The sequence below is a fragment of the Streptomyces sp. NPDC058678 genome (assembly GCF_042714835.1).
In the GTDB taxonomy this organism is placed as follows: Bacteria; Actinomycetota; Actinomycetes; order Streptomycetales; family Streptomycetaceae; genus Streptomyces.
Genome location: NZ_JBHXSG010000069.1, coordinates 1 through 45863 on the forward strand (window position 1 = coordinate 1; position 45863 = coordinate 45863).

Sequence of the window (45863 nt, forward strand, 5' to 3'; positions counted from 1 at the left end):
AAGTACGGGTTCTCGGTGGTCGCCGCGATCAGGGTGACCCAGCGGTTCTCGACGGCCGGGAGCAGGGAGTCCTGCTGGGCCTTGCTGAAGCGGTGGATCTCGTCGAGGAAGAGGACGGTCTCCTTGCCGTAGCCACCGATGGCGCGGCGGGCTCCGTCGATGACCGAGCGGACTTCCTTGACGCCGGCGGTGATCGCCGACAGCTCCACGAAGCGCTTGTTGGTGGCTTTGGAGACGACGTACGCCAGGGTGGTCTTGCCGGTGCCGGGCGGGCCCCAGAGGATCACCGAGGAGGGCCCGGCGGGGCCGCCCGCGCCCTCGCCGACCAGTCTGCGCAGGGGCGAGCCCGGCTTCAGCAGGTGCTGCTGGCCCACCACCTCGTCGAGGGTGCGCGGGCGCATGCGGACCGCCAGGGGACTGCTGGACGGGTCCTTCTCCTGGCGTTCTTCGGCTGCGGCGGTGAACAGGTCGGGCTCCACGCTGAAAACCCTATGTCACCGCACTGACAATCCGGTCGGGGCCGTCGGACGGCCCCGGTCCCCGGCCGGTCAGCTGGTCCAGAAGTCCCACCAGCGGGTCAGGATCAGCATGCCGATGATGCCGATGTGCAGGACCGGCATGACCCAGGTGAACTCGCCGAAGAAACTCTTCAGCCAGCGCGGGGCGGGCAGGAAGTCGTTCCGGATGTTGAACGAGGTCACGTACCAGAACATGATGATCGTCGCGACCCAGGCCAGGCAGCACCACAGGCACAGCGCGTTGATGCGGTACAGGGACTGGAACATCAGCCAGGCGCAGAAGCCGACACCGAAGAGGGTGCCGGCGTTGAAGGTGAGCCAGTACCAGCGCGGGAAGCGGGCCCGGGCGAGCAGGCTCATGCCGACGCCGATGACGATGCCGTAGCAGACGAGGCCGAGCATCGGGTTCGGGAACCCGAAGGCCGAGGCCTGGTCGCTCTCCATGACGCTGCCGCAGGAGACGACGGGGTTCAGGCTGCAGCCCGGCGTGAAGGACTTGCCCTCGACCTTGGCCTCGAGCAGCTTGAACTTGTCGATCGTGATGACCCACGCCGCGAGCAGGCCCGCCGCACCGGTGATCACGAGCAGCAGCGCGAACGCACGGCTGCCGCCCACCGACCGCGGTGCGGCCTCGGCGCGCTCCGGTTCGGGTTCGGTGGAGACGTCCTTGACTGTCGTCTTGCTCATCACGCCGATTCCATCACTTGAGAGGTTTGGACCTTCCGCGGACAGCGCTCATTGTGCCGTACGGAGGCGCGTGTCCACTGTTCGGTGGACATAAGGAAGTACCTACGGTCGTCCCGGAGCGTTCGGTTCCGGACGAGGCTCGTGGGCATGACAGCACACGCGAACGAACTCGCGGTGGACGTGCGAGGGCTGCGCAAGCGGTACGGCGGCGTGGCCGCGGTCGACGGCATCGATCTCGGTATCCGCCGGGGAGAGGTCTTCGGCCTGCTGGGACCCAACGGCGCGGGCAAGAGCACGACGGTGGAGATCCTCCAGGGCAACCGCGCCAGGGACGCGGGCGAGGTGTCCGTACTGGGGGCGGATCCGGCGCACGGCACGCGTGCGTGGCGCTCACGTGTCGGAATCGTCTGGCAGGACGAATCGGCGCCCGCGGAGTTGACGGTCCGCGAGACGGTGCGGCATTTCGCCCGCTACTACCCGAGGCCCCGGGACCCGGAGGAGGTCATCGGCCTGGTCGGTCTGCAGGCCAAGGCGGGCAGCCGGATCAAGGCCCTATCCGGCGGGCAGCGCCGGAGGCTCGACGTCGCGCTCGGGGTGATCGGCGGCCCCGAACTGCTGCTTCTGGACGAGCCGACGACGGGATTCGACCCCGCGGCGCGGCGCCAGTTCTGGGACCTGATCCGCAAGCTGTCCGCCGAGGGCACGACCATCGTGCTGACCACGCACTACCTGGAGGAGGCGGAGGCCCTCGCGGACCGGCTGGCGGTCGTCGCCCGGGGGCGGGTCGTCGCCGAGGGCGATCCGGCGGGCCTGCGCGAGCGGTACGGCACGGGCGCCACCGTCGTGTGGACCGACCCGGACGGCACCCCGCGAGCGGAACGCACGGACACGCCGACCAGGACGGTCGGCGCGCTCATGAGCCGCTTCGACGGCGAGATCCCCGGGCTGCGGGTGAGCCGCCCCACGCTGGAGGACGTCTATCTCCGGCTGACCGGACAGGAGGACGCGCGATGACCACGACCGCCGTACGACCACGGTCACAGGCGCTCGCCGAACGGCTGCCCGGCGTCTGGGGCATCGGCCTCGGGCGCGGCGCCCTGGAACTCCGGCAGTTCTTCCGGCAGCGCGACCACGTGGTGTTCACCTTCGCCTTCCCGGTGGTGTTCCTGTTCCTGTTCGCGTCGATCTTCCGCGACGACGTGCGGGGCGCGGGTATCAACGCCTCGCAGCTGTACGTCCCGGCGATGATGGCCGCCGGCATCATGTCGACGAGTTTCCAGTCCCTCGGCATCTCTATCGCCATCGAGCGGGACGAGAAGGTGCTGCGGCGACTGCGTGGCACGCCGATGCCTCCGGCGGCGTACTTCCTCGGCAAGATCTGGCTGGTTCTGGTCACCGGTCTGCTGGAGACCGCGATCCTGCTGCTCGTCGGCACGGCCTTCTACGACATCGACCTGCCCTCGGACGCGGGCCGGTGGCTCGACTTCGCCTGGATCTTCGTGCTGGGCCTGACGGCGTGCGCGCTGCTCGGCATCGCGGTCAGCTCGGTCCCGAAGACCGGCAAGAGCGCCACCTCCGTGGTCGTACTCCCCTTCCTGGTCCTGCAGTTCATCTCCGGGGTGTACATCGCGATCGACACCATCCCGGACTGGATGCTGAACATCGGCGCGCTGTTCCCGCTGAAGTGGATGTGCCAGGGCCTGCGCGGCGTGTTCCTGCCGGCGTCGGCGCAGGTTCTGGAGCAGGCCGGAAGCTGGGAGTTCGGGCGGATCGCCCTGGTGCTGGGGGCGTGGTGCGTCGGAGGATTGCTGCTGTGTCTGCTGACCTTCCGGTGGAAGAACCGGCGCGACGGGTGACCGACCCGGACGATGTCGTCGGCGCCTACACCTGGGCGCGGTCGTTCCGGATCTGGGACACCTACTTCGCGCTCATCTGGCTGGCCACCCTGGTGTTCGTGCTCGGCACGGCGAACCCGGGGTGGCCGGTCCGCCTCACCGCGGCGGCGCTGCTCGTCCCCCTGATCCCCCTGTTCGTGTGGGTGGGCCGGCCCCTCCTGCGGGGCGATCCGCCCGGGGAACGACAGGCCCTCGGCTACCTGGTGGCGGCGATGGCGCTGTTCCTGCCGTCGGCGATCCTCGTGGGCGAGACACGGCTGATGACCTTCGCGCTGGTCCCCCAGTGCTTCATGTCGTTGCGGATCCGGCGGGCGCTGATGGCGGTGGCCGTCATCAATCTCGCGCCCGTCGCCGGCTGGGCCCTGCTGTGGTGGCCGAGCGACCAGGACGTCTTCTTCAACGGGCTGTTCGCGGTGGTCACTCTCGTCTTCTCGGTGGCCGTCGGCACCTGGGTCATCCGGATCATCGAGCAGAGCCAGGAGCGGGCCGAACTGATCGCCGAACTCGACGCGAGCCGCCACGAGGTCTCCCGGCTGTCGGCCGCGCACGGCGCCCTGGCAGAGCGGGAGCGGATGGCCCGGGAGATCCACGACACGCTCGCGCAGGGCTTCACCAGCCTGCTGATGCTGGTGCAGGCCGTCGAGGCGGAGCTCGACCACGACGTGTCCCAGGCCCGCCGTCATCTGGCGCTGATGGACGAGACGGCCCGGCTGAACCTCGCCGAGGCCCGCGCCCTGGTCGCCGGGGGCGCACCCGCGGACCTGGCCGACGCCTCCCTGCCGGACGCGCTGCGGAGACTGGCCGCCCGCCACGAGGCGACGCTGGAGGTGACCGGCCCCGTCCGCCCCCTCCCCGCCGGTCCCGAGGTGGTCGCCCTGCGCGCCTGCCAGGAGGCCCTGGCCAACACCCGTAAACACGCGGGGAGTTCGCCGTCGGTCGGCATCACCGTCGGGTACACCCACGACACGCTCACCGTGTCCGTACGCGACGACGGCTGCGGCTTCGACCCGTCCGCCGTCTGCACCGGTGCCGGCGGCTACGGTCTGGCGGGGTTGCGCGCCCGGGTCGTCGAGGCGGGCGGGACGGCCCAGGTGCGCAGTGCCCCCGGCGCCGGCACGACGGTGACCGTCCGCCTGCCCGTACCGCCCTCGAGGAGCCCATCGTGATCCGGATCATCCTGGCCGACGACCATCCCGTCGTACGGGAGGGACTGCGGGCGATGCTGAGCGCGGAACCGGACCTGGAGGTGGTCGCCGACGCGTCCAGCGGGCCGCAGGCGGAGGCGCTGGCCGCCGAGTTGCGGCCCGACATCGTGCTGATGGACCTGCGGATGCCGGGCGGCGGAGGCGTGGACTCCATCGTGCGGATGAGCGAGGCGGCGCTGCCGTGCCGGGTGATCGTCCTGACGACGTACGAGACGGACCGGGACATCCTGCGGGCGGTGGAGGCGGGAGCGGCGGGCTACCTGCTGAAGGATCTGCCGCGCGCGGAGCTGGCGGAGGCGGTGCGGGCGGCGGCCCGGGGCGAGACGGTGCTGGCGCCGTCGGTGGCGGCCCGACTCGTGGACCAGCTCCGCGCGAGGCCGGAGCGGCCGCGGTTGTCGGAGCGCGAGACGGCGGTCCTGCGGCTGGTGGCGGAGGGCTGCACGAACGCGGAGATCGGGCGCCGGTTGTTCATCGGCGAGTCGACAGTGAAAACCCATCTGCTGCGGGCCTTCGGCAAGTTGGGAGTGGACGACCGGACGGCGGCGGTGACGAGCGCGATGCGGTACGGCCTGCTGGACTGAGACCCCCAGCCCGTCCGGCGTTTGCGGACGAGGCCCTTCGGGCCGAAGCGGGGGTCTGGGGGCGCAGCCCCCAGGGACGGGACGGGAAGGGGCGGCGGGGGCGAAGAAACACCCCCCGCACACCCCGCCCCACCCCAACCCTCAGCCCAGCCTCGACTCCAGTTCCGCCACGATCTCGTTGACCCCCACCGCCGTCTGCTCCCCGGACTCCATGTCCTTGAGCTGGACGACGCCTTCGGCGAGGTCGCGTTCACCGGCGACGACGGTGTAGCGGGCGCCGCTGCGGTTGGCGTTCTTCATCGCGCCCTTCAGCCCCTTGGCGCCGTAGGAGAAGTCCGCGGCGATACCCACCTTGCGCAGCTCGGTGACCTTGGCGAACAGCACCCGGCGGGCCTCCTCGCCGAGCGGCACCGCGAACACGCTGGTGAGGGAGGGGAGTTCGAGCTCGACGCCCTCCGCCTCCAGGGCCAGGACCGTGCGGTCGACACCCAGTGCCCAGCCGACGGAGGGCAGCGCGGGACCGCCGATCATCTCGGACAGGCCGTCGTAGCGGCCGCCGCCGCCCACCGCGGACTGGGAACCGAGACCGTCGTGGACGAACTCGAAGGTGGTACGCGTGTAGTAGTCCAGGCCGCGCACCAGCCTCGGGTCGTCCTCGAAGGAGACGCCCGCGGCCGTGATCAGCTCGCGCACCTCCTCGTGGTACGCCTTGCAGGCGTCGCAGAGGTAGTCGCGCAGGAGCGGGGCGTCGGTGAGCTGCTTCTGGACGTCCTGGCGCTTGTCGTCGAGCACCCGCAGGGGGTTGATCTCGGCGCGGCGCAGGGTGTCCTCGTCCAGGTCGAGGCCGCGCAGGAAGTCCTGCAGGGCGGCCCGGTACACCGGACGGCACTCCTTGTCGCCCAGGCTGTTCAGGAGAATGCGGAAATCGCGCAGGCCCAGCGAGCGGTACGCCTGGTCGGCCAGGATGATCAGCTCGGCGTCCAGCGCCGGGTCCTCGGCGCCGATCGCCTCGGCGCCGACCTGGGAGAAGTGGCGGTAACGGCCCTTCTGCGGACGCTCGTAGCGGTAGTACGAGCCGGAGTACCAGAGCTTGACCGGGAGGTTGCCCGCCTTGTGCAGGTTGGCCTCCAGGGCGGCGCGCAGCACGGAGGCCGTGCCCTCGGGACGCAGGGCCAGCTGGTCGCCGCCCTTGGTCTCGAAGGCGTACATCTCCTTCGTCACGATGTCGGTCGACTCTCCGACACCGCGCGCGAACAGTTCGACGTTCTCGAAGCCGGGCGTCTCGATGTAGCCGTAGGCGGAGTTGCGCAACGGCGCGGCGATCGCCTCACGGACGGCCAGGAACTTGGCGCTGTCCGGGGGGATCAGGTCGTACGTGCCCTTGGGGGCCTTGAAGGTGCTCACGGAAGGTCTCGTCACATTCCTCGTCGGGGAGCGTCCACGCTGCCGCGGTCCTCGCGGCCCGCGGCCACCTGCCGCAGATACGGGTTGGTGGCGCGCTCCTGGCCGATGGTCGTCTGGGGGCCATGACCGGACAGCACCACGGTCGAGTCCTCGAGCGGCAGGCACACGCGGGCCAGCGAGTCGAGCATCTCGTCCATGTCACCGCCGGGCAGGTCGGTGCGTCCGATGGAGCCGGCGAACAGCAGGTCGCCCGAGAAGAAGACCGGCGGGATGTCCGCGGCCTCGGGCATCCCGAAGGTCACCGACCCCTTGGTATGGCCGGGCGCGTGCGCGACGGACAGCTCGATGCCCGCGAGCTCCAGCTTCGCGCCGTCGGTCAGCTCCTTGACGTCGTCCGGCTCCCCCACGGTCAGCTCACCCATCAGCTGCGTTCCGATGGAGCGACCGAGGCCCATCGACGGGTCGGTCATCATGTACCGGTCCTCGGGGTGGATCCACGCCGGTACGCCGTGCGCGCCGCACACCGGGACGACCGAGGCCACGTGGTCGATGTGGCCGTGCGTGAGGACGACGGCGACGGGCTTGAGCCGATGCTTCTTCAGCGTCTCCTCGACTCCCTGGGCGGCCTGGTGGCCGGGGTCGATGATCACGCACTCCTCACCGGCGGCGGGGGCGACGAGATAACAGTTCGTCCCCCAGGCCCCGGCGGGGAACCCGGCAATGAGCACGATCGTCCTTCGTTTGTGTCGATACGGGTGGGCTTCGGAATGGCTGCGCCTGTGGTCAGAGCCTACCGGCGCTGCCGATTCCTCAGCGAACCCATATACGGTACGGGGCACACGCAGGCGGTCGGCTCAGAGGACGCACGCGTCCCAGCAGGCGTACGAGACGCATGAGGAGAGAATCCGGTGGTCACCCAGGAACAGCGGAAGCGGCAGCTTGCCCGGGAGAAGTTCTTGCGGCAGCAGCAGCGGCGCACAGCCGCGCGGCGCAAGGCGCGCATGCGCAACTCGGTGATCGCGTCGGTGCTCGGCGTGGTCGTGATCGGCAGCGTCGCGCTGTACACGACCGGCGCCCTCAAGGACGACGACAAGACCAACGCGAGCTCCGAGACGACCCCGAGCGCGGAGGCGACCAGCAAGGCGCCGGACCCGTGCGAGAAGGCCGCCCCGGGCAAGGTCAAGACGGCGACCTGGAAGAAGGAGCCGGCGGTCACCATCGACAAGTCGGCGAAGTACACGATGACGTTGGCGACGACGTGCGGTGACATAGGCATCGCGATGAAGACGTCGGCCGCGCCGCACACCGTGAACTCGTTCAGCTTCCTCGCCGGCAAGGGCTACTTCGACCACACCAAGTGCCACCGGCTCACCACCAACGGCATCTACGTGCTGCAGTGCGGCGACCCGACCGGCTCCGGCAGCGGCGGCCCCGGCTACACCATTCCGGACGAGAACCTGAAGGACAAAAGCCTGAAGGGCAACATCTATCCGGCGGGCACGGTCGCGATGGCGAACACCAGCCAGCCGAACACCGGCGGCAGCCAGTTCTTCCTCGTCTACCAGGACAGCCAGTTGCCGCCCAGCTACACACCGTTCGGCACCATTTCGGAGGGCGGCATGAAGGTCCTGAAGAAGATCGCCGCCGCCGGCGAGAGCACCGGAGCGGGCGACGGAGCGCCCAACGCAACGGTCGTCATCAACAAGGCAACCGTCACCAAATCCTGACCGTCAACTGCGAAATTTCGGTCGCGCGGGATGCGGACAGGCAACCCGCCGGTCGCCTATGTTGGCCGTGACGAAACTGTGGACGATGCTCGGGGGCGCTGAGGCCCTCGCAGGCATCATGTGGAGGAGGCGCTGTGAGCAGCGACCCGTGGGGCCGCGTCGACGAGACGGGGACCGTGTACGTGCGTACGGCCGACGGCGAGCAGGTCGTCGGTTCCTGGCAGGCCGGCTCCCCCGACGAGGCACTGGCCTACTTCGAGCGCAAGTACGAGGGCCTGGTGGTCGAGATCGGCCTCCTCGAGAAGCGAGTCAAGACCACCGACCTTTCGGCGAAGGACGCGCAGGCGGCGATCGACCACATTCGCGAGCAGGTCGACGCGCATCACGCGGTCGGCGACCTGGACTCCCTGCGGGTCCGGCTGGACAAGCTCGTGGAGACCGTCGAGAAGCGTCGCGAGGAGCGCAAGCAGCAGCGCGCGAAGCAGTCCGACGAGGCGCGTCACGCCAAGGAGGCTCTGGTCACCGAGGCGGAGGAGCTGGCGCAGTCGGACCAGTGGCGGGCGGCCGGTGAGCGGCTGCGGGCCCTGGTGGACACCTGGAAGGGCCTGCCGCGCCTGGACCGCAAGTCGGACGACGAGCTGTGGCACCGCTTCTCCCACGCCCGCTCGGCGTTCTCCAAGCGGCGCAAGGCGCACTTCGCGTCGCTGGACGCGCAGCGCGAGGAGGCCCGGAAGACCAAGGAGCGTCTGGTCGCGGAAGCCGAGTCGATGTCCGGCTCGACGGACTGGGGGCCGACGGCCGCGCGCTACCGCGAGCTGATGTCCGAGTGGAAGGCCGCGGGCCGCGCCCAGCGCGAGCACGAGGACGACCTGTGGAACCGCTTCCGCGGCGCCCAGGACGTCTTCTTCGCCGCCCGCAGCTCGGTCTTCGCCGAGCGGGACGCCGAGCAGTCGGAGAACCTGAAGCTGAAGGAGGAGCTGGCCGAGGAGGCCGAGAAGCTCCTGCCGATCGGTGACCTCAAGAGCGCGCGTGCCGCGTTCCGCTCGCTCAACGAGCGCTGGGAGGCCATCGGCCACGTGCCGCGCGACGCGCGGCCGAAGGTCGAAGGCCGGATGCACGCGGTGGAGCGGGCCCTGCAGGAGGCCGAGGAGAGCGAGTGGCGCCGGTCGAACCCGGAGGCACGCGCGCGTGCCGAGGGCCTGACCGGCCAGCTCCAGGCGGCGGTCGACAAGCTGAAGGGCCAGATCGAGCAGGCGCGGACCCAGGGCAACAACGCCAGGGCCGACAAGCTCGCGAGGGAGCTGGAGGGTCGCCAGGCCCTGCTGGACCAGGCGCTGAAGGGTCTGCAGGAGTTCGGCGGCTGACGCTCGCCACGCACGTACAGAGGGGCTGCCCAACCCGCAAAGGTAGGGGGCCCCCCATGGGGTGCGGTGGCCGGGGTTTACAGCAGCGCGCCGACGGCAACCCCGACACAACGTTCGCGCCCCCCGCTTGTAGCGGGGGGCCCCACACGGGCATGGTTGGGGTCGCCCCTCTTCGTGTGCGGTGCCGGTGCTTACCTGCTGCGCGCCGACGTCACCCGGTACACGTCGTACACGCCCTCGACTCCCCTGACCGCCTTCAGGACGTGCCCGAGGTGCTTCGGGTCGCCCATCTCGAAGGTGAAGCGGGAGGTCGCGACGCGGTCGCGGGAGGTCTGGACGGCCGCGGAGAGGATGTTGACGTGCTGGTCGGACAGCACGCGGGTGACGTCCGACAGGAGCCGGGAGCGGTCCAGGGCCTCCACCTGGATGGCGACCAGGAAGACCGAGGACTGGGTGGGCGCCCACTCGACCTCGAGGATGCGCTCGGGCTCGCGGGACAGTGAGTCCACGTTCACGCAGTCGCTGCGGTGAACCGATACGCCACTACCGCGCGTGACGAAGCCGATGATCGGGTCGCCGGGGACCGGCGTACAACAGCGGGCGAGCTTGACCCACACGTCGTCGACGCCCTTCACCACGACACCCGGGTCGGTGCTCGTGCGGCGCTTGCGCCCGCGGCCGCGGGACGGCGGGACCGACTCGTCGATCTCCTCGGTGGCCGCCTCCTCGCCGCCGAGCGCCTGGACGAGCTTCTGCACGACGTTCTGTGCGGAGACGTGCCCCTCGCCGATCGCCGCGTACAGCGCGGAGATGTCCGGGTAGCGCATCTCATGGGCGAGCGTCACGAGCGAGTCGCCGGTCAGGATGCGCTGGATCGGCAGGTTCTGTTTGCGCATGGCGCGGACGATGGCGTCCTTGCCCTGCTCGATCGCCTCGTCGCGGCGCTCCTTGGAGAACCACGCCCGGATCTTGTTGCGGGCGCGGGGCGACTTCACGAAGTTGAGCCAGTCCCGGGACGGCCCGGCACCGGCCGCCTTGGACGTGAAGACCTCCACCAGGTCGCCGTTGTCCAGGGTGGATTCCAACGGTACGAGGCGGCCGTTGACGCGGGCTCCTATGGTGCGGTGGCCCACCTCGGTGTGCACCGCGTACGAGAAGTCCACGGGCGTGGCGCCGGCCGGCAGCGCTATCACGTCACCCTTCGGTGTGAAGACGAAGACCTCGTTGCGCGACAGGTCGAAGCGCAGGGACTCCAGGAACTCGCCGGGGTCCTCGGTCTCCTTCTGCCAGTCCAGGAGCTGGCGCAGCCACGCCATGTCGTTGAGGTGGTCGTCCTTGCCGGTGGTCCGAGGCTGGTCCGAACGCACCTTGGAGGTGCCGGCGACGGCCTCCTGCTTGTACTTCCAGTGCGCGGCGATGCCGTACTCGGCACGGCGGTGCATGTCGAAGGTGCGGATCTGGAGTTCGACCGGCTTGCCGTTGGGCCCGATGACCGTCGTGTGCAGCGACTGGTACATGTTGAACTTGGGCATCGCGATGTAGTCCTTGAACCGGCCGGGGACCGGGTTCCACCGCGCGTGCACCGTGCCGAGGGCCGCGTAGCAGTCGCGGACCGTGTCGACAAGCACACGAATTCCCACCAGGTCGTAGATCTCCGCGAAGTCACGGCCGCGGACGATCATCTTCTGGTAGACGCTGTAGTAGTGCTTCGGGCGGCCGGTGACGGTCGCCTTTATCCGGGCGGCGCGCAGGTCGGACTGGACCTCGTCGGTCACTATGGCGAGGTACTCGTCGCGCTTGGGGGCGCGCTCGGCGACCAGGCGGACGATCTCGTCGTACATCTTGGGGTAGAGGATCGCGAAGGCGAGGTCTTCCAGCTCCCACTTGATGGTGTTCATGCCCAGCCGGTGGGCGAGCGGCGCGTAGATCTCCAGCGTCTCGCGCGCCTTCTTCTCCTGCTTCTCGCGCTTGAGGTAACGCATGGTGCGCATGTTGTGCAGGCGGTCGGCGAGCTTGATGACCAGGACACGCGGGTCCTTGGCCATCGCCACGACCATCTTGCGTACGGTCTCGGCCTGCGCGGCCTCGCCGAACTTGACCTTGTCCAGCTTGGTGACGCCGTCGACGAGCAGGGCGACGGAGTCGCCGAAGTCGCGGCGGAGCTGGTCGAGGCCGTACTCGGTGTCCTCGACGGTGTCGTGCAGGAGCCCGGCCATCAGGGTGGCGGGGTCCATGCCGAGTTCGGCGAGGATCGTGGTCACCGCGAGCGGGTGCGTGATGTACGGGTCGCCGCTCTTGCGCTTCTGGCCGCGGTGCCAGCGCTCGGCGACCTGGTAGGCCTTCTCGATCTGGCGCAGGGTCGCCGTCTCCGCCTTGGGGTCGTTGCTGCGGACGATGCGCAGCAACGGCTCGAGGACCGGGTTGTACGGGTTGGAACGCTGCACGCCGAGACGGGCGAGGCGGGCCCGTACGCGGTTGGAGGAGCCGGTGCGGGCGGGCTGGCCCGCGGCGGGGCGGACCGCGGGCGAGTTCGTGGCCGGCTGGGGCGCCGGGGCACCCCCCGCTCGCGCGGCGTCGGGGGTGGCGGGGAGGGGCTTGGGACGCGCCTGCTCGGCCGACTTGTCGACGGGTGCCGACTGGGCGTGCTCGACCGGCCCGCGGGGGTCGTTCTTCGCCTGGGCCGCGTCGGTCGGCGCGGGCTTGGCCGCGGGCCCCGAGGCGGACTCGGGCTTTGCGGCGGTCAGGTGTTGGGCCTCGTCTGGCAAGAGGACTCCTCGTGCGCGATCCGGCTCCCCCGGTCAGGCTCCGGAGACCCCATGGTAGCGAGCCTGCGCCCAAGGATCGCCTTCAGGCCGATGTGAGGGCCGTCTACCTGTGAAACGCGAGAGGCGGGCGCCGGATTCCTCCGGGCCCGCCACTGCGGTGTCCTGCGGGTGGCACACGCCCTGCGCAGGGGTTGTGCACGGATGCTCAGATCTTGAGCAGCGCCTCCAACGGGGCGCCGGCGAGGGCCGGCTCCAGGCGGGCGCGGCCGCCCAGGAAGCCCAGCTCCATCAGGACGGCGAGGCCCGCGACCTCGGCGCCCGCCCGGCGGATCAGCTGGATCGACGCCTCGGCCGTGCCGCCGGTGGCGAGGACGTCGTCGACGACCAGGACGCGGTCGGCCGCGCCCAGGTCCTCGGCGTGCACCTCGATCTCGGCGGAGCCGTACTCCAGGTCGTACGCCTGGCTGAGCGTCGCTCCGGGGAGCTTGCCCGCCTTGCGCACGGGGATGAAGCCGAGGCCGGCACGGACGGCGACCGGAGCTCCGAGAATGAAGCCGCGGGCCTCCAGGCCGACGATCTTCGTGGCGCCGGCGTCCGTGGCGATCGCGGCGAGGGCGTCGGTGAGCGCGGTGAACGCCGCCGGGTCCGCCAGCAGCGGGGTGATGTCCTTGAACATCACGCCCGGCTCCGGGTAGTCCGCCACGTCACGGATCCGGCTGAGCAGCAGTTCCTCGATGCCGGTCATCGGCGCTTCCCGGAGGGTCGGCCACGGCCCCGGTTGCGGGCCGCGGGCTGGGTGCGCGGGCCGACGACCGCGGGGGTGGCGTCCTCCGGCTCGTCGTCGTACGACTCGTCGACGACCTCGTTCTCCGGCGTCTCGCCCTTCGCGGCGGCCTGCGCACGCTTGGCGAGTACGCGCTTCTTGAGGGCCTTCATCTGCGGCTCGCGCTCCTTGAGGTCGGCGACGAGCGGCGTGGCGATGAAGATCGAGGAGTACGCACCGGCCGCGAGGCCGACGAACAGCGACAGCGAGATGTCGTTCAGCATGCCGGCGCCGAGAACACCGCCACCGATGAAGAGCAGGGCTCCCACCGGCAGCAGCGCGACCACGGTGGTGTTGACCGAGCGGACCAGCGTGCTGTTGATCGAGCGGTTGGCGACGTCGCTGTAGGTCCAGCGGGTCTGCTTGGCGATGTCCTTGGTCTGCTCCTTGAGGCTGTCGAAGACGACGACCGTGTCGTAGAGCGAGTAACCGAGAATGGTCAGCAGACCGATCACCGTGCCCGGCGTGACCTCGAAGCCGACGAGGGCGTAGATGCCGACGGTGATGGTGATGTCGTGGATCAGCGCGACGAACGCGGCGAGCGCCATGCGCCACTCGAAGGCGATCGCCAGATAGATCACCACCAGGACCAGGAAGATCCCGAGGCCCTGCCAGGCCTTGTTGGCGACCTGGTCACCCCAGCTGGGGCCGACAAGGTCGGCGTTGATCTGCTCGCTGTCGACCTTCAGGTCCTTGGCGAGCTCCTGCTTGATCTGGCCGGACTTGTCGGTGTCGATGCCCGCGATCTGGATGCGCAGGCTGCCGTCGCCGAGCTCCTGGACGATCGCGTCGTGGCCGGAGGCCTCCTCCGCGTACGTCTCCGCCTGTGACACCGAGACGCTTGTGTTCTTCGGCGTGGTGAAGACGGCGCCGCCCTCGAACTCGATGCCCATGTTCAGGCCGCGCACCGCCAGGCCGACGATGGCCGTGATGGTGATCAGGATCGAGAGGCCGTACCAGATCTTGCGGTTGCCGACGAAGTCGTAGCCGACCTCGCCACGGTGCAGTCGGGCGCCGAGGTTGCCGAGCTTCGACATCTCACGCCTCCTTCGGGTCGACAGGGCCGGCGGCAGGCTGGGCGGGACGGCGGGTGCGGCGCAGCGGGGGCTTGGCGCCCAGTCGCTTGGGGTCGAGGCCGGACCAGCTGTGACCGCTGGAGAAGAACTTGCTGCGCGCGACGAACGTCAGCAGCGGCTTGGTGAACAGGAAGACGACCACCACGTCGAGGAGGGTGGTCAGACCCAGCGTGAACGCGAAGCCCTGGACCTTGCCGACCGTGACGATGAAGAGCACCGCGGCGGCGAGGAACGACACGAAGTCGGAGACCAGGATGGTGCGCCGGGCCCGTGGCCAGGCCCGCTCGACGGCGGGGCGCAGCGTGCGGCCCTCGCGGATCTCGTCCCGGACCCGTTCGAAGTACACGATGAACGAGTCCGCCGTGATGCCGATCGCGACGATGGCACCGCAGACGGCCGGCAGGTTCAGGGCGAAGTTGATGGTCGGGCCGAGCAGCGCCATGATCACGTAGGTGAGGGCCGCGGAGGCCAGCAGCGAGGCGACGGCGATGAGCGCCAGGCCGCGGTAGTACGCCACCAGGTAGATGACAACCAGGGCGAGACCGATCGCGCCCGCGATCAGGCCCGCTTGCAGCTGCTCGCCGCCGAGCGCGGCGGTCACCGTGGTGACGCTGTCCTCCTTGAAGGTCAGCGGCAGGGCGCCGTACGACAGCATGTTGGCCAGGCTCTGGGACGACTCCTGGTTGAAGTTGCCGGAGATCTCCGCGTTGCCACCGGTCAGCGCCTGGCTGACGGACGGGTCGGAGACCACCTCGCCGTCGAGGACGATGGCGAACTGGTTCTGCGGGGGCTGGTTCTGGGCCAGCTTGCCGGTGATGTCGCCGAACTTCTTGGCGCCGCCGTTCGTGAAGTCCATGGTGACGGTCCAGCCGGCGCCGGTCGTCGTGTTGAGGACAGCCTTTGCCTCCTCCACGTCGGTGCCGTCGACCTCGGCCGGGCCCAGGACGTACTTCTGCCACTGGCCCGACGAGTTCTGGCCGCAGGCCACGGTGGAGTCGGTGGGCTTGGCGCCCTCGCCGGCCTTGGCGCGGGCCGTCGGCTTCGTGCAGTCGAGGGCGGCGTACTGGGCCTCGAGCTGACTGGCCGCCGCGCTGGAGTCACCGCTGCTCGCGGACGGGGAGGCGCTGGCACTGGCGGAGGCCGAGGCGCTGGCCGACGGGGTGGGGTCGGCCTTCAAGGCGTCGGTGACCGCGCGGCCCTGCGAGGTGGGGGTCGCCGACGGGGTGGTGGAGCTGGAGGGAGAAGACGACGAGGTCGCCTTGTCCGTGGCCTTGTCGCCGCTCGACCCGCTGCTGGAGGCGCTCGGCGACGGGCTGGCCGTGGCGGCCGCGCCCGAGACCTCTGTGGCGAGGACCGGCCGGAAGTACAGCTTGGCGGTGGTGCCGACCTGCTTCTGGGCCTCCTCGGAGTTCGTACCCTTGGGGATGTTGACGATGATGTTCTTGTCGCCCTGGGTCTGAACCTCGGCCTCCGAGACACCAAGACCGTTGACACGGCGGTTCATGATGTCGACCGCTGTGTCCATGTTGGTCTTGTTGATCGCGGATTCCTGGCCGGCCTCCGGGACCGCCCGGAGCGTGATGCTCGTACCACCGGCAAGGTCGATGCCGAGACGCGGAGTGGTGTGCCCGGAGAGGAACATTCCTCCGGTGAGCGCCACGATGGCGATCAGGATGAGGGCCAGCGAGCGCCCCGGCTTGCTCTGGGCGCTCGCGCTCCGGCCCTTCTTAGGTGCTGCCACCTTCTCGTACTCCCTCTCGGGCCGTCTCGCGCCGGATCTGCGGGCGGACGGCCATGACTGGTGTCGGGATCCCGTGCGAGCTGTGCACGTCCGGGGGCACGCGGAGCCGGCCCGCGCGCCCGGGGAGTGCGACTACTTCGCCTCGGAGTCGCCGTCGGTCTTCTTCGGCTCCTCGTCCGTCTTCGCCTCGGCGGCCTCGGTGTCGGCCGGGGTCTCGGCGGGCTCCTCGGCCTTGTCCTCGGCCGTGTCCTTCTTGCCGAGGTCGACGGGCTTGTCGTCGGAAGCGGCGGCAGCGTCGGCGGCGGGCTCGTCGGTCTCGGTGAGGGAGGAGGCGTCGTCCGGGACGACGTCGGAGTCGGACTTCAGGTCGTGCTCGACGCCGTGGACGATGCGGTTGTACTCGTCGTCCGTCAGGACGGCACCGATCGCGTTCTTCGCGAAGAGAAGGTCGACGCCCGGACCGGCATCGACGAGGACCGTGTCCTCATTGACTTCCTTGACCGTCGCGTACATGCCCCCGATGGTGCGGATGCCACTGCCGGGCTGCATGTCGTTCCGCATATTCGCGGCCGCCTGCTGCTTCTTCTTGGCCGAGCGGGTCATCAGGAACATGGCCCCGATGAGCACGATGAACGGGAGGAGGGTCACGAGACTCACGGGTCGGTACTTCCTTCACGTGACCGCGATGGTGAGCGGCCTGATGGTTGGGGGTATGTGCACCGCCGACAAAGGCGGCATCGGCGGAGTCTAAGCGAGTCCGCGCGCATGGAACAACGCTCAGCATGGCACCAGGGTTCCTGACCCGGCCACCACGCTCGTCGTCACGCCCCGAACAGGTCCTGTTGTCCGTTTCCTGTGGCCGTGGAGCGGGGCGGGGTGAGGCCGAGATGCGCCCACGCGGCGGGCGTGCCGACCCGTCCGCGCGGGGTGCGGGCGAGCAGGCCCTCCCGGACGAGGAAGGGTTCGGCGACCTCCTCCACGGTCTCGCGCTCCTCCCCCACGGCGACGGCGAGCGTCGACAGACCGACCGGGCCGCCGCCGAACAGCTTGAGCAGCGCCTCCAGGACCGCGCGGTCGAGACGGTCCAGGCCGCGGGCGTCGACCTCGTACACGGCGAGAGCGGCCTCGGCGATGCCGCGGGTGATCAGACCGTCGGCCTTGACCTGGGCGTAGTCGCGGACGCGGCGCAGCAGACGGTTGGCGATACGAGGCGTGCCGCGGGAGCGGCCGGCGATCTCCGCGGCTCCGTCGGTGTCGATCTCCACGTCGAGCAGGTTCGCCGAGCGGTGGATGACGCGCTCCAGCTCGGCGGGCTCGTAGAACTCCATGTGTCCGGTGAAGCCGAAGCGGTCGCGCAGCGGGGGCGGCAGCAGGCCCGCGCGCGTGGTGGCGCCGACCAGGGTGAAGGGGGGCAGTTCGAGCGGGATGGCGGTGGCGCCGGGGCCCTTGCCGACGATGACGTCGACGCGGAAGTCCTCCATCGCCATGTAGAGCATCTCCTCGGCGGGCCGGGACATGCGGTGGATCTCGTCGAGGAAGAGGACCTCGCCCTCCTGGAGGGAGGAGAGGATCGCGGCCAGGTCTCCGGCGTGCTGGATGGCGGGGCCGCTGGTGATGCGGATCGGGGCGTTCATCTCGGCCGCGATGATCATCGACAGCGTGGTCTTGCCGAGGCCGGGGGCACCGGAGAGCAGCACGTGGTCGGCGGTGGCGCCCCGCGCGCGGGCGGCGCGCAGGACGAGGTCGAGCTGCTCGCGGACCTTCTCCTGGCCGATGAACTCGCCGAGGTCCTTGGGTCGCAGGGCGGCCTCGACGGCCTGGTCCTCACCATCGGCTGACGCGCCGACGAGCCGCTCGGCGGCGGGGGTGTCGGTCGTGTCGTCCCAGTTCACTGCAGTTCTCCTCGCGGTGGCGCGCCCGGCGGCCGGCCGGCCGGGGTTCCGGGGGCCGTCCTCCGCAAGACACAGCGTCGAGTGTGCCTCGCGGTCTCGTGGTGGCGCGGTGGTTCGTCGTTCAGCGGGCTCGGTTCAGGCTCTGCAGGGCCGCCTTCAGCAGCTGTCCGACCTGGGGTGTGCCCTCGGCCGCCTCCGCCTGCGGGGCCACGGCGGACACGGCCTCGTCGGCCTCCCGGGTCGCGTAGCCGAGGCCGATCAGGGCGGCGTGCAGCTGGTCGCGCCAGCCGGTGCTGATCGCGGTGCCCACCGCGGGCGCGCCGATCGGCTCGCCGAGTCGGTCCTTCAGCTCCAGCAGCAGCTTCTGGGCGCCCTTCTTGCCGATGCCGGGTACGGCGATCAGCGTCTTCTCGTCGCCGGTGGAGACGGCCCGGCGCAGGGCGTCAGGTGAGTGCACGGCGAGCATCGCCTGGGCGAGTCGCGGTCCGACGCCGCTGGCGGTCTGGAGCAGCTCGAAGGTCTGCCGCTCGTCGTCGTCCGCGAAGCCGTAGAGGGTCAGTGAGTCCTCGCGGACCACCAGGGAGGTGGCCAGCTTGGTCGGCTGGCCCATGCGCAGCCCGGAGAGGGTGTTCGGCGTGCACTGGACGGCGATGCCGATCCCGCCCACCTCGACCACCGCGGAATCGGGGGCGAGGGCGGCGACCGGACCGCTGACGAAGGCGATCATGCCGTACGGCCTTTCGATGCGTGCAGGGCGACGGCCTGCTGGAGTCGGTTCTGGGCGGGGGCGCGCCAGATGTGGCAGATGGCGAGGGCCAGGGCGTCGGCGGCGTCGGCGGGCTTCGGCGGTGCGTCGAGCCGCAGCAGCCGGGTGACCATGGCGCCGACCTGGTCCTTGTCGGCTCGGCCGCTGCCGGTGACGGCGGCCTTGACCTCGCTCGGGGTGTGCAGGGCGACGGGGATGCCGCGGCGGGCGGCGCACAGCATGGCGACGGCGCTGGCCTGGGCGGTGCCCATCACCGTACGGACGTTGTGCTGGCTGAACACCCGCTCCACGGCGACGAATTCGGGCCGGTGCTCGTCCAGCCACTGTTCGATGCCTCGCTCGATCGCGACGAGGCGGTGCGCCAACTCGGCGTCCACCGGCGTCCGTACGACACCGACGCCGAGCATGGTGAGCGGCCGGCCCGCGACCCCCTCGACGACACCGACACCGCATCGCGTGAGTCCGGGGTCCACCCCGAGTACGCGCACGCGCCCTCCCCTCTTCGCGGCTGAGCCACCGCCCTCGCGGACGTGGCTGAGCACCCTCGGGGTTCCTCGACTGATGGTTGCGGTCCCCGGGCGGTGATCTTTGGCTCCCGACTGGCTTCCCGTTGCCACCGACACGGGCCGGGGGCCGTGGGGACGTGTCCCATCGGCCCGCCGAGATCGCGCCCCCGCCCGCGGCGGCGTTACGCGTCGACCTTCTCCATGACCTCGTCGCTGACGTCGAAGTTGGCGAAGACGTTCTGCACGTCGTCGCTGTCCTCGAGCGCGTCGATCAGCTTGAAGATCTTCTTCGCGCCCTCTTCGTCGAGCTCGACCTGCATGGTCGGGACGAAGTTGGCGTCGGCGGAGTCGTAGTCGATGCCGGCGTCCTGGAGGGCGGTGCGGACCGCGACCAGGTCGGTGGCCTCGCTGATGACCTCGAAGGACTCACCGAGGTCGTTGACCTCCTCGGCGCCCGCGTCCAGAACGGCGCCGAGCACGTCGTCCTCGCCCAGCTCGCCCTTGGGGACGATGACGACGCCCTTGCGGTTGAAGAGGTACGACACCGAGCCCGGGTCGGCCATGGAGCCGCCGTTGCGGGTCATGGCGACGCGGACGTCGGAGGCGGCGCGGTTGCGGTTGTCGGTGAGGCACTCGATGAGCACCGCGACACCGTTCGGGCCGTAACCCTCGTACATGATCGTCTCGTAGTCGGCGCCACCGGCCTCGAGACCGCCACCGCGCTTGACCGCGGAGTCGATGTTCTTGTTCGGGACCGACGACTTCTTCGCCTTCTGGATGGCGTCGTAGAGAGTCGGGTTGCCCTCGATGTCGACGCCGCCCATCCGGGCCGCGACCTCGATGTTCTTGATCAGCTTCGCGAAGAGCTTGCCGCGTTTGGCGTCGATCACGGCCTTCTTGTGCTTCGTCGTAGCCCATTTAGAGTGGCCGGACATCTGCCTGTCTCCTTCGCGTAACCCAACTCCGTACGAACGCCAGAGATCCTACAAGGACTCCGCCGTCCGGTTCGCGCGCACCATGTCGACGAACAGGGCGTGCACGCGGTGGTCGCCGGTCAGTTCCGGGTGGAACGACGTGGCGAGCGCGTTGCCCTGGCGGACCGCGACGATGTGACCGTCGTGCTCGGCGAGCACTTCGGTCTCGGCGCCGACGGACTCGACCCAGGGCGCGCGGATGAACACGCCCTCCACAGGATCGCCCGCAATGCCCTTCACGTCGAGCGAGGCCTCGAAGGACTCGTTCTGGCGTCCGAAGGCGTTGCGGCGCACGATCATGTCGATGCCGCCGATCGTCTCCTGGCCCGAGCGAGGGTCGAGGATCTTGTCGGCGAGCATGATCATGCCCGCGCAGGTGCCGTAGACGGGCATGCCGGACCGCACGCGCGCGCGTAGCGACTCCATCACGCCGAACAGGACGGCCAGCTTGGAGATGGTGGTGGACTCGCCGCCTGGGATGACCAGGCCGTCCACCTCGGCGAGCTCTTCGGGGCGCCGCACCGGCCTGGCCACGGCGTCGGCCGCGGCCAGGGCGATGAGGTGCTCCCGTACGTCGCCCTGGAGTGCCAGGACGCCTATGACAGGTGCGTCAGTCATGTAAGTGCAGTCCTCAGGGGTGGCTTACCAGCCGCGGTTGGCGTAGCGCTCGGCTTCGGGGAGGGTGTCGCAGTTGATGCCGACCATGGCCTCGCCGAGGTTGCGGGACGCGTCCGCGATGATCTTCGGGTCGTCGTAGAAGGTGGTCGCCTTCACGATGGCGGCGGCGCGCTTGGCCGGGTCGCCGGACTTGAAGATGCCCGAGCCGACGAAGACGCCCTCGGCGCCGAGCTGGCGCATCAGCGCGGCGTCGGCGGGGGTGGCGACGCCACCGGCGGAGAACAGGACGACCGGGAGCTTGCCGAGCTCGGCGACCTCCTTGACGATCTCGTACGGGGCGCGCAGGTCCTTGGCGGCGGCGTACAGCTCGTTGTTGTCGTAGCCGCGCAGCCTGGCGATCTCGTTCTTGATCTGGCGCAGGTGGCGGACGGCCTCGACGACGTTGCCGGTGCCGGCCTCGCCCTTGGAGCGGATCATCGCGGCGCCCTCGGCTATGCGGCGCAGGGCCTCGCCCAGGTTGGTGGCACCACAGACGAAGGGGGTCGTGAACGCCCACTTGTCGGAGTGGTTGACCTCGTCGGCCGGGGTGAGGACCTCGGACTCGTCGATGTAGTCGACGCCGAGGGACTGCAGCACCTGGGCCTCGACGAAGTGGCCGATGCGGGACTTGGCCATGACCGGGATCGAGACGGCCTCGATGATCTCCTCGATCATGTTCGGGTCCGACATACGGGCCACGCCGCCGTCCTTGCGGATGTCGGCCGGAACCCGCTCCAGGGCCATGACGGCCACGGCGCCCGCGTCCTCGGCGATCTTCGCCTGCTCGGCGTTGACGACGTCCATGATCACGCCGCCCTTGAGCTGCTCGGCCATGCCGCGCTTCACGCGCGCGGTGCCGGTCTCGGGGGTCTGGTTGTCGGAGAACGTGCTGGACACGGGTGACCTCACTGAAGGTGAAAGAGGGATCTGCAGCACCGAGGAAACGGGAGAGGACCAGTCCACAGCAAGGGCCAATGGACAGACGGTGGATCGTTTTCCGGCCAAGGGCCGGCGAGGGTGGCTCGGGCCTGCCCGCCGGACAGGTCCTACGTCGGGCGATCGGCCAGAGCTGCGGGAGGCTCGTCGTCCATCTCGAAGGCCAACGGGAACGGCGCGTGCCCCGCCAGCCGGAACCAGCGCACCTTGCGGTGCCGGCGCAGTGCCCTGGCCGCCCGTACGGCGTCGTTGTGGAAGCGCCGGGCCATCGGCACCCGGCGCACCGCCTCGGTCAGTTCCCGGATGGCCGCCTCTCCCCCGGGCACCGCCCGTACCGCCTCCACCTGCTGCGTCTCGGCGAACACGGCCCGCAACGCCTGGCTCAGCTCGCTCTCGGCGACCTCCCGCTGCTCCTCCTCGGCCTGCCGGGCGGCATGCGCGGCCTCGTACAGGACGATCGAGGCGGCCGGATCGAGCACCCCGGAGGTGGCCAGTTCCTGGGTCACCGAAGCGCGGCGCAGCAGTTGGGCGTCGAGACCGGCGCGCGTGGCGTCGATGCGGGCGTGCAGCCGGTCGAGTCGCCCGGCCGTCCAGCTCAGGTAGAGGCCGATCGCGACCAGCGCGACGAGGATCCAGATCAGGGTTGCGGTCACGGGCGGCAAGGCTACCGGGGCGCTCCGGTGGGGTTGGCCGGGTGTCGCGGCGGGCGTTGGTGCGGGCGTTCTGGGAGCTGCCGCCCCCAGGCCCCCGCTTCGGCCTGAACGGCCTCGTCCTCAAACGCCGGACGGGCCGACATGCCTGGACCGGCGCTGCCACACGCGCCCCGAGGTCTCGTCAGTCCCGCGCCAGCCCCAGCCGCGCCCGCAGCCCCGTCGCCCGCTCGTCGTCCGCCGCGGCGACCGCCGCCGCGCCGGACGTCACCGTCTCGTACACGGACAGGATGTCCGCGCCGACCGTCGACCAGTCGAACCGTCTCACGTGCGCGCTGCCGCGCTCGCGCAGCTCGGCCAGCCGTGCCGGGTCCCCGAGCAGCCGTACGGCTGCCTCGGCGAGCGCGTCCGCGTCCTCGTTGGCGAACAGCTCGCCCGCCGCGCCCTGGTCGAGCACCTGGGTGAAGGCGTCCAGGTCCGAGGCCAGCACCGGGGCCCCCGCCGACATCGCCTCGACCAGGATGATCCCGAAGCTCTCGCCGCCGGTGTTGGGGGCGACGTACAGGTCGACACTGCGCAGGAAACGGGCCTTGTCCACGTCGCTGACCATGCCGAGGAACTCGACGCGCGGGCGGAGGTCGGCGGGCAGTGACTCGACCGCCTCCTTCTCGTCACCGCGCCCGGCGACGAGCAGCCGGGTCTGCGGGCGCTCGGCGAGGATCTTCGGCAGGGCCCTCATCAGCACCGGCAGACCCTTGCGGGGCTCGTCGATGCGGCCGACGAAGCCGATCGTGTCGCCCTGCCACTCGGACTTGGGCTCGGCCCGGGCGAAGAAGTCGACGTCGACGCCGTTCGGGATCACCACGGCGTCGCCGCCGAGGTGTTCGACGAGCGTGCGGCGGGCGTACTCGCTCACGGCGATCCGCGCGCTGATCTTCTCCAGGGCGGCCTGCAGGATCGAGTACGCGGCGATCATGGCCCGGGAGCGCGGGTTGGAGGTGTGGAAGGTGGCGACGATGGGACCCTGCGCGGCCCAGCACGCCAGCAGGCCGAGGGACGGCGAGGCCGGCTCGTGGATGTGGATGACGTCGAACTCGCCGTCGTGCAGCCAGCGCCGCACCCGGGCCGCCGACAGGAAGCCGAAGTTGAGACGGGCCACCGAGCCGTTGTACGGCACCGGCACCGCGCGGCCGGCCGACACGACGTACGGCGGCAGCGGGGTGTCGTCGTCGGCCGGGGCGAGGACGGACACCTGGTGACCGAGCCGGATGAAGTACTCGGCGAGATCGCGGATGTGGAACTGGACGCCACCCGGTACGTCCCAGGAGTACGGACAGACGATGCCGATCCTCACGCGGTCCCCCCGGCGGGAGAACGCGCGGGATCAAGGTCCTTGAGCCACAAGCGCTGCAGCATGTGCCAGTCCTCCGGATGGTCGGCGATCCCTGTGGCGAAGGCATCGGCCAGCGCCTGTGCCATGACAGACGTCTTCTCGGCCCGGGTACCTGTCTCGGGGACCTCGATCGGGGGATGCACACGACCCTGCATCACGGGCGAGTCGTCGTACCAGAGCGTCACCGGCAGCAGGAGCGCGCCGGTCTGCTGGGCGAGCAGCGCCGGACCGGCCGGGATCCGGGTGGCCTCACCGAAGAACCGGACCTCGACGCCGGAGGAGGACAGGTCCCGTTCGGCGACCAGGCAGACCAGGCCGCCGTCGCGCAGCCGCCGGGCCAGCGTGCCGAAGGCGGTACCGCCGCTGTGCGGGAGGACCTCCATGCCGAGGCCCTCGCGGTAGGCGACGAAACGGTCGTACAGCGTCTCCGGCTTGAGGCGCTCGGCGACCGTGGTGAAGCGCGTGTCGAGCTTCGTGGTGACCCAGGCGCCGGCGAGGTCCCAGTTGGCCATGTGCGGCAGCGCGAGGATGACGCCCTTGCCGGCCGCGAGGCCGTCGGTGAGGTAATGCAGGTCCTTGGCCTCGAAGCCGCTCCTGACGCGCTCGGCGCTCCAGGCGGGGAGCCGGAAGGACTCCATCCAGTAGCGCAGGTACGAGCGCATGCCCGCGCGCGAGAGCTCGGCGAGGCGCTCGGGGGTGGCGTCGGGCACCACGCGCGCGTAGTTGCTCTCCAGTCGCTGGACGCCCTTGCCGCGCCGTTTCCAGGTGAGGTCGGCGATGCTCCGGCCGAGACGCACGGCGACCGGCTCGGGGAGCTTCTTCACCACGCCCCAGCCGAGGCCGTACAGCGCGTCGGTGACCCGCTCCTGCGCGCTCACTTCGCCGCCTCACTCCCGTGCGTCTCCTGCTGGGCGGCGGCCTCGGCCTCGGCCGACTCCCGGCGGACGGTGACGACCCGCTGGATCAGCGTGACCAGGCTGCCGACGGCCACGATCCACAGCGCGATCGGCAGCAGGTACTGGATACCGGGTACCCCGAACTTGTGCAGGCCCGCGAGCCCGGCCAGGACCAGGGCGATCACCAGGCGCTCGGCACGCTCGACGAGCCCGTTGACGGCGACCGGCAGGCCGATCGACTCGCCGCGGGCCTTGGTGTACGACACCACCTGGCCGCTTGCCAGGCAGAAGATCGAGACGGCGCACAGGACGTTGTCGTCGCCGTGCCCGGCGTACCAGAGGGCGAATCCGCCGAAGATCGCGCCGTCGGCGACCCGGTCCAGCGTGGAGTCCAGGAAGGCGCCCCAGCGGCTGGAGCGGCCGAGCTGGCGGGCCATGTTTCCGTCGACGAGGTCGGAGAACACGAACAGTGTGATCACGATCGTGCCCCAGAAGAACTCGCCCATGGGGTAGAAGACCAGCGCGCCCGCGACGACACCGGCGGTGCCGATGAGTGTCACCGTGTCCGGGCTGACCCCCAGCCGGATGAGAAACGCGGCGAACGGTGTGAGGACACGCGTGAAGAATGCACGCGCGTACTTGTTCAGCATGGCCTTCCCGAGGGTCGGTGTGGCCGAGCGGCCCCTGCTGGCCGCCGGCTGGCCCATCGTAGCCACGCGCGCGGGTGGCCGACGGCCGGGCACCACGTCCCGTGATCCGACCCATGGCCCGCGACCGACGGTGGGCCGCGGGATCGCGTCCGTCGTATGGACGCACCGTGACGGGAGTGGAAAGCTCGAAGAACACCGCGGGCGTCACCGGAGCCGCCACCGCACGCGGGTCCGCACGTCCGCGCCCACAGTGACCTCACCGTGCACGGGAGGCAAGGCCATGGGTGACAAGGCGAACGCACACCCCGGAGCCGCCGGCAGGGCAACAGCGGCCGACCAACCCGCGTCCGTACGGAATGTGGTGCTGGTCGGCCACTCCGGATCGGGCAAGACGACATTGGTGGAAGCTCTCGCACTCACGACGGGAGCGGTGAACCGGGCGGGCCGCGTCGAGGACGGCGGCACCGTCTCGGACTACGACGAGATCGAACACCGGCAGCAGCGCTCGGTGCAGCTCTCCCTGGTCCCCGTCGAATGGGACGGATACAAGATCAATCTTCTCGACACCCCCGGATACGCCGACTTCGTCGGAGAACTGAGGGCCGGTCTGCGAGCGGCGGACGCGGCCCTCTTCGTCGTCTCGGCCTCCGACGGGGTGGACGGCTCGACACGCATGGTCTGGGAGGAGTGCGCGGCCGTCGGCATGCCGCGGGCGATCGTCGTCACGCACCTGGAGTCCGCCCGGGCGAACTTCGAGGACATGACGCGGATCTGCGCGGAGACCTTCGGCGGCGACGACCCCGACGCCGTACTGCCCCTGTACCTGCCGCTGCGCGGCCCGCAGGCCCCGGACGGGCACGCGCCCGTGACCGGGCTGATCGGGCTGCTGTCGCAGAAGCTGTTCGACTACTCGTCCGGGGAGCGCAAGGAGTCCGAGCCGGGCGAGGACCAGCTGCCGCTGATCGAGGAGGCCCGCAACCGGCTGATCGAGGGGATCATCTCGGAGAGCGAGGACGAGACCCTCATGGACCGCTACCTGGCCGGCGAGCAGGTCGACGTCACGACACTGATCGAGGACCTGGAGCGGGCCGTGGCGCGCGGGGTCTTCTTCCCGGTCCTGGCGGCGGCTCCCGCGGCCGAGGGCGCCCGGCAGGGGCTCGGCACGGTCGAACTCCTCGAACTGGTCACACGCGGCTTCCCGACGCCCCTGGAGCGTGAGGCACCGAGAGTCACCACCGTCGACGGCAAGCCGCGCGAGCTGAAGCTGTGCGACCCGGACGGACCGCTGGTCGCGGAGGTCGTGAAGACGTCGTCCGACCCGTATGTGGGCCGGGTCTCGCTGGTGCGGGTCTTCTCGGGGACGCTGCACCCGGACGAGACCGTGCACGTCTCCGGGCACGGGCTCGCCGACCGCGGGCACGAGGACCACGACGTCGACGAGCGGATCGGCGCACTGTCCGCGCCGTTCGGCAAGCAGCAGCGGGTGCTCACCCACTGCATCGCCGGCGATCTCGCGTGCGTGGCGAAACTCGGCCGCGCGGAGACCGGGGACACCCTCTCGGCCAAGAACGACCCGCTGCTCATGGAGCCGTGGGAGATGCCCGACCCGCTGCTGCCGCTGGCCATCCAGGCGCACAGCAAGGCGGACGAGGACAAGCTCTCGCAGGGCCTGTCCCGGCTGGTCGCCGAGGACCCGACCATGCGGCTGGAGCAGAACCAGGACACCCACCAGGTGGTGCTGTGGTGCCTGGGCGAGGCACACGCCGACGTCGCTCTGGAACGGTTGCGCAACCGGTACGGCGTCCAGGTCGACGTCGTCCCGCACAAGGTCTCCCTGCGGGAGACGTTCGCGACCAGGTCGGCGGGCCGCGGCCGTCATGTGAAGCAGTCCGGCGGCCATGGGCAGTACGCCATCTGCGAGATCGAGGTGGAGCCGCTGCCCGGCGGCTCAGGCATCGAGTTCGTGGACAAGGTCGTCGGCGGGGCGGTGCCGCGCCAGTTCATCCCGTCCGTCGAGAAGGGCGTAAGGGCCCAGGCGGCCAAGGGAGTTGCGGCCGGGCATCCGCTCCTCGACATCCGGATCACCCTGCTGGACGGCAAGGCGCACTCCGTGGACTCCTCCGACGCCGCGTTCCAGACGGCCGGCGCGCTGGCACTGCGGGAGGCGGCGTCCGACGCGAAGATCCATCTGCTGGAGCCGGTGGCCGAGGTGACCGTCCTGGTCGGCGACGAATACGTGGGAGCGGTGATGAGCGACCTGTCCGGCCGACGCGGACGGGTGCTCGGCACGGAACAGATCAGCGGCGGGCGGACCCTGGTGCGGGCGGAGGTGCCCGAGATCGAGATCGGCCGGTACGCCGTCGACCTGCGCTCCCTGTCCCACGGCACGGCACGCTTCAGCCGCTCCTACGCGCGGCACGAGCCGATGCCGCCGCAGATCGCGGAGAGGATCCGTGAAGAGGTGAGCAGCACCGCGTAGTTGGCGTCGACCGCCCCACAAGTGCCGTTCAGGCAGCGCTCCCCTCCGCGTCGGCGGGCGGCTTCGGCCGTCCGCCGAGCGGGTGTTGGGCACGCCGCCGACCGGATGCCGTACGTCCACCGATGGGATGTCGGTACGTCCGCCGACGGATGCCCGTGCCTGCGGATACCCTGATCACCTGATCAACAGGTGTGCGAAGCAAGGAAGTCGGGAAGGCCGCATGAGCAGGAGTCGCGGCGATCGGGGGCGGGAATGACCGTTGACAGCGGTTACGCGGACATCTTCGGTCCGCAGGTGCCGCGCACGGGCGACGAAGGGCAGACGGCGACGTTCGCGCTGGCCTCGGCGGCCTATCGGGACAATCCCGTGAGGGACATCCTCGCGGCCAACAGCGAATGGCATCAGTCGACCGTCTCGGACGGCCGCAGGTGGGCGCGGATCTTCCGGCCCAACCTGGGCGAGGCCTTCTCCGCGGCCGTGATCGCCCGCATGCTGGGGGCCGGCCGCAAGCCGCTCATCCAGTCCTTCGGCGCCGAGCCACAGGCCGTGGTCGAGCACTGTCTCGCGGCGAACAACATCCGCAGGGACCGCGACAACCTGCTGACCATCGTCATGGTGCTGTGCGGTGTGCTGTTCCTGCCCGGACTCCTCATCTGGCTGCTGGTCTTCCAGATCCGCACCACCGTGGCGAGGACCGAGAACAAGCAGGCCGGTGCGCTCGCGACGGCCCTGCTCGTCGGAGTCGGCGCCCTGGCCGTGATCTTCCTCGTGCGCACGCCGTTCGGCGGGTTCTGGGCGTGGTACGCACGCGCGGCGATCGTGATGCCTGTGGTCGGCTGGTTCTGGGCCAAGCAGATCTGCGAGCGGACGGCCAGAGACCTCCGGGAGCGCTGGAACAGCCTGCTCTCCGGCAGCAGTGTCGGGGCGAAGGTGCCCGAGGCCGTGCCGAGCAGCCCCCGCGAGACCGCGGCCGAGCAACTGCGACAGTCCCTCGCCCAGCTGAGCGCCGAACAGCAGTCCAACTCCGTGTTCTACGCCGGGCCCAAGGGCATACTCGGCATGGGCACCCGCTGGGGCAGCTGGCAGCTCGCCGAGGACCTGGTCTCACGCCATCCGGACCGGGAGATCCACCCCTTCCGCAGCTGGGACGTCATACGGTCCATCCATGACAAGCTGCGCATGCTGGAGCGGAACACGCTGAACACGGGCGGCTTCCCGAAGGCGTCCGTCCGGCACTGGGTCGTCACCCCGGTCGGGGAGAACGCCAATGCGGTCTCCCGGCCCGAGGGCACGGACGTGAGCGCGTACCAGGTCAAGTCGCACGCCATACAGGACATCTGCAACAAGCAGCAGTTCGGCGCGGGCGACCGGCACTACCTGGGCGTGCAGTGGACGCTGTGGGACGGGCAGCTGGTCATCACCATGATGATCACCGTGACCGTGCTGCACGAGACGCTGCGCATCGAGGTGACCGGGCACGCCCTGGGCCCGGTGCACTCGCTGTTCACCTCGAAGCCGGAGGCCAAGGAGAAGGAAGTCGCGAAGCAGGTCAAGTTCTGGGAGACCCGGAAGGTGAAACTGCCGCTGGTCGACGCGGACGAGGTGGTACGACTGGCCGCCCGGGCGCCCCTGACCTGGTATCCGCCACTGCTGAACTGGCTCGGCGGCACGCTGACCCTCCCCGAGCCCTTCGGGCTGCGGCACGCCTGGGCGGACAAGCCGTGGCGGCACCGCTTCATGGCCGACGACGCGCTGCGCGCGGCCACGCCGGTGCTGCGGGTCGTGCACGCCGCGGCGATCCGGGTCCTGGAGGAGAACGGCGTGGACACGGAGAAGTTCGGGACCCGGTCGGCGTTCCTCAGCACGGCGGTCCAGGACGCCTCACCGCGCAAGGCGGACGTGTACGACGCGTAGGCCTCCGGCGGTGGGGCCGGGCAGCGTGCGGGTGGTCTGGGGGCCGTGGGGGCCGTATCTGGGGGCTGTGCTCCCAGACCCCCTTCGGCCCGGACGGCCTCGTCCTCAGACGCCGGACGGGCCGGCTTGTGCCGGCCAGGCGTCCGCCAGCATCTTCCGGGTGTCCGCGAGCAACTGCGGCAGCACCCTCGTGTGCCCGACCACCGGCATGAAGTTCGTGTCGCCGCCCCAGCGCGGCACGATGTGCTGGTGCAGGTGGGCCGCGATGCCGGCGCCGGCCACCGAGCCCTGGTTCATGCCGATGTTGAAGCCCTGCGCGCCGGACGCGGTGCGCAGAGCCGCCATGGCCTGCTTGGTCAGCGCGCCGAGTTCGGCCGTCTCCGCGTCCGTGAGGTCCGTGTAGTCGGCGACGTGGCGGTAGGGCACGACCATCAGGTGGCCGCCGTTGTACGGGTACAGGTTCAGCACCGCGTAGACCTGTTCACCGCGCCTGACGATCAGCCCGTCCTCGTCGGACTTGGCCGGGATCGAGCAGAAGGGGCAGCCGTCGTCGGCGCCCGGGCCGGTCGGCTTGTTCTCACCCTGGATGTAGGCCATCCGATGGGGCGTCCACAGACGCTGGAACGCGTCCTGGGTCCCCACGCCCCACTGCTGCTCCGGCTCACTCGTCATGCAGTGCAGCATATGACTTCGCCCGTTCGCGCCGTGTCGCCGGGTTGCGGGAAAACCGACCCGGGCCAAGCTGGGCCGGTGGACGATGCGCACGCACGCGACGACGACAGCCCCCCGGCCCGCTGGGAGCGGCGCACGGAGTTCCCGCTCGCCGTGGCGTCGCTGGTCTTCCTCACCTCGTACGCGGTCCGCGTGCTCGTCGACGATCTGCCCGACGGCCTGCTCGACCTCTGCCTCGCGCTGACGATGGCCTCCTGGGCGCTGTTCGCCGTCGACTACGCGGTGCGCCGGCACCTGAGCGGGCAGCGACTGCGCTTCGTACGGACGCACCTGCTGGACACCGTGGTGCTGGTCCTGCCGCTGCTGCGGCCGCTGCGGGTCGTCAAGGTGTACGAGGCGGTGCAGCGCCGGCACGGACGGCCCCGGCTGGCGCTGCACGCGCGCGTGATCGCCTACGCCGGGCTGTCGACCCTCCTCCTCGGCTTCACCGGTGCCCTGGCCGTCTACCAGCAGGAGCACGGAGCACCGGACGCGACCATCCGGACCTTCGGGGACGCCGTGTGGTGGACCTGCTCCACCCTCGCCACGGTCGGCTACGGCGACGTCGTCCCGGTCACGCCGGTCGGACGCCTGATCGCGGTCGGGATGATGGCCATCGGGATGGCCCTGCTCGGCGCCGTGACCGGGACCTTCGCCTCCTGGCTGCTCCAGGTCTTCTCCGACGAGGACGACGAGAGGCCCCCGACGAAATGAACTCGCCGGGGGCCTCACATGCAGCGGATCAGATCTGCGCCCGCTCCTCCACGACCTTCCCGATCTTCGCGATGGCCTCGTCGAACGGGATGCCGTTCTCCTGCGAGCCGTCGCGGTAGCGGAAGGACACCGAGCCGGCCGACATGTCCTCGTCGCCCGCGATGACCATGAAGGGCACCTTCTGCTTCTGGGCGTTTCGGATCTTCTTCTGCATACGGTCGGAGGAGGAGTCGACCTCGACCCGCAGCCCCTGCTTCTTCGCCGCCGCGGCGAACTTCTCCAGGTACTCGACATGCGCGTCGCCGATCGGGATGCCGACCGCCTGGACCGGGGCCAGCCAGGCCGGGAAGGCGCCCGCGTAGTGCTCCAGGAGCACCGCGAAGAACCGCTCGATGGAACCGAAGAGCGCACGGTGGATCATGACCGGGCGCTGCTTGGATCCGTCCGGGGACGTGTACTCCAGCTCGAAGCGCTCCGGCAGGTTGAAGTCGAGCTGGATCGTCGACATCTGCCAGGTGCGGCCGATGGCGTCCTTGGTCTGGACGGAGATCTTCGGGCCGTAGAACGCTGCGCCACCCGGGTCCGGGACCAGCGGCAGGCCCTGCTTCTCGGCGACCTGGCGCAGCGTCTCCGTGGCCTCGTCCCAGGCCTCGTCGGAGCCGACGAACTTCTCCGGGTCCTTGGTCGACAGCTCCAGGTAGAAGTCGGTCAGACCGTAGTCCCGCAGCAGGCCGAGGACGAAGGTGAGCGTCTTGTCGAGTTCCTCGGACATCTGCTCGCGCGTGCAGTAGATGTGCGCGTCGTCCTGGGTGAAGCCGCGGGCGCGGGTCAGGCCGTGCACGACGCCCGACTTCTCGTACCGGTACACGGTCCCGAACTCGAAGAGGCGCAGCGGCAGTTCACGGTAGGAGCGGCCGCGCGCGTCGAAGATCAGGTTGTGCATCGGGCAGTTCATGGGCTTGAGGTAGTAGTCCACGCCCTCGTCGAGCTGCATGGGCGGGTACATGCCGTCGGCGTACCAGTCCAGGTGGCCCGAGGTCTCGAAGAGCTTCCCCTTCGTCGCGTGCGGGGTGTAGACGAACTCGTAGCCCTCCTCCTCGTGGCGGCGGCGCGAGTAGTCCTCCATGACCCGGCGGATGATGCCGCCCTTGGGGTGGAAGACGGCGAGGCCGGAGCCGATCTGCTCGGGGATGGAGAACAGGTCGAGCTCGGAGCCCAGCTTGCGGTGGTCGCGCTTCTCCGCCTCGGCGAGGAAGTCGAGATGCGCCTTCAGCTCGTCCTTGGTGGGCCAGGCGGTGCCGTAGATGCGCTGGAGCATCGGGTTCTTCTCGCTGCCGCGCCAGTAGGCGGCCGCGTTGCGCATCAGCTTGAACGCCGGGATGTTCCGGGTGGTGGGCAGGTGGGGACCGCGGCAGAGGTCCTTCCAGCACAGGTCACCGGTCTTGGCGTCCAGGTTGTCGTAGATCGTCAGCTCGCCGGCGCCCACCTCGACGTCCGCGCCGTCGTCCGTGGAGGCGGAGCCCTTGATGCCGATCAGCTCCAGCTTGTACGGCTCGGACGCCAGCTCCTCGCGAGCCGCCTCGTCGGTCACCACACGGCGGGAGAACCGCTGCCCCCGCTTCTGGATCTCCTGCATCTTCTTCTCGATGGCCTTGAGATCCTCGGGCGTGAACGGCTTCTCGACATCGAAGTCGTAGTAGAAGCCGTCCTTGACCGGCGGGCCGATGCCCAGCTTGGCGTCGGGGAAGAGCTCCTGCACGGCCTGCGCCATGACGTGGGCGGTGGAGTGGCGCAGGATGTTCAGGCCGTCCTCGGAGGAGATCTGGACGCCCTCGACCTCCTCGCCCTCGGACAGGACGTACGACAGGTCCTTCAGCTCGCCGCCCACGCGCGCGGCGATGATCGAACGCTCGCCTGTGAAGAGCTCGGCGGCCGTGGTGCCCGTCGTCACCACGCGCTCTTCCCGCTCGGAATCGCGTTGGATGATCACACGGACGTCTGACACCGGTCTCTCCTGACTGAAGGCGGATGCGGCGCCATACCGAGAGCGCGCGCAATAGGGGATCGTACCGACCCGGGCCCGCCCACCGCGAAATCAGTCCCCGCCGCAGGCCTCCTCCAAGAAGGCCGTGATCTCCGCGGTCTCCTGGAGCGACTTCATCAGCCGGTCCCGCTCGGCCTCGTCCACCTGCACCGGTTCGACCCCGGAGGCGTCCGTGAGGCGCCGGAAGCCGCCCCTGCTCTCCAGCCGCCCGTGCACCCGCACCGGCAGTCCGACAAGGTGCGCGTGCCCGGCGATCCGGTACGACTCCTCGTCCAGCGTCAGTCGTATGTGCGGGATCTCGGCGCCCGCGATCACCCGCAGCCGTACCGATCCCTCGCCGCGCGGCCCCGATCTGCGCATCCGGACCACCGCCCCGGTGATCCGCACCGGCATGGAGGGCTCCTCGCGCAGATAGCGGGCGCCGGCCTCCCGCAGCACGGGCAGGTCCCCGGGCGAGAACTCGACGGCCTCGGCGGGCGCCGCGCATCCTTCGGGTACACCGGCGGCCGGTGCCCACTCCACGCCGATGCGCGCCCCCTCCGTACCGCGCACGAGCGCGATCAGGGCCTCGGTGAGCTCGCGGCTGACGCCCGCCGCGACGGCGCCGTCGAAGGCGTCCATGCCGCCGGTGGCCCGCTGGTAGTCGATGGCCTCGCGCGCGGCGTACAGGGCCTGGTGCAGGCGTACGGCCAGCGGACGGCCGGTGCCGACGGGCACGAAGGCGGTCAGCCGGCGCCCGCCTGCCGCGGAGCCGACGAGGACGTTCTCCAGGACCACGGCGGCGGAGCGGCGGTACCGGGCGCCGTAGTAGCCCGCACGCGCGCGTGTGGCGAGCGCTCCGGCGAGCAGCGTCTGGCGGGCGGCCGAACGCAGCCGTTCCTCGACCGTCCAGGGGACGGTTCCGGCCGGACCGGTCGGGACGTCGCGCCACCAGCGGATCTCGTCGCTGGGCACGGCGAGGGAGACCAGCACCTCGCGTGCGGAGGGTGTGCCGCTGCGGGACAGCGCGAGCAGCGCCTCGGCGAGCAGGTCCTCGCTGTCGGGGAAGGCCCGGCTCTCGGGCACCAGCAGGCTCGTCCCGCCGGCGCCCGGCCCGGGCGGGGTCCAGCGGCCGTAGCGTCCGGCCGCTCCCCCGCGCCGCTGCCAACCGTGCCGGCGCAGCAGGGCGGCGAGTACGGCGGGGTCGACCTCGCCGGGCTCAGGGGGACGGTTCCAGGCGGTGGCCCTGTCGACGGGATGGGGTCGTACCAGCCGAAGTGGCTCTTCCGTCGGGCGGTGCGTCATGGTCTGCCTCCCGTCCCGACCCGCGTCATGATCTCGCACAGCGCCCGGTCGTCGAAGATGCGCGAGGTCGGTATCCGCACCGTGGTCCGGGTCCGGCCGGTGATGGCGTGACCGGCGAGGTTGACCCAGTAGCAGCAGTGCCTGAGGTCCAGCCGGTCGTGGCTGGCGCGCAGCCAGTCGTCCTGGGATCTCGGCACGAGCATCACGACCAGGATCTTGTGGACCGAGACCGGGGTGCGGGCGAGCTTGCGCAGGTGGTCGTTGTCGAGCGTGAAGGAGAAGGTGCGGCCGGGGGGATTCGGCGGGACCTGGTAGGTGCATTTCAGCTGCACCTTGATGGTCACCTCGTCGTCGACGGTGTGCCCGGGGGAGCCGTGGCTGACGTGCCAGTCGATGCCGTTGTCCGGAAACGGCTGGGACAGCGAGCAGCCGGCGGCCGCCGCGACCGCGTGCAGGTAGCCCACCTGCAAGGTCTCCATGCAGGCGGTGGTGGCGAGTGTGCCGCGAAGGGGACTGGTGCGTTCGGGCAGCAGCCCGCCCCGCTCGGGCTGGGCTATCGCCATGACGAACAGCCTTCCAAGCCAAGTGATATGCCCACACCTGGGCCGAGTGAATCCCGCGTCGGGTCGCTGAACTGCAAAGACCCGTACTCCTGTTGTGTCCTTCCGGCGTACGGCGCAAACAGCCCGGGTATCACCAAACGGGGCAGAAGACGGGGCGTCAGCTGCCGTGGGTGAACGAGGGGTTGAGTAGGTATGACGTGCTGGTACGAAGGGCCCCTGGCCGCTTTCGACACGGAAACCACCGGTGTCGACGTCGAGACCGACCGGATCGTGTCGGCCGCCGTCGCCGTCCAGGACGCCCCGGGCACCCGGCCGCGGGTGACCCGGTGGCTGGTGAACCCGGGCGTGGCGGTGCCCGCCGGGGCGACGGAGGTGCACGGACTGACGGAGGAGCATCTGCAGCTCAACGGCCGCTGGCCGGCTCCGGTGATGTACGAGATAGCCGAGGCGCTGGCCGAGCAGGCCGTGGCGGGCCGACCGCTGGTGGTGATGAACGCGCCGTTCGATCTGACGCTGCTGGACCGGGAGTTGCGCCGTCATCGCGCCTCGTCCCTTGACCGCTGGTTCGAGTCCTCGCCCTTGCTGGTGCTCGATCCGCGGGTCCTCGACAAGCATCTGGACCGCTACCGCAAGGGCCGCCGCACCCTCACCGACCTGTGCGCGCACTACGGCGTCGAGCTGGAGGGCGCGCACGACGCGGGCGCCGACGCACTGGCCGCGCTGGACGTCGTCCGAGCGGTGGGGCGCCGGTTCGCGGTCCGGCTGGAGCGGTTGAGCCCCGCCGAACTGCACACCCTGCAGGCGGTGTGGCACGCGGCGCAGGCGCGTGGCCTGCAGGCGTGGTTCGCGCGCAGCGGCACGGAGGAAGCGGTGGACCCGGCGTGGCCGCTGCGTCCGGACCTGCCGGCGGCGGCCGCTTGAGGGCAGCAAAAAGCCGGTCCGTCCAAGACGGACCGGCCTTTCCCGGTGGGCGATACTGGGTTCGAACCAGTGACCTCTTCGGTGTGAACGAAGCGCTCTCCCACTGAGCTAATCGCCCGGGAACGCACTGAACAATACAGGTCCCCGCGCCCTTCCTTCAAACCGCTTCCAGGTGGCCGGCCAGACCCCGCCGACCGGCTCGCATCATCAGCCGGTGGTTGGCGCGGAACACCGGCCGTCCCGGTACGGCCAGCCGCCGAAGCAGTGGCTTGTTCACATGGACCTCCTGCTCGTAGCGGGCCAGGCTGCCCGTGCCGTCCGCGGTGACCGTCCAGCGCGCCCAGCCGTCGATGTCCCCGGACACGGCGATCTCCAGAATCCTGGCCGCCGGGTCGCGCCGCACCTCGCGGGCGGTGAAGGTCATGCCGTACGGGAGGAGGGAGCGGATGCGAACGACGGCGGTCGTGCAGTCGATCCGGTCCACCTCACGCACCTGGCGCCACCAGTGCGGATACTGCTCGACCCGCTCGAGTGCGTCGTACACGACGGCGGGCGCCACGGGCAGGTGCCAGCGGCTGTGGAAGCGGTAATGGGTCCAGTCCATGAGCGGAGTCTTCCCGTACACAGGCACAGTGAGGCGTATGTGAGTACGTCCTGAGTACCCGCACTCATGGCGTACGGCGTGACACGGACCACACTCGACGGCATGACGCACATTCCGCCCCCGGCCGAGGAGTTGCGGCTCCTCGATGCCGAGCTGTGGCACCTGGACGCCCGCCGGGCCCAGTTGCTGACCCGTCGTGCGTGGCTGGTCGCGGCCCTGCACCACGCGCCGCCGCCCGCGCCTGTCGCGCCGCCCGCGCCTGTTTTCGCGCCGCCCCGCCCGGAGGCCGCCGCACCGCGTGTCCAGAACGTGCTGCTGCTGCTCGGCGGCATCCTGCTCACCATCGCGGCGATGGTGTTCACGCTGGTCAGCTGGGGCCACCTGGGAATCGCCGGGCGGTCCGTGGTGCTCGGCGCGGTCACGCTGGCCGCGCTCGCCGGACCGGCGGTGCTGTTGAAGCGGGGGCTGCGCTCGACGGCCGAGTCGGTGGCGGGTCTCGGGCTCGCGCTGACGGTGCTCGACGCGTACGCGCTGCACGAGGTCACCCTCGCGGACGTGGACGGCACGGGGTACGCGGCGGTCGCGTCGGCCGTGCTCGCGGTGCTGTGGGCCGCGTACGGTCTGCTGCCGGCCACGGCCGCCCTGCGTCTGCCCCTTCCGTCCGCTCTGGCCGCGGCCCAACTCCCGCTGCTGCTCTGGTCGGTGGCTGCCGACGCCGGCCCCTACGGGATCACCACCGCGCTCCTGCTGACTGCCGCGTTCGACACGGCTGTGGCGCTCCGGGTGGCTTCCGGATCCGTACGGATCGCCGCCACCGTCGGCGCGTACGGCACCGGCGCCTGGGGCGTACTGATCGCCGGCTTGCTGTCCTGGACGGCCACCGGCCAGAGCGCCGCCGCCCGTGCGGCGGCGCTCCTCCTCCTCGCGGCGACGATCGCGCTGGTCGCGGCGTGGCGGAGCCAGGGCGAGAGGCGAGCCCTCGGCCTCGCCGTCACCGCCGGACTGCTCACGGTCGCCGCGCTCGGCGGCGCGGTGCGTCCCGCGCTCGCGGAGGTGTGGACGGTCCCGGCCCATCTGGCTTGTGGAATCGCCCTGTTGGCCGCTCTGCGGGCCGGACGACTGCCCCAGGAGGTGCGAAGCGGCTTCGTGTGGGCCTCCGGCACCGTGCAGGCACTCGCGCTCCTGTGGGCGCTGCCGGTCCTCGTGGTCACGCTGCTGGGTCCGGCCGGCTGGTCGGCGCACGCATGGACCGGCGCTCCTTCGGACGCCCGTGCCGCGGTGACGGTCGACGCGCCCTGGCCGCCGCACGCGGCGACGGTCCCGCTTGTGCTGGCCGCCGTCGCGACCGTGCTCGCCCTGGCGGTCCGTGACACGGCCTGGCGCCCACGGGCCCTGACCGGTGCGCTGGGTCTGGCCTGGGGCACCGCGCTCACCCTGGCGCCGGTCCTGGAACTGCCCTACGTCGTCGGTCTGTCGGCGGCGGCGGTCACGACCGCCGCAGCGCTCGCGGTGGCGGCGTACGCACTCCGGGCCAAGCCCGAGCAGCGCCTCACGCACCTCACGGCCCTCGTTCTCGCGGCGGCCGGCTCCCTCAGCCTCGCCTGCCTGTCCCTCGCCACGCAGACCGCGACCCTGACCGTGCTCTCCGCCCTGACGGCGCTGTTCGCGGCGGCCTCGTGGCAGTCGCGCCTCGCCCCCGTGACGGCCCCGGCCGCACTCGCGTACGCCGCCGCACTCGCCTGCGCGACCGGTGCCGCCGCGAACTGGCCGCCCTCGCACACCGCCCTGCTCGTGCTCACGGTGCCCGCGGTCGCGGCCCTGCTCGCGGCACGGCTCGGCGGCTCCTCGGCGACCGTGCCGGTCGAGGCGGCCGGCGCCGCCGCCGGTCTGCTCGCCGTGGCACTGGCCCTCACCGACCTGCCCCTGCTCGCCCTGGTCCTGGCCCTGTGCGCGGTGATCACCGCCGGCACGGCCGTACGCCCGGACCGCCGCGCCCTCGGCTACGCGGCCACCGCCCTGTTCGTGCTGGCGACCTGGGTCCGGCTGGTTTCCTGGGACGTCGGGACCCCGGAGGCGTACACCCTCCCGGTCACCGTCCCGGCGCTGCTGGTCGGCGCCCTGCGCCGGCGCCGCGATCCGCAGGCGAACTCCTGGACGGCGTACGGCCCCGGACTCGCCGCCACTCTCGTGCCGAGCCTCGTCGCGGCCTGGGGCGACGCCCACTGGACGCGCCCCCTGTTGCTGGGCGTCGCGGCACTGCTGGTCACCCTGCTGGGCGCCCGGCACCACCTCCAGGCCCCGCTCCTGCTCGGCGGCTGGGTACTGACCCTGAACGCGCTGCACGAACTCGCGCCCTACCTCGTCCAGGTCACCGACGCCCTCCCCCGCTGGGTGCCTCCCGCCCTCGCCGGGCTGTTGCTGCTCGCACTCGGGGCGACGTACGAGCAGCGACTGCGTGATGTCCGGCGGGTGCGGGAGGTCCTGGGGAAGATGAACTAGCCGACGGCTACGGCATCTTGTCCCCCAGCAGCGCCAGGTTCTCGATGGCGGCGAGGCCGTAGAGCGCGGTGTCGTTCGTGGCCACCCAGGTGGCCTGGCTGCCCGGGACCAGCGCGGCCGGGCCGCTCAGCTTCTCGGTCCTCCAGGGCGAGGACTCCTTGTAACCGTCGGAGTTGTAGAACTTGTCCCACGCCCGCTTGGCGAGCTTCTCGTCCCCGGTCTTGACGGCGGCGTACGCGTCCAGGCGCGAGTGGCCCTGGAACAGCAGCAGGGAGCCGAAGTTGGAGCCGTAGCGTGCCGCCTGCTCGGCCTTCGTCGCGTTGAAGTAGCGGCAGTAGTCGAAGTAGGCCTCGTTGAACTTCGGCATGTCGACGAGGTCGATGAGCTCGGCGCACAGCTCGTTGAGACCGAAGACGGCGGAGAGGTGGGAGACGCCGACGACCGGCTTGTCTGCGACGGCGAACTTGCCCGTGTCGAGGTCGTAGAGGCCGGTGCCCTGGACGAAGCCGTTGGGCTGGGCCGCGATCGTCTCCATCGTGGACAGCACGCGCGCCTTGGCCTTCTCCCACTTCGGGCCCTTGCGCTCCCACTCCGTGAGCCACGCCGAGACCAGGCCGCTCCAGTCCGTGCCGAAGCCGATCGACAGGGCGTGCCGGTCGGGCGTGTACGGCTCGGTGCGGATCTTGCGGATGGGGTCGAGGACGAGGAACGTCTCGTCGGAGTCGACATTGGCGTGCATGAGGTCGCCGACCCGCTCGTCGGCCGTCAGGAAGTAGTAGTAGCGGCGGTACGTCGTGTTGGCGATGCGCTGCTGCTTGGCGCTGTCGGCGTAGTGCTGCACACCGTGCCGGGTGCCGAGGCCGGCCCACTTGCCGAGGTGGTAGACGTCGACCTCACCGGTGTGCCGGGTCATCGCCTCGGCGAAGCGGAAGATGTCCGCACGGCCGGAGCGCAGGTACGCGAACCACAGCCACAGGTCCGGCGACAGTTCGGAGTTGTCCCAGGCGTATCCGCCGATGTCGTACCGCCACTGGTGCCGGACCGTGTCGTACGTGTGCATGATGTCGCCGTAGTCCCAGAAGCCGTACCAACGGCGCTGCTCCACCTGGTCCTTGTAGTAGGTGAAGAGGAAGTCGAGGTGGTCCTCGATCTTCGCCTTGGCGGGCGTCGAGCGGTCCGGCTCGGAGTACAGGCCCGGGCCGAAGACCCCGGCCTTGATGAGCTGCTTGGGCGGGGCGGCCAGCTGCGGCAGCACCCGTACGGCCTCGACCTGTTCGGCGAGCGTCTCGGCGCTCGGCGTCGACTCGTTGGCCCAGAAGAGGAGTTCGGAGGTACGGGCGATGCCGTACGGGGTGCCGAACTCGGGCTCGTAGTCCTCGTAGGTGATGTTGAGGCCTTCGAGCTGCTCGGCGAAGGTGTCCTGGCCCATGCCGTCGTGGTAGAAGCGCAGGTCCATGGGCTGCGCCTCGGGCGACCAGAGCCAGAGGGTCACCTCGGCCTCGTCGGTCTGGGCGTCGCGGATGTCGAGCTGGGCCGGGAACTTCTCCCAGAAGTCCCTGAGACCGAAGGAGAACCCGCCGCTCGCCCCGCCGACGTATCCGAACCCGGAGGCGCGCCTGCCGCCGCCGGCGCCGATCCAGCCGTGGCCCTTCTTGGTGCGCTTGCGCAGACCGAAGCCGTCGGCGGAGAGCTGGGAGAGGGTGTAGTCGCCCCACTCGGGGATGTACTGGAGCCGCGTGGTGACGCGCTGGTCCCAGGTGGCCGGGTCGGGCAGCTTCTGGCCCGCGTACTGGGCCGCCTGCACCGCCGCGCCCGGGTCGCGGCGCAGTCCGGTGATGCCCTTGACGGCCTCGCGCAGCAGACCGGTGCCGTCACCGCCGATGCGGATGTGGCGGTCGTACGACTGGTCGCGCATCGGCACGGTGAAGCGGACGCCGAGGCCGCGGATGAAGTCGCCGCTGGCCTTGCCGGGCTCCTGCGTGCCGTCGAAGGTGATGGTGTGCACCATCCGGAAGGAGTCGGCGCCCGCGTAGAAGTACAGCCGGATGGAGAACGGCAGCCAGCTCCGGCTGCCCTTGCGGTGCTTGCCGTCGATGCGGACGACCGCGCGGACCGGGCCCTCCTGCTCGACCTCGACCTTCGAGATGGCGCCCTCGAAGCGCTCGGTCTTGACCGCTCCCTGGTCCTCGTCCTCGATCTCGGGCTGGCGGATGAGGACGAGCCGGCCGTTCTTGGCGATCTCGGTCGAGCCGCGGGTGACCGACTTGATCAGCGTGGCCCCGGACTTGCCGATCTTCGCGGTGATCACACCGGTCGAGATGTCGATGGTGCCGCCGCTCTTGTCGACGGTCACCTTCTTGGCGGGAGCGGCGGTCTCGCCCGCGGTCAGGGTGAGCTTGCCGGTACCCGAACTGACCGCGTGGGCGGTCCACTTGAGGGAGCCGTCGGGCCAGTACGCGATCGGCCACGACTGCGCGGGCACGGCCTTGCCGTCCGCGTCCGTGATCGCGAACTTCTGGTCCTTCTGGTACGTGCCCTTGGGCCAGGGGACGCCGACGGTGGATCCGGGGGCGGCGCCCAGGCCGCCGTCCTCCAGCCAGTCCAGGGTCACCGGATCGGCGTCACCGTCGGCGGCTCTCGGCGCGGCCTGCGCTTCCTTCGCTCCTAGAGCCCAGCTGAACTGTGCGGCGGCGCCGGCTACGGCGGCTGCTTTGAGGATGGACCTGCGGGGGATGGGAGACATGAGAATCCAGCCTTTCCTTTCCACATGCGGATGGTCAGGGGCATGACAGAGAGAGGTACGACGCCCAGGGCGCCGACCTTGTGCGAGGGCACCGCGGGTCAGCGGTGCCGGTACCGCTCCTCCACGGCGACGGCCGCCGCCGCGACGGCCCCCAGGACGGGGACCGCCAGCGGTGCGATGAACATGGCGGACAGGGTGACGACAGCCAGCCCGCAGACGACCAGGAAGGACCCGGCGGGATCGAGCACGGTCCGCCGCCCGGCGTCCGCGAGCAGCGCCCGCCAGGTGGCACCCGGCGTCCAGACGGCGGCCGCCCGCAGCAGCGCCACGGCGAGACCGATCAGCGCGAAGATGCCGACCGCCCCGACGAACGGCCCGCCGGGAATCCCGGCCCGTGCGGCCAGGACGTCCACCCAGACCGCGGCGGCCGCCACCCAGCCGACGAGCCCGACGAGCCACCCGGCGCGCGCGGCCGTACGGAAGTCCGCGACGAACTCCCGCCAGCCACCGTTCTCGTGGGTCGTACGGCGCCGCAGGTGCCGCGCGCCGGCGGCGAAGGCCGCGGGGTAGGTGACGACCCCGAGACAGGCCACGGCGATCCACACGCCGGTGAGCAGACACTCGGCGAAGAGCGCGAAGCGTTCGCCGAACATGGACCCCCTGCGCCGGGAACGGGCCTTCACACGTGCTTCCGCCATGGTGACCGCCTCAGCCCTTTCTGCTCACTTCAGTCCGGACGTCGCCATACCGTCGATGAGGTACCGCTGGAAGGCCATGAAGAAGGCGATGACCGGCACCAGCGCCACCAGCGACATCGCGATCATGCTGCCGTAGTTGGAGATGCCCTCCTGATCGCGGAACATCATCAGACCGAGCGAGACGGTGTAGTTGTCAGGGGTGTTGAGATAGATCAACGGCCCCATGAAGTCGTTCCACGCGTTGATGAAGGTGAAGATCGCGCTGGTGATGAGGGCGGGCCGGCACAACGGCAGCACGATGGACCAGTAGGTCCTCAGGTGCCCGCAGCCGTCGAGCTTGGCGGCCTCGTCCAGCTCGCGCGGCAGCCCGCGCATGAACTGCACCATCAGGAAGACGAAGAACGCCTCCGTGGCCAGGAACTTGCCCGCTACGAGCGGGACCAGGGTGTCCGTGAGTTCAAGCTTGCGGAACATCACGTACTGCGGGATGAGCAGGACGTGGTACGGCAGCAGCAGCGTGCCGATCATCAGCGTGAACAGCAGGTTCCGGCCGGCAAACCGGATCTTGGCGAAGGCGTACGCGGTCAGCGAGCTGGACAGCACGACACCGACCACGGCGAGACCCGCATACATCATCGAGTTCGTGAAGAACGTGCCGATGGAGATGCCGGAGATGCCGTCGGCGAGCCCGGAGAAGTTCTCCCAGACCGGCTTCGTGGGCAGCAGGTCGATGCTGGCGATGATGTCCTTGCTCGGCTTGAACGAGGCGCCGACCACCCAGATCACGGGGTACAGGACGACCGCGAGGACGGCGAGCGCGCCCACATGCCAGGCGATGGAACCGGTGCGCCGCCGCTCGCCCGCGGTACGCACGGCAGAGGTGCTGACAGTGGTCACTTGGCGGCCTCCTCGTAGTGCACCCACTTCTTCTGCGACCAGAACAGGACCGCCGTGACGAGCGCCACCGCGACCACCAGCGTCCAGGCCATCGCGGAGGCGAAGCCCATCTGAGCCTCCTTGAAGCCCTTCTGGTAGAGATAACAGGTGTAGACGAGGGTGGCGTCGGCCGGCCCGCACTGGGTGTTGGAGACCACATACGCGGACCCGAAGACCTGGAACGCGTGGATGGACTCCAGCAGCACGTTGAAGAACAGCACCGGGGAGATCATCGGCAGTGTGATGTTCCAGAACCGCCGGAGGGGACCGGCCCCGTCCATCTCGGCGGCCTCGTACAGCTCCTGCGGAACCTGCTTGAGACCGGCGAGGAAGATGACCATCGGCGCGCCGAACTGCCAGATGCTCAGCGCCACCAGCGCGTAGATGACGTAGTCCGGGTTGCCGATCCAGCCGCCCACGTCCAGCCCGAAGACCTTCTGTGTGCGATCCACGACCGCGTCGTCCGAGAACAGCGCCCGCCACACGAAACCGACGGAGACGCTGGCGCCGATGAGCGAGGGCATGTAGAACGCGGCCCGGTACAGGCCCTGCCCGCTCCGCTTCTGCGCGAGCAGCAGCGCGACACCGAGCGCGAGCAGCAGCTTCAGCGGTGTGGCCACGACGACGTACTTCAGCGTGACCTCGACCGACTTCTGCCAGCGCGGGTCCTGGAACATGGTCGTGAAGTTGTCGAAGCCCACCCACTGCGGCGGGGTGAAGAGGTTGTAGCGGGTGAACGCGTAGTACAGCGACGCGATCATCGGCCCCGCGGTGAGCACCAGGAATCCCGCGATCCACGGCGACATGAAGAGATAGCCGGAGATGTTCTCGCGGCGCCGCCCGCGCCGCCCGGCGGCAGGAGCGGCGGACCGCTTCTTCACCGGGCGCGCGGGCGCTTCCTTGACGAGCGTCATGGTGGTACGTCCCCTCAGCCCGCGAACGCGGCCTTGGCCTCGCTGAACAGCGCCTTGGCGGCGTCGGCCGGCTTGGTCTTGCCCTGGGAGACCTCGCCGCCGATCCGCAGGAACGCCGCCTCGATGACATCGGCGCCCGACGGGTGCGGGGTGATCTTCCCGAGCACGCCGGCCTTGGCGACCTCTTCCTCGTACGCCTTGACGCCCTTGTTGTTGGCGTCGGTGGGCTGGAACGCGTCGTACTGCTCGGTCGTGGCGAGGATGCCGCGGTCGTAGCCCATGATCTTGCCGACCTCGGGGTCGTGGACCATGAAGGAGATGAACTGGGCGACTTCCTTGGGGTGCTTGGTCCCGGAGAAGCCGCTGAGCATCAGCGAGCCGAGGTACTGGCCGGTGTGCTTGCCGTCCGTGGTGGGGATCGGCGCGAGCCCGTAGTCCGACTCGCCCTCACCCTCGTAGCGGATGGAGAAGTTGTCCCAGGTGAACTCGGAGGCGGCGAGCCCGGCCGACAGACCCGACTTGGGTTGGACCTGCTCGATCTTCTTCGGGTCGGTGACGAGCCCGGACTTCACGCGCTTGTATGCGTCCGTCCACCACTGCGTGAGGTCGTCCTCGGTGAAGCCGAGATCGGAGTCGGTGAAGAAGGCCTTGCCGTTCTGACGCAGGTACAGGTCGTACAGGTACATGATGCCGTGGTAGCCGGTGTCACCGGCGATCTTCAGCTTGTCCTGGATCGTCTGGAGCGTGTCGAAGTACTCGTCCCAGGTCCAGCCCATCTTCGCCTCGACACCGGCCTTCTTGAAGGCCTTGAGGTCGATGACGAGCGCCATGGTGTTGGCGCCGACGGGGACGCCGAGCTGCTTGCCGTCGACCTGACCGTTCGCCAGAACGCCGTTGCGGAAGTTGTCCAGGTTCAGGTTCCCGGCGTCCGCCTGCGCCTTGAGATCGAGCAGAACACCGCGCTTGTCGTACTTGCGCAGGAAACCGACCGCATTCTGGAATACGTCCGGCGGATTCCCGCCGGAGGCCTGTGTCTGGAACTTCTCCCAGAACGCCTGGTAGTCGGTGAATTCAGGCTTGATCTTGATCTTCGGGTACTTCTTCTCGAAGACCGCGATCGCCTTCTTCATGGCGATGGTGCGCGGCTCGCCACCCCACCACGCATAACGGAGCGTCACCGTCCCGTCCGAGGAGGTATCGCCGTCTCCCCCGCACCCCGTGGTCGCGGCCAGGCCCAGTGTGGCCGCCGTCGCTCCCGCGGCCTTCAGGATCGTACGCCTCTCAACATTCCTGCTGGTTCCCACAGTCGGACCCTCCCCGCAGCGTCGTTGCCGCCTGCATGAATCGTTTCAAGTAAGCGCTTGCTGGCACAAGCTACGGAGGGCCCAGGAATGCGTCAATGATTCGGACAGGATTTTCTTGCGAGCCTGCGCGGCGAGTTGACGGTGCGTCGGGGGCGGAGCCGGTGACGGGCCGGGCGACGCCGCAGGTGAGGCGCCCGGGATCGACCGGTCGAACATGAACTGACCCTCGGCACGCGGATGTTGATCGGCCAAAACTCGCCGGAGGATGCGCGACCTTCCGACTGCGCGGGACTCGCGCCGGGTGCACACACGACGGCGGCCCGTCTGCGCTGTCGCAGACGGGGCGCCGTGTCCGGGTGGGCGATACGGGGTTGGAACCAGTGGGCGCGTCGGGGTGGTCGAAGGGCTGGACCACTGGGCTGAGCGCGC

General features: G+C 70.2%; 40 protein-coding genes, 1 tRNA gene and 1 pseudogene. 11 read left to right on the forward strand and 31 right to left on the reverse strand.

Features of this window, described 5'->3' with window-relative positions:
- A partial coding sequence (locus ACFWWR_RS39875; protein WP_384308714.1) for an AAA family ATPase occupies positions 1–479 on the reverse strand: 479 nt, incomplete at its 3' end.
- A 69-nt stretch (positions 480–548) separates the two neighbouring features.
- Positions 549–1205: a vitamin K epoxide reductase family protein gene (locus ACFWWR_RS39880; RefSeq protein ID WP_384308717.1), complete on the reverse strand. Its 657-nt coding sequence runs from the start codon at positions 1203–1205 to the stop codon at positions 549–551.
- A 147-nt stretch (positions 1206–1352) separates the two neighbouring features.
- On the opposite strand from ACFWWR_RS39880, the gene ACFWWR_RS39885 reads away from it, so the two are divergent.
- From ACFWWR_RS39885 to ACFWWR_RS39900, 4 genes are read left to right on the forward strand one after another with little or no spacing between them, the layout of a single operon-like run.
- Positions 1353–2219, forward strand: coding sequence for an ABC transporter ATP-binding protein (locus tag ACFWWR_RS39885; RefSeq protein ID WP_383878353.1), 867 nt, complete (start codon positions 1353–1355; stop codon positions 2217–2219).
- The gene (locus tag ACFWWR_RS39890; RefSeq protein WP_384308720.1) at positions 2216–3061 is read left to right on the forward strand and encodes an ABC transporter permease; all 846 of its coding nucleotides are present in this window, start codon (positions 2216–2218) and stop codon (positions 3059–3061) included. The genes ACFWWR_RS39885 and ACFWWR_RS39890 overlap by 4 nt, the downstream gene beginning before the upstream one ends.
- Positions 3037–4266: a sensor histidine kinase gene (locus ACFWWR_RS39895; RefSeq protein ID WP_384308753.1), complete on the forward strand. Its 1230-nt coding sequence runs from the start codon at positions 3037–3039 to the stop codon at positions 4264–4266. The genes ACFWWR_RS39890 and ACFWWR_RS39895 overlap by 25 nt, the downstream gene beginning before the upstream one ends.
- Positions 4263–4886, forward strand: a complete 624-nt coding sequence (locus ACFWWR_RS39900; protein WP_383878349.1) for a response regulator — start codon at positions 4263–4265, stop codon at positions 4884–4886. Before ACFWWR_RS39895 ends, ACFWWR_RS39900 begins: the two co-directional genes overlap by 4 nt.
- Here the strand turns inward: ACFWWR_RS39900 and ACFWWR_RS39905 are convergent.
- From ACFWWR_RS39905 to ACFWWR_RS39915, 3 genes and pseudogenes are all read right to left on the reverse strand, one after another.
- A pseudogene (locus ACFWWR_RS39905) lies at positions 4872–5038 on the reverse strand (cobyrinic acid a,c-diamide synthase); the annotation flags it as partial. The gene ACFWWR_RS39900 and the pseudogene ACFWWR_RS39905 sit on opposite strands and share 15 nt — an antisense overlap.
- Entirely contained in the window at positions 5028–6290 is a 1263-nt protein-coding gene (hisS, locus tag ACFWWR_RS39910; protein WP_383878395.1) for a histidine--tRNA ligase, read from the reverse strand. The pseudogene ACFWWR_RS39905 and the gene hisS, both read right to left, overlap by 11 nt.
- A gap of 11 nt (positions 6291–6301) precedes the next feature.
- Entirely contained in the window at positions 6302–7018 is a 717-nt protein-coding gene (locus tag ACFWWR_RS39915) for an MBL fold metallo-hydrolase (RefSeq protein WP_383878393.1), read from the reverse strand.
- Between the two features lie 180 nt (positions 7019–7198).
- On the opposite strand from ACFWWR_RS39915, the gene ACFWWR_RS39920 reads away from it, so the two are divergent.
- A complete protein-coding gene (locus ACFWWR_RS39920; protein ID WP_384308722.1) occupies positions 7199–8017 on the forward strand; it encodes a peptidylprolyl isomerase in 819 nt (272 codons plus the stop codon).
- A 134-nt stretch (positions 8018–8151) separates the two neighbouring features.
- On the forward strand, positions 8152–9381 hold the full coding sequence (locus ACFWWR_RS39925) for a DUF349 domain-containing protein (protein WP_383878389.1): 1230 nt from the start codon (positions 8152–8154) through the stop codon (positions 9379–9381).
- 191 nt (positions 9382–9572) lie between these two features.
- On the opposite strand, the gene ACFWWR_RS39930 is transcribed toward ACFWWR_RS39925, so the two are convergent.
- The 15 genes from ACFWWR_RS39930 to pgsA form a co-directional block, all read right to left on the reverse strand.
- Entirely contained in the window at positions 9573–12146 is a 2574-nt protein-coding gene (locus ACFWWR_RS39930) for a RelA/SpoT family protein (RefSeq protein WP_383875437.1), read from the reverse strand.
- Between the two features lie 205 nt (positions 12147–12351).
- A complete protein-coding gene (locus ACFWWR_RS39935; protein WP_384308724.1) occupies positions 12352–12891 on the reverse strand; it encodes an adenine phosphoribosyltransferase in 540 nt (179 codons plus the stop codon).
- Positions 12888–14006: a protein translocase subunit SecF gene (gene secF, locus ACFWWR_RS39940; RefSeq protein WP_383875433.1), complete on the reverse strand. Its 1119-nt coding sequence runs from the start codon at positions 14004–14006 to the stop codon at positions 12888–12890. The genes ACFWWR_RS39935 and secF overlap by 4 nt, the downstream gene beginning before the upstream one ends.
- 1 nt (position 14007) lies before the next feature.
- Positions 14008–15786, reverse strand: a complete 1779-nt coding sequence (gene secD, locus ACFWWR_RS39945) for a protein translocase subunit SecD (protein ID WP_383875431.1) — start codon at positions 15784–15786, stop codon at positions 14008–14010.
- A 132-nt stretch (positions 15787–15918) separates the two neighbouring features.
- The gene (gene yajC / locus ACFWWR_RS39950; protein ID WP_383875429.1) at positions 15919–16443 is read right to left on the reverse strand and encodes a preprotein translocase subunit YajC; all 525 of its coding nucleotides are present in this window, start codon (positions 16441–16443) and stop codon (positions 15919–15921) included.
- A 164-nt stretch (positions 16444–16607) separates the two neighbouring features.
- Positions 16608–17678, reverse strand: a complete 1071-nt coding sequence (ruvB, locus tag ACFWWR_RS39955; RefSeq protein WP_383875427.1) for a Holliday junction branch migration DNA helicase RuvB — start codon at positions 17676–17678, stop codon at positions 16608–16610.
- 121 nt (positions 17679–17799) lie between these two features.
- Positions 17800–18405 carry a Holliday junction branch migration protein RuvA gene (gene ruvA / locus ACFWWR_RS39960; RefSeq protein WP_383875425.1) on the reverse strand — a complete coding sequence of 202 codons (606 nt, stop codon included), beginning with the start codon at positions 18403–18405 and terminating at the stop codon, positions 17800–17802.
- A complete protein-coding gene (ruvC, locus tag ACFWWR_RS39965) occupies positions 18402–18932 on the reverse strand; it encodes a crossover junction endodeoxyribonuclease RuvC (protein WP_383875423.1) in 531 nt (176 codons plus the stop codon). Before ruvC ends, ruvA begins: the two co-directional genes overlap by 4 nt.
- Before the next feature lie 200 nt (positions 18933–19132).
- Positions 19133–19885 carry a YebC/PmpR family DNA-binding transcriptional regulator gene (locus ACFWWR_RS39970; RefSeq protein WP_057614183.1) on the reverse strand — a complete coding sequence of 251 codons (753 nt, stop codon included), beginning with the start codon at positions 19883–19885 and terminating at the stop codon, positions 19133–19135.
- Positions 19886–19933: 48 nt separating this feature from the next.
- Positions 19934–20542 (reverse strand): pyridoxal 5'-phosphate synthase glutaminase subunit PdxT, encoded by a 609-nt coding sequence (pdxT, locus tag ACFWWR_RS39975; protein WP_383875421.1) that lies wholly within the window; start codon positions 20540–20542, stop codon positions 19934–19936.
- A gap of 24 nt (positions 20543–20566) precedes the next feature.
- Entirely contained in the window at positions 20567–21478 is a 912-nt protein-coding gene (gene pdxS / locus ACFWWR_RS39980) for a pyridoxal 5'-phosphate synthase lyase subunit PdxS (RefSeq protein ID WP_383875419.1), read from the reverse strand.
- A 149-nt stretch (positions 21479–21627) separates the two neighbouring features.
- Complete coding sequence (locus tag ACFWWR_RS39985; RefSeq protein ID WP_383875417.1) at positions 21628–22170, reverse strand: hypothetical protein; 543 nt, start codon at positions 22168–22170, stop codon at positions 21628–21630.
- A 181-nt stretch (positions 22171–22351) separates the two neighbouring features.
- On the reverse strand, positions 22352–23521 hold the full coding sequence (locus tag ACFWWR_RS39990; protein ID WP_384308727.1) for a glycosyltransferase family 4 protein: 1170 nt from the start codon (positions 23519–23521) through the stop codon (positions 22352–22354).
- The gene (locus ACFWWR_RS39995) at positions 23518–24438 is read right to left on the reverse strand and encodes a phosphatidylinositol mannoside acyltransferase (protein WP_384308730.1); all 921 of its coding nucleotides are present in this window, start codon (positions 24436–24438) and stop codon (positions 23518–23520) included. Before ACFWWR_RS39995 ends, ACFWWR_RS39990 begins: the two co-directional genes overlap by 4 nt.
- Complete coding sequence (gene pgsA / locus ACFWWR_RS40000) at positions 24435–25163, reverse strand: phosphatidylinositol phosphate synthase (protein WP_383875411.1); 729 nt, start codon at positions 25161–25163, stop codon at positions 24435–24437. The genes ACFWWR_RS39995 and pgsA overlap by 4 nt, the downstream gene beginning before the upstream one ends.
- Before the next feature lie 223 nt (positions 25164–25386).
- On the opposite strand from pgsA, the gene ACFWWR_RS40005 reads away from it, so the two are divergent.
- The gene (locus ACFWWR_RS40005) at positions 25387–27585 is read left to right on the forward strand and encodes an elongation factor G-like protein EF-G2 (protein WP_384308733.1); all 2199 of its coding nucleotides are present in this window, start codon (positions 25387–25389) and stop codon (positions 27583–27585) included.
- Positions 27586–27837: 252 nt separating this feature from the next.
- Positions 27838–29499 carry a hypothetical protein gene (locus ACFWWR_RS40010; protein ID WP_383875407.1) on the forward strand — a complete coding sequence of 554 codons (1662 nt, stop codon included), beginning with the start codon at positions 27838–27840 and terminating at the stop codon, positions 29497–29499.
- A gap of 105 nt (positions 29500–29604) precedes the next feature.
- Here the strand turns inward: ACFWWR_RS40010 and ACFWWR_RS40015 are convergent, their stop codons facing one another.
- Positions 29605–30183 carry an HIT family protein gene (locus tag ACFWWR_RS40015; protein ID WP_383875406.1) on the reverse strand — a complete coding sequence of 193 codons (579 nt, stop codon included), beginning with the start codon at positions 30181–30183 and terminating at the stop codon, positions 29605–29607.
- On the opposite strand from ACFWWR_RS40015, the gene ACFWWR_RS40020 reads away from it, so the two are divergent.
- Positions 30184–30924: a potassium channel family protein gene (locus ACFWWR_RS40020; protein ID WP_383875404.1), complete on the forward strand. Its 741-nt coding sequence runs from the start codon at positions 30184–30186 to the stop codon at positions 30922–30924.
- 28 nt (positions 30925–30952) lie between these two features.
- On the opposite strand, the gene thrS is transcribed toward ACFWWR_RS40020, so the two are convergent.
- The 3 genes from thrS to ACFWWR_RS40035 form a co-directional block, all read right to left on the reverse strand.
- Positions 30953–32929: a threonine--tRNA ligase gene (thrS, locus tag ACFWWR_RS40025; protein WP_384308735.1), complete on the reverse strand. Its 1977-nt coding sequence runs from the start codon at positions 32927–32929 to the stop codon at positions 30953–30955.
- 90 nt (positions 32930–33019) lie between these two features.
- Entirely contained in the window at positions 33020–34252 is a 1233-nt protein-coding gene (locus ACFWWR_RS40030) for a hypothetical protein (protein WP_384308738.1), read from the reverse strand.
- Positions 34249–34815, reverse strand: coding sequence for a DUF4365 domain-containing protein (locus tag ACFWWR_RS40035; protein WP_383875398.1), 567 nt, complete (start codon positions 34813–34815; stop codon positions 34249–34251). The genes ACFWWR_RS40030 and ACFWWR_RS40035 overlap by 4 nt, the downstream gene beginning before the upstream one ends.
- Before the next feature lie 192 nt (positions 34816–35007).
- On the opposite strand from ACFWWR_RS40035, the gene ACFWWR_RS40040 reads away from it, so the two are divergent.
- Positions 35008–35736 carry a 3'-5' exonuclease gene (locus ACFWWR_RS40040; RefSeq protein ID WP_383875396.1) on the forward strand — a complete coding sequence of 243 codons (729 nt, stop codon included), beginning with the start codon at positions 35008–35010 and terminating at the stop codon, positions 35734–35736.
- A 46-nt stretch (positions 35737–35782) separates the two neighbouring features.
- On the opposite strand, the gene ACFWWR_RS40045 is transcribed toward ACFWWR_RS40040, so the two are convergent.
- Together ACFWWR_RS40045 and ACFWWR_RS40050 are read right to left on the reverse strand one after the other, a co-directional pair.
- Positions 35783–35854: transfer RNA gene (locus ACFWWR_RS40045), tRNA-Val, on the reverse strand.
- A gap of 39 nt (positions 35855–35893) precedes the next feature.
- Positions 35894–36340 carry an SRPBCC family protein gene (locus ACFWWR_RS40050; RefSeq protein WP_383875394.1) on the reverse strand — a complete coding sequence of 149 codons (447 nt, stop codon included), beginning with the start codon at positions 36338–36340 and terminating at the stop codon, positions 35894–35896.
- Positions 36341–36406: 66 nt separating this feature from the next.
- Between ACFWWR_RS40050 and ACFWWR_RS40055 the strand changes: the two genes are divergently transcribed.
- Positions 36407–38839 (forward strand): SCO7613 C-terminal domain-containing membrane protein, encoded by a 2433-nt coding sequence (locus ACFWWR_RS40055; RefSeq protein WP_384308741.1) that lies wholly within the window; start codon positions 36407–36409, stop codon positions 38837–38839.
- Positions 38840–38846: 7 nt separating this feature from the next.
- On the opposite strand, the gene ACFWWR_RS40060 is transcribed toward ACFWWR_RS40055, so the two are convergent.
- The 5 genes from ACFWWR_RS40060 to ACFWWR_RS40080 all read right to left on the reverse strand — a co-directional run bounded on the left by ACFWWR_RS40060 (position 38847) and on the right by ACFWWR_RS40080 (position 45434).
- Positions 38847–41582, reverse strand: a complete 2736-nt coding sequence (locus tag ACFWWR_RS40060; RefSeq protein WP_384308744.1) for a Tat pathway signal sequence domain protein — start codon at positions 41580–41582, stop codon at positions 38847–38849.
- A 98-nt stretch (positions 41583–41680) separates the two neighbouring features.
- On the reverse strand, positions 41681–42280 hold the full coding sequence (locus tag ACFWWR_RS40065) for a hypothetical protein (RefSeq protein WP_383875389.1): 600 nt from the start codon (positions 42278–42280) through the stop codon (positions 41681–41683).
- Between the two features lie 24 nt (positions 42281–42304).
- A complete protein-coding gene (locus ACFWWR_RS40070) occupies positions 42305–43177 on the reverse strand; it encodes a carbohydrate ABC transporter permease (RefSeq protein ID WP_384308747.1) in 873 nt (290 codons plus the stop codon).
- A complete protein-coding gene (locus tag ACFWWR_RS40075) occupies positions 43174–44130 on the reverse strand; it encodes a carbohydrate ABC transporter permease (protein WP_384308750.1) in 957 nt (318 codons plus the stop codon). Before ACFWWR_RS40075 ends, ACFWWR_RS40070 begins: the two co-directional genes overlap by 4 nt.
- A gap of 14 nt (positions 44131–44144) precedes the next feature.
- Positions 44145–45434, reverse strand: coding sequence for an ABC transporter substrate-binding protein (locus ACFWWR_RS40080; RefSeq protein ID WP_383875383.1), 1290 nt, complete (start codon positions 45432–45434; stop codon positions 44145–44147).
- Positions 45435–45863: the final 429 nt, after the last annotated feature.

Coding starts and splice junctions, on each gene's coding strand:
- ACFWWR_RS40060 (WP_384308744.1), bottom strand. CDS start 41,582: ATGTCTCCCATCCCCCGCAGGTCCATCCTCAAAGCAGCCGCCGTAGCC.
- ACFWWR_RS40075 (WP_384308750.1), bottom strand. CDS start 44,130: ATGACGCTCGTCAAGGAAGCGCCCGCGCGCCCGGTGAAGAAGCGGTCC.
- ACFWWR_RS40050 (WP_383875394.1), bottom strand. CDS start 36,340: ATGGACTGGACCCATTACCGCTTCCACAGCCGCTGGCACCTGCCCGTG.
- ACFWWR_RS39880 (WP_384308717.1), bottom strand. CDS start 1,205: ATGAGCAAGACGACAGTCAAGGACGTCTCCACCGAACCCGAACCGGAG.
- ACFWWR_RS40055 (WP_384308741.1), top strand. CDS start 36,407: ATGGCGTACGGCGTGACACGGACCACACTCGACGGCATGACGCACATT.
- ACFWWR_RS40005 (WP_384308733.1), top strand. CDS start 25,387: ATGGGTGACAAGGCGAACGCACACCCCGGAGCCGCCGGCAGGGCAACA.
- ACFWWR_RS40035 (WP_383875398.1), bottom strand. CDS start 34,815: ATGGCGATAGCCCAGCCCGAGCGGGGCGGGCTGCTGCCCGAACGCACC.
- ACFWWR_RS40010 (WP_383875407.1), top strand. CDS start 27,838: ATGACCGTTGACAGCGGTTACGCGGACATCTTCGGTCCGCAGGTGCCG.
- ACFWWR_RS39890 (WP_384308720.1), top strand. CDS start 2,216: ATGACCACGACCGCCGTACGACCACGGTCACAGGCGCTCGCCGAACGG.
- ACFWWR_RS40015 (WP_383875406.1), bottom strand. CDS start 30,183: ATGCTGCACTGCATGACGAGTGAGCCGGAGCAGCAGTGGGGCGTGGGG.
- pgsA (WP_383875411.1), bottom strand. CDS start 25,163: ATGGGCCAGCCGGCGGCCAGCAGGGGCCGCTCGGCCACACCGACCCTC.
- ACFWWR_RS40020 (WP_383875404.1), top strand. CDS start 30,184: ATGACTTCGCCCGTTCGCGCCGTGTCGCCGGGTTGCGGGAAAACCGAC.
- ACFWWR_RS39935 (WP_384308724.1), bottom strand. CDS start 12,891: ATGACCGGCATCGAGGAACTGCTGCTCAGCCGGATCCGTGACGTGGCG.
- ACFWWR_RS40065 (WP_383875389.1), bottom strand. CDS start 42,280: ATGGCGGAAGCACGTGTGAAGGCCCGTTCCCGGCGCAGGGGGTCCATG.
- ACFWWR_RS39970 (WP_057614183.1), bottom strand. CDS start 19,885: ATGTCCGGCCACTCTAAATGGGCTACGACGAAGCACAAGAAGGCCGTG.
- ACFWWR_RS40040 (WP_383875396.1), top strand. CDS start 35,008: ATGACGTGCTGGTACGAAGGGCCCCTGGCCGCTTTCGACACGGAAACC.
- ACFWWR_RS39885 (WP_383878353.1), top strand. CDS start 1,353: ATGACAGCACACGCGAACGAACTCGCGGTGGACGTGCGAGGGCTGCGC.
- ACFWWR_RS40030 (WP_384308738.1), bottom strand. CDS start 34,252: ATGACGCACCGCCCGACGGAAGAGCCACTTCGGCTGGTACGACCCCAT.
- secF (WP_383875433.1), bottom strand. CDS start 14,006: ATGTCGAAGCTCGGCAACCTCGGCGCCCGACTGCACCGTGGCGAGGTC.
- pdxT (WP_383875421.1), bottom strand. CDS start 20,542: ATGACTGACGCACCTGTCATAGGCGTCCTGGCACTCCAGGGCGACGTA.
- ruvA (WP_383875425.1), bottom strand. CDS start 18,405: ATGATCGCCTTCGTCAGCGGTCCGGTCGCCGCCCTCGCCCCCGATTCC.